45 protein-coding genes (2 of these 45 cut by a window edge) are annotated in these 57,671 nt (G+C 40.9%); 28 read left to right on the top strand and 17 right to left on the bottom strand.

Annotation, left to right across the window (positions count from 1 at the left end; genetic code table 11):
* Positions 1-15: the 3' portion of an ABC transporter ATP-binding protein gene (locus tag JKG64_RS14420; RefSeq protein WP_133582626.1), read on the top strand. The gene continues 741 nt to the left of window position 1, outside the view; 15 of the gene's 756 nt are visible here — the last part of the coding sequence; its start codon lies off the left edge, out of view; its stop codon occupies positions 13-15.
* 91 nt (positions 16-106) lie between these two features.
* Complete coding sequence (locus JKG64_RS14415; protein ID WP_210355025.1) at positions 107-1,006, top strand: class I SAM-dependent methyltransferase; 900 nt, start codon at positions 107-109, stop codon at positions 1,004-1,006.
* A gap of 40 nt (positions 1,007-1,046) precedes the next feature.
* On the opposite strand, the gene JKG64_RS14410 is transcribed toward JKG64_RS14415, so the two are convergent.
* The 5 genes from JKG64_RS14410 to JKG64_RS14390 all read right to left on the bottom strand — a co-directional run bounded on the left by JKG64_RS14410 (position 1,047) and on the right by JKG64_RS14390 (position 7,156).
* Positions 1,047-2,825: a hypothetical protein gene (locus JKG64_RS14410; protein ID WP_210355024.1), complete on the bottom strand. Its 1,779-nt coding sequence runs from the start codon at positions 2,823-2,825 to the stop codon at positions 1,047-1,049.
* 108 nt (positions 2,826-2,933) lie between these two features.
* Complete coding sequence (gene purU / locus JKG64_RS14405) at positions 2,934-3,779, bottom strand: formyltetrahydrofolate deformylase (RefSeq protein ID WP_210355023.1); 846 nt, start codon at positions 3,777-3,779, stop codon at positions 2,934-2,936.
* 70 nt (positions 3,780-3,849) lie between these two features.
* Complete coding sequence (locus JKG64_RS14400; RefSeq protein ID WP_210355022.1) at positions 3,850-5,703, bottom strand: DNA topoisomerase IV subunit B; 1,854 nt, start codon at positions 5,701-5,703, stop codon at positions 3,850-3,852.
* Positions 5,704-5,792: 89 nt separating this feature from the next.
* Positions 5,793-6,578, bottom strand: coding sequence for a DUF3575 domain-containing protein (locus JKG64_RS14395; protein ID WP_210355021.1), 786 nt, complete (start codon positions 6,576-6,578; stop codon positions 5,793-5,795).
* 77 nt (positions 6,579-6,655) lie between these two features.
* Positions 6,656-7,156: a cupin domain-containing protein gene (locus JKG64_RS14390; protein ID WP_210355020.1), complete on the bottom strand. Its 501-nt coding sequence runs from the start codon at positions 7,154-7,156 to the stop codon at positions 6,656-6,658.
* Between the two features lie 594 nt (positions 7,157-7,750).
* On the opposite strand from JKG64_RS14390, the gene JKG64_RS14385 reads away from it, so the two are divergent.
* From JKG64_RS14385 to atpG, 9 genes are all read left to right on the top strand, one after another.
* The gene (locus JKG64_RS14385; protein WP_210355019.1) at positions 7,751-9,982 is read left to right on the top strand and encodes a helix-turn-helix domain-containing protein; all 2,232 of its coding nucleotides are present in this window, start codon (positions 7,751-7,753) and stop codon (positions 9,980-9,982) included.
* Positions 9,983-10,057: 75 nt separating this feature from the next.
* Positions 10,058-10,285, top strand: a complete 228-nt coding sequence (locus tag JKG64_RS14380; protein WP_210355018.1) for an AtpZ/AtpI family protein — start codon at positions 10,058-10,060, stop codon at positions 10,283-10,285.
* A gap of 109 nt (positions 10,286-10,394) precedes the next feature.
* Positions 10,395-10,802 carry a hypothetical protein gene (locus JKG64_RS14375; protein WP_210355017.1) on the top strand — a complete coding sequence of 136 codons (408 nt, stop codon included), beginning with the start codon at positions 10,395-10,397 and terminating at the stop codon, positions 10,800-10,802.
* An 86-nt stretch (positions 10,803-10,888) separates the two neighbouring features.
* Positions 10,889-11,965 carry a F0F1 ATP synthase subunit A gene (gene atpB / locus JKG64_RS14370; protein ID WP_133582617.1) on the top strand — a complete coding sequence of 359 codons (1,077 nt, stop codon included), beginning with the start codon at positions 10,889-10,891 and terminating at the stop codon, positions 11,963-11,965.
* 36 nt (positions 11,966-12,001) lie between these two features.
* Positions 12,002-12,190: an ATP synthase F0 subunit C gene (gene atpE / locus JKG64_RS14365; protein WP_079645055.1), complete on the top strand. Its 189-nt coding sequence runs from the start codon at positions 12,002-12,004 to the stop codon at positions 12,188-12,190.
* Between the two features lie 100 nt (positions 12,191-12,290).
* The gene (locus JKG64_RS14360; protein WP_210355016.1) at positions 12,291-12,791 is read left to right on the top strand and encodes a F0F1 ATP synthase subunit B; all 501 of its coding nucleotides are present in this window, start codon (positions 12,291-12,293) and stop codon (positions 12,789-12,791) included.
* A gap of 46 nt (positions 12,792-12,837) precedes the next feature.
* Positions 12,838-13,383, top strand: coding sequence for an ATP synthase F1 subunit delta (gene atpH, locus JKG64_RS14355; protein WP_021069050.1), 546 nt, complete (start codon positions 12,838-12,840; stop codon positions 13,381-13,383).
* A gap of 56 nt (positions 13,384-13,439) precedes the next feature.
* Complete coding sequence (gene atpA / locus JKG64_RS14350; protein ID WP_133582614.1) at positions 13,440-15,014, top strand: F0F1 ATP synthase subunit alpha; 1,575 nt, start codon at positions 13,440-13,442, stop codon at positions 15,012-15,014.
* Positions 15,015-15,097: 83 nt separating this feature from the next.
* Complete coding sequence (atpG, locus tag JKG64_RS14345; RefSeq protein WP_210355015.1) at positions 15,098-15,976, top strand: ATP synthase F1 subunit gamma; 879 nt, start codon at positions 15,098-15,100, stop codon at positions 15,974-15,976.
* Between the two features lie 120 nt (positions 15,977-16,096).
* On the opposite strand, the gene JKG64_RS14340 is transcribed toward atpG, so the two are convergent.
* Together JKG64_RS14340 and JKG64_RS14335 are read right to left on the bottom strand one after the other, a co-directional pair.
* Positions 16,097-19,009: an alpha/beta hydrolase family protein gene (locus JKG64_RS14340; protein ID WP_210355014.1), complete on the bottom strand. Its 2,913-nt coding sequence runs from the start codon at positions 19,007-19,009 to the stop codon at positions 16,097-16,099.
* Between the two features lie 166 nt (positions 19,010-19,175).
* Positions 19,176-19,772: an RNA polymerase sigma factor gene (locus JKG64_RS14335; protein WP_021069054.1), complete on the bottom strand. Its 597-nt coding sequence runs from the start codon at positions 19,770-19,772 to the stop codon at positions 19,176-19,178.
* A gap of 170 nt (positions 19,773-19,942) precedes the next feature.
* Between JKG64_RS14335 and JKG64_RS14330 the strand changes: the two genes are divergently transcribed.
* The 11 genes from JKG64_RS14330 (at position 19,943) to JKG64_RS14280 (ending at position 38,729) form a co-directional block, all read left to right on the top strand.
* On the top strand, positions 19,943-21,082 hold the full coding sequence (locus JKG64_RS14330) for a FecR family protein (RefSeq protein ID WP_210355013.1): 1,140 nt from the start codon (positions 19,943-19,945) through the stop codon (positions 21,080-21,082).
* Between the two features lie 193 nt (positions 21,083-21,275).
* On the top strand, positions 21,276-24,656 hold the full coding sequence (locus JKG64_RS14325) for a TonB-dependent receptor (RefSeq protein WP_210355012.1): 3,381 nt from the start codon (positions 21,276-21,278) through the stop codon (positions 24,654-24,656).
* Between the two features lie 12 nt (positions 24,657-24,668).
* Entirely contained in the window at positions 24,669-26,501 is a 1,833-nt protein-coding gene (locus tag JKG64_RS14320) for a RagB/SusD family nutrient uptake outer membrane protein (RefSeq protein WP_210355011.1), read from the top strand.
* 12 nt (positions 26,502-26,513) lie between these two features.
* Positions 26,514-27,473 (top strand): DUF5017 domain-containing protein, encoded by a 960-nt coding sequence (locus JKG64_RS14315; protein ID WP_210355010.1) that lies wholly within the window; start codon positions 26,514-26,516, stop codon positions 27,471-27,473.
* A 7-nt stretch (positions 27,474-27,480) separates the two neighbouring features.
* Complete coding sequence (locus JKG64_RS14310; RefSeq protein ID WP_210355009.1) at positions 27,481-28,923, top strand: sialate O-acetylesterase; 1,443 nt, start codon at positions 27,481-27,483, stop codon at positions 28,921-28,923.
* Positions 28,924-28,925: 2 nt separating this feature from the next.
* Complete coding sequence (locus JKG64_RS14305; RefSeq protein WP_246512617.1) at positions 28,926-30,926, top strand: SUMF1/EgtB/PvdO family nonheme iron enzyme; 2,001 nt, start codon at positions 28,926-28,928, stop codon at positions 30,924-30,926.
* Between the two features lie 25 nt (positions 30,927-30,951).
* A complete protein-coding gene (locus JKG64_RS14300; RefSeq protein WP_210355008.1) occupies positions 30,952-32,040 on the top strand; it encodes a hypothetical protein in 1,089 nt (362 codons plus the stop codon).
* 12 nt (positions 32,041-32,052) lie between these two features.
* Positions 32,053-34,419 (top strand): alpha-glucuronidase family glycosyl hydrolase, encoded by a 2,367-nt coding sequence (locus JKG64_RS14295; RefSeq protein ID WP_210355007.1) that lies wholly within the window; start codon positions 32,053-32,055, stop codon positions 34,417-34,419.
* 448 nt (positions 34,420-34,867) lie between these two features.
* Complete coding sequence (locus JKG64_RS14290; protein WP_210355006.1) at positions 34,868-36,256, top strand: FISUMP domain-containing protein; 1,389 nt, start codon at positions 34,868-34,870, stop codon at positions 36,254-36,256.
* A gap of 60 nt (positions 36,257-36,316) precedes the next feature.
* Positions 36,317-37,432, top strand: coding sequence for an SGNH/GDSL hydrolase family protein (locus JKG64_RS14285; protein WP_210355005.1), 1,116 nt, complete (start codon positions 36,317-36,319; stop codon positions 37,430-37,432).
* A 13-nt stretch (positions 37,433-37,445) separates the two neighbouring features.
* Positions 37,446-38,729, top strand: coding sequence for an exo-alpha-sialidase (locus JKG64_RS14280; RefSeq protein WP_210355004.1), 1,284 nt, complete (start codon positions 37,446-37,448; stop codon positions 38,727-38,729).
* 105 nt (positions 38,730-38,834) lie between these two features.
* Here JKG64_RS14280 and JKG64_RS14275 read toward each other — a convergent pair whose 3' ends face one another.
* A complete protein-coding gene (locus JKG64_RS14275) occupies positions 38,835-39,761 on the bottom strand; it encodes a DUF2167 domain-containing protein (RefSeq protein ID WP_210355003.1) in 927 nt (308 codons plus the stop codon).
* Between the two features lie 246 nt (positions 39,762-40,007).
* Here JKG64_RS14275 and argH point away from each other — a divergent pair, with 246 nt between their 5' ends.
* Both argH and JKG64_RS14265 read left to right on the top strand, forming a co-directional pair.
* A complete protein-coding gene (gene argH / locus JKG64_RS14270) occupies positions 40,008-41,339 on the top strand; it encodes an argininosuccinate lyase (protein ID WP_210355002.1) in 1,332 nt (443 codons plus the stop codon).
* Positions 41,340-41,516: 177 nt separating this feature from the next.
* Positions 41,517-41,972, top strand: a complete 456-nt coding sequence (locus JKG64_RS14265; protein ID WP_210355001.1) for a hypothetical protein — start codon at positions 41,517-41,519, stop codon at positions 41,970-41,972.
* 727 nt (positions 41,973-42,699) lie between these two features.
* On the opposite strand, the gene JKG64_RS14260 is transcribed toward JKG64_RS14265, so the two are convergent.
* Together JKG64_RS14260 and JKG64_RS14255 are read right to left on the bottom strand one after the other, a co-directional pair.
* Positions 42,700-43,191: a dihydrofolate reductase gene (locus JKG64_RS14260; RefSeq protein WP_317195849.1), complete on the bottom strand. Its 492-nt coding sequence runs from the start codon at positions 43,189-43,191 to the stop codon at positions 42,700-42,702.
* A 53-nt stretch (positions 43,192-43,244) separates the two neighbouring features.
* A complete protein-coding gene (locus JKG64_RS14255; RefSeq protein ID WP_210355000.1) occupies positions 43,245-44,066 on the bottom strand; it encodes a thymidylate synthase in 822 nt (273 codons plus the stop codon).
* Positions 44,067-44,287: 221 nt separating this feature from the next.
* Between JKG64_RS14255 and mtaB the strand changes: the two genes are divergently transcribed.
* Positions 44,288-45,607 (top strand): tRNA (N(6)-L-threonylcarbamoyladenosine(37)-C(2))-methylthiotransferase MtaB, encoded by a 1,320-nt coding sequence (mtaB, locus tag JKG64_RS14250; RefSeq protein ID WP_210355039.1) that lies wholly within the window; start codon positions 44,288-44,290, stop codon positions 45,605-45,607.
* A 35-nt stretch (positions 45,608-45,642) separates the two neighbouring features.
* Here mtaB and JKG64_RS14245 read toward each other — a convergent pair whose 3' ends face one another.
* The 4 genes from JKG64_RS14245 to tyrS all read right to left on the bottom strand — a co-directional run bounded on the left by JKG64_RS14245 (position 45,643) and on the right by tyrS (position 51,447).
* The gene (locus JKG64_RS14245) at positions 45,643-47,904 is read right to left on the bottom strand and encodes an inorganic phosphate transporter (protein WP_210354999.1); all 2,262 of its coding nucleotides are present in this window, start codon (positions 47,902-47,904) and stop codon (positions 45,643-45,645) included.
* A gap of 82 nt (positions 47,905-47,986) precedes the next feature.
* On the bottom strand, positions 47,987-48,733 hold the full coding sequence (locus JKG64_RS14240; RefSeq protein WP_210354998.1) for an SGNH/GDSL hydrolase family protein: 747 nt from the start codon (positions 48,731-48,733) through the stop codon (positions 47,987-47,989).
* A gap of 94 nt (positions 48,734-48,827) precedes the next feature.
* Positions 48,828-50,015, bottom strand: a complete 1,188-nt coding sequence (locus JKG64_RS14235) for an aspartate aminotransferase family protein (RefSeq protein ID WP_210354997.1) — start codon at positions 50,013-50,015, stop codon at positions 48,828-48,830.
* Positions 50,016-50,163: 148 nt separating this feature from the next.
* On the bottom strand, positions 50,164-51,447 hold the full coding sequence (gene tyrS / locus JKG64_RS14230; RefSeq protein ID WP_210354996.1) for a tyrosine--tRNA ligase: 1,284 nt from the start codon (positions 51,445-51,447) through the stop codon (positions 50,164-50,166).
* An 82-nt stretch (positions 51,448-51,529) separates the two neighbouring features.
* Here tyrS and JKG64_RS14225 point away from each other — a divergent pair, with 82 nt between their 5' ends.
* Together JKG64_RS14225 and JKG64_RS14220 are read left to right on the top strand one after the other, a co-directional pair.
* Positions 51,530-52,204 carry a hypothetical protein gene (locus JKG64_RS14225; RefSeq protein WP_210354995.1) on the top strand — a complete coding sequence of 225 codons (675 nt, stop codon included), beginning with the start codon at positions 51,530-51,532 and terminating at the stop codon, positions 52,202-52,204.
* 173 nt (positions 52,205-52,377) lie between these two features.
* On the top strand, positions 52,378-54,075 hold the full coding sequence (locus JKG64_RS14220; RefSeq protein WP_210354994.1) for an APC family permease: 1,698 nt from the start codon (positions 52,378-52,380) through the stop codon (positions 54,073-54,075).
* A 75-nt stretch (positions 54,076-54,150) separates the two neighbouring features.
* Here JKG64_RS14220 and JKG64_RS14215 read toward each other — a convergent pair whose 3' ends face one another.
* Positions 54,151-56,055 (bottom strand): KUP/HAK/KT family potassium transporter, encoded by a 1,905-nt coding sequence (locus JKG64_RS14215; protein ID WP_246512616.1) that lies wholly within the window; start codon positions 56,053-56,055, stop codon positions 54,151-54,153.
* Between the two features lie 256 nt (positions 56,056-56,311).
* Here JKG64_RS14215 and JKG64_RS14210 point away from each other — a divergent pair, with 256 nt between their 5' ends.
* Positions 56,312-56,728 carry a T9SS type A sorting domain-containing protein gene (locus tag JKG64_RS14210; RefSeq protein WP_210354992.1) on the top strand — a complete coding sequence of 139 codons (417 nt, stop codon included), beginning with the start codon at positions 56,312-56,314 and terminating at the stop codon, positions 56,726-56,728.
* Positions 56,729-56,779: 51 nt separating this feature from the next.
* Here the strand turns inward: JKG64_RS14210 and JKG64_RS14205 are convergent, their stop codons facing one another.
* Positions 56,780-57,235, bottom strand: a complete 456-nt coding sequence (locus tag JKG64_RS14205) for an aspartyl protease family protein (RefSeq protein ID WP_210354991.1) — start codon at positions 57,233-57,235, stop codon at positions 56,780-56,782.
* Between the two features lie 61 nt (positions 57,236-57,296).
* On the bottom strand, positions 57,297-57,671 hold the 3' portion of the coding sequence (locus tag JKG64_RS14200) for a malate dehydrogenase (RefSeq protein WP_210354990.1). The gene runs 564 nt beyond the window's last position; the window shows 375 of its 939 coding nt (coding positions 565-939); its start codon lies off the right edge, out of view; it ends in the stop codon at positions 57,297-57,299.

The raw sequence follows: 57,671 nt of genomic DNA, 5'->3' as shown, positions 1-57,671 counted from the left end.
CAGGTTATAAAATAAGTGGACTTATCATTTCTGAGTTGTCGTTGATCGTCAGCTAGTGGATTATGAAAGTTTTGTTTATTTTTGCCCAAATTTAAATATTAGTATTTTGTCTACAACCACACACATACAGTTATTAACACCACAGCATTGGAAGGATTACGAGTTGATTGATTGCGGTGATTTTGAAAAATTAGAGCGTTTTGGTGATTTGATTTTAATCCGGCCTGAACCACAAGCCGTATGGCCTAAGGCTTTGGGCGATGCGGAGTGGGAGAAAAGGTACCACATCAAGTTTAAGGGGCGCTCGGCTACCAGTGGAGAATGGTTGAAGAAAAGTGCCAAAACTGCAGACAGGTGGCATATCAGTTATAAAAATAAGGATGCCGCCATCAAGTTCCGGTTGGGGCTAACCTCGTTCAAGCATGTCGGTATATTTCCTGAACAAGCAGTCAATTGGGATTATATTTCGGAAAGTGTTAAGTCATTTAAGATAGCTAATCCAAAGGTGTTGAACCTTTTTGCCTATACAGGAGGAGCTTCGCTGATTGCAAAAGCAGCGGGAGCCGATACCACCCACGTTGATTCCATCAAACAGGTCGTCACTTGGGCCAATGAAAATCAAGAGCTCTCTAACCTATCGGATATCCGTTGGGTCGTAGAGGATGCGCTGAAATTTGTAAAACGCGAGTTAAAACGTGGTAATACCTATAATGGTATTATCCTGGATCCACCAGCTTATGGGCATGGTCCAAAAGGCGAAAAGTGGAAGTTGGAAGATCATATCATGGAAATGATGCAAGATGTGGTGAAGCTTTTAGATCCACAGGAGCACTTCTTGATTTTGAATACCTATTCGTTGGGTTTTTCTTCCGTTATTGTAGAAAACCTAATCCGTACCTCTTTTCCACAGGTTGAGAATTTGGAAATTGGGGAGCTCTATTTGCAGGCTACTGCGGGGCCTAAGCTGCCTCTCGGTGTGTTTGGTAAATTTAGAAAACTAAAATAAAACAAAAGAGGCCGTTTTTAAAAAATGGCCTCTTTTGTTTTTACAGTGCTGTAATACGTATCAGTCCGTCCCTCAGATCGTTTAAGAATTCTTGACGTTGTACATCCTTATCTATTGGATAGAGCTGAAGCGCTATACCTTCGTAGTAAGTAATACCGCGTAGTAATTCTTCCTTGAATTTGTAGACAAATTTTTCTTTCTTCTCATCCATCTGTAGTTCGTTGTCCTGAAGATATTGTTCCAGATGCTCGATATACAAATGTAGTTCGTTGATGAATAAGGATGGTCTATCAGAATGGATTAGTAGGTCTTTGCGTCCATAAATATGGTCTACCATATCCTGTAGGCTATATACCGAATTGAAATACGCGGTATTGGGCCCGGGGCAAATCGCTACAGCGTCGTCTTCCCTGCTTTGTAAAATATCATACTTTAGGTAAGCTGAAGTGGCTAGCCCTTCACAAAGGCATGTTTTCTCGGTAATTGCTTCTAGTTTTTTCTGGTAATCGGCACTCTCAGCGTCGAAAAGTTCCAGTTCTTTCAATTTGGTATATTGGTAGATACGGGATGCTGTACAGATGGGTTCATCAGAGTACTCGGCATTGGATATTAAATATTTTTTTGTGCATGGAGCGCCTGGACGCCCTTTGTGTATACGTTGCAGTCGGTTTAGTTCAGCACTGCTTTTTTTGAAATTATTGAATGGTACTCCTAGAGGGGAGGCACCACTGACATAGAAGTCTTCTTTCTGTGCCGAAGCCAGCGCTTTTAATGTCTGCTCGTCTACGGTAGTCGCCTCTGGTACCAATAGAAAAGGAGATCCCCAGCCAGTAGATTTTAAGCCATAGTAATTTAATAAAAAATCATGCTCTGCTGCTGTGCCTATCCCACCTTGGGCGGTAATAGACAATGCTGGACAGCGGTCTATGCTGTAGCCCTTAGTGTTAAGACTATCGGTGTAAAGAGAATAGAGCTCTTGCTGTAAGAAGCCTTTGTTCTTCTTAAATTCGTCTAATATGGGGCCTAATAAGAAACCATCTGTAGCAAATGCATGCCCCCCACAGTTGAGACCAGACTCTACTCTGAACTCAGAGACCCATATTCCTTTTTTGGCAAGGAACTTGGCTTGTATCAGAGCTGAGCGATAGTCGGATACTTTTAGTATAACACGCTTTTGGAACTCTCCATGCTTATTGGGCATAAATTGGGGGAGCTCACCAAGGTAGCTGTATAGTCTGGGATTCATACCGGCCGATAGTACTAAGCCGCCCTGCAGATTGCTCTGTGCAAAGCCTCGTAAAGCCGCATTCGCATCCGAATACATATGGTCCAATCTATTGCCAGAAGCATCGGTGTTGATTTTGTCGACTTTGGACATGATATTGACATTGATCTCCCCTGGACTGATACCCATCATCAATGTTGCTTTGAGGTTTGCTTTTTTATCAGCGTCTTTTTCCAACCGATAAGTGTTGTAGGTTTTCTTGAGGTTAGCGGATTCCGGTAGCAGGTTGAAATACTTTTGTAAATCAGTGCTTCCGTCGAGATCCGAATTGCGTAATGTATTCACTTGCTGTTTCACAATGTCCTGTACCAGGTCAAGGTAGGCCGTTATTCTTTTTGAACGGCTGTCTTTCGCTTTCGGACTGATAGGGATGTAGGGTAGATTGTGTTGTTTTGAATAGTAATCCCGCATACGTTCGACTAGTTCGTCATCAACAATAGACATGACCGATGCGATACCAAACTGAGCGACTTTGAGCGGGCTATCTATGGAGAAAGCTAGACCAAGTACAGGGAGATGAAAAGTGTGTTCCATTGCGAAATTTTGATATGCAAATAGCCACAAAATTTATGGAATAAAAAATGTTGAACACCATTTAAAAAGGTGTTTCTAGTCACTTTTGGCGCTTTTTCGTCTTTGTTGCTAGGATTTGAAGACTATAGTTTTATTGCCATTCAAGATTACCCGGTCCTCCATGATGAGCTGTATAGCGCGTGTCAAGACAGCCTTTTCAATCTCTTTTCCAGCGGTTTTCATGCGGTTTAGGTCATAGCTATGGTCGACAGATTTGGTGTTCTGTACAATAATAGGACCTTCATCCAGGTCGTCTGTGACAAAATGCGCGGTGGCTCCGATGATTTTTACGCCACGGTCGTGTGCCTGCCGGTAGGGATTTGCTCCGATGAATGCCGGGAGAAAGGAATGGTGTATATTGATAAGGCGACGCTCAAAATGCTGTACAAAATTTGGCGATAGGATGCGCATGAATTTTGCGAGTATGATATAGTCTGGAGCATAGTGGTCTATGCTATCTGTTATTTCTTGTTCAAAGTCTTTTTTGTCCTTGTTTTCGTGTGATATATAGTGAAAAGGGATGTCAAATTTCTCGGTAAATTCTTTGAGCGTATCGTAATTTCCTATGACGGCCTGCACTTCACCCTGTAGTGTGTCGAAGTAATGGCGTGTCAGGATGTCCGCCAAACAATGGTGCTCTTTGGTGACTAAAACCACTAACTTTTTCCTATTCGTCGGATTGATCTGTATATCCGCATGCTCTGGTAGTGCTTGTCGTAGGTCTTCTAGTAGGGATGCTGTAGATGGAAGTTGGCCAGAGCAGACGACACGAACGAAAAATTTGTTGTGCTCTTCGTCTACATACTCGCGCATCGTGATGATATTCAGCTGGTGTTTAGCGATACTATTTGAGATACCTGATACGAGACCAACAGCATCTTTACACTGTATGAGTATAAGCGTTTGATTGTACATGATAGGTTAGGTTTAGGTTTGATTGAATCCCTACATACAGCGCGTGCGATGTATGTAGGGGTATTTTTGCTTAGCCAGCCTTTTGGGCGAGCTCGGCTTCAAGGTCTACCTCTATACGGAGGTTGTCCACAATATGTCGTTGTCTGTCTGGTGTGTTTTTACCCATATAGTACTCAAGCAATTGCTGTAGCCTATTGTCTTTAGATAAGATTACAGGTTCCAAGCGCATATCTTCACCTATGAATAATCCGAATTCGGAAGGGGATATCTCACCAAGTCCCTTAAATCGTGTGATTTCTGGCTTGTTTCCTAATTTAGAAATAGCGCGTTGACGCTCTTCGTCCGAGTAACAATAGATGGTTTCTTTTTTATTTCGGACACGGAATAATGGCGTCTGTAAAATAGAGACATGCCCAGCTTTCACCAAATCTGGGAAAAACTGTAGGAAAAACGTCATTAACAATAGGCGAATGTGCATACCATCGACATCGGCATCCGTTGCGATAACAATGTTGTTATAACGAAGGCCCTCTATACCGTCTTCGATATTCAAGGCGTGTTGCAGCAGGTTGAATTCTTCATTCTCATACACAATCTTCTTAGTCAGACCATAGCTATTCAAAGGTTTTCCTTTGAGACTGAATACCGCTTGGGTCTGTACATCTCTTGATTTGGTGATCGATCCAGATGCCGAGTCCCCCTCCGTGATGAAAAGAGTCGTTTCTAGGTTTCTTTCACTCTTATCGCCGAAGTGTAATTTACAGTCACGTAGCTTCCGGTTGTGTACCGATGCTTTTTTTGCCCGCTCGTTGGCGAGTTTCTTGATTCCCGCAATATCTTTACGCTCCCGTTCCGATTGCATGATACGCTTTAACAGGGCATCTGCAGTGGCCGAATCCTTATGGAGGTAATCATCCAAAGCTTTCTTCACGAAATCATTGATGAACGTACGTACTGTCGGTCCTTCCGGGCCTACACTTTGTGAACCTAATTTGGTCTTGGTCTGAGACTCGAAGACGGGTTCTTGTACTTTTATCGCAATCGCTCCGATTATAGATGCTCGGATATCTGAAGCGTCAAATTCTTTTTTATAAAACTCACGTATGGTCTTTACCAATGCCTCACGGAAGGCCGCTTGATGCGTACCTCCTTGGGTCGTATGCTGCCCATTGACGAAGGAGTAGTATTCCTCACCATACTGTTGTCCATGTGTCATGGCTATTTCTATATCTTCACCTTTTAGATGAATGATCGGATAGCGCATACCCTCCATGTCAACATTCCGCTCCAGCAGGTCTTTTAATCCATTTTCAGAAAGGAATTTCTGACCGTTGAAGTTGATGGTAAGTCCTGAGTTAAGGAACACATAGTTCCATATCATATTCTCAACGAATTCAACTCTATATTTATAGTGTTTGAATATGCTGTCGTCCGGATAGAATGTAACAGCTGTTCCGTTCCGTTGTGTAGTTTCTTTTTGTTCGTCGTCAATCAGCTCTCCTTTGCTGAATTGTGCGATACGTGTTGCGCCTTGGCGATAGGATTGAACGGTAAAGTTTGCCGAAAGTGCATTGACAGCTTTGGTACCTACACCATTCAGACCAACGGATTTTTGGAAAGCCTTACTGTCGTATTTACCCCCTGTATTGATTTTAGAAACGACATCCACGACCGAACCGATTGGAATTCCGCGACCGTAATCACGTACAGACACTTTGTTCTCATTGACCGTGATATCTATCGTTTTTCCAGCGCCCATCACAAACTCATCAATCGAGTTGTCGACAACTTCTTTTAATAAAACATAAATGCCATCGTCATAGGCAGAGCCGTCCCCAAGCTTACCAATATACATACCAGGACGTAGTCTGATATGTTCTTTCCAGTCGAGGGATCGTATGCTATCTTCGTTATATGTAGTCATGTACCGTAAAATATGAAGTATATACAAACTTAGATAAAATGCTTTGGATTCACCAATACATAATTGAATGTTCGTGAATATTAGTGCTGTTAAAATCTATAGCCTACCGATATAGCGGAGGTTATGCCGATGTTTAAGCCCTTGGGTTTTATAGTGACACTGGTTTCGTCTACAGTATGTGCAAAAGAGTAGATGGGAATGTCATCTAGCTTCTGAAGCGATTTTTTGATGTCTTGCTGGATTTCTTTTGTGAGTGGTACATCGGATGTTCCACCCCCTTTTCCAAAGACAATGCCGTAATGGCTACCTATTATTTTCCAATCCATATACAGTGACTTTAGTAATTGGAACTGCAACCCGACAGCGACACCGGCACTAAGGGTATTAAGGTTGCCTGAGATTGGAATGGATGCTCTTTCGATAATACCGCTATCCATGAATTCATATTGATAATACAGTGTTGTATTCGTGTTATAGCGGGTGTACTTGAGGTAAGGCGAGGCATAGAAACGGGTGAAGACATCCCGGTCACCAAAGTAAAATCGCATTTGTGGCACAATGGAGAATTGACTGAAGCGAAGTTCTTCCAGGCTTCTTTTGGGGGCCTCATCCTCTATGCTTTTCGTTAGCGAATTTTTAAAAGGTAAATCACGATTTGGGGTAAAGGATATGTTTATTCCCAGAGAAATATTGGATCTAAATGGACGTTCATATTCGAGATTGAACGATTTAAACGGGAGATTCAAGAGGTTGGTCTTCAGGAGATGATCCGTTTCTTTTTGCCCCCATTTACAATACTTTTGTGCTACAGCTGGTGAAACCCCAATAACCAATATCCCTAGAAAGATGGATTTGAAAAGCAAGTGTCGAAACATTAGTTTATTCCGTTATCTATATCAATAGGGTTGAGGCTTTGTGGTTTCACCGCTATGCACTTGAGAGCGACAATGTCTTATCGTCCGAAATCATCCTGAACGCGAACGATGTCATCTTCGTCAGAAGGGCTTTCGATATCGGTATGTTGCCATATTTCAGCTATGACCCCATATTCGCCAAGACCGACTAGACGATGACGTTCGCCTTGTGCTAGACGGATATATTCTCCCTCTTTAAGAATTTTTAGCTCATGTTCGTTGTCATCAAGACTGGTGACTACACCGACTTCGCCACGAATAACTCTCCATATCTCTGCCCGACGGTGATGGTACTGCCATGAAAGACGCTTGGAAGGAGCAACGACTAGTATTTTTGGGCTTAATTTGCCTGAAATCTTTAAGTCTTTGATGTCTAGACCTTCAAAGTATTGATTGGCGAACTGCTGAGCCTGTGCTTCGTCAATAACAAAGAAGCCTCCCCAGGGTCTGTTTTGGTCAATGTTGTCGATTTTAAAACCTGCATCCGTAATCTTTTTTTCAATCTGATTGAATAATTCAGTCTTGTCTATATACGTCATAGTCGTTATGTGTTTCTACGGGTTAAGATAATATTTATAAGTGAAATTACATAAAGATAATGTTTTTTTAAATTTTAACATTGTTCTATCAAAAGGAAGGTTTTTTTTGTCCTCTATGTCGGACGGGCATGACACTTGGTATCGGCCAAGTGTCCAAGCCTAGTCGCTGTACCGTATCGGCACAACGGATCAACGTTCCTGCTATTGCCGATCCGCTAAGGCGACATTTGGCTAAAGTGTAAGGAATTGTCAATAAAAGCAGCGCATCGAGTTCTATTGATCGCGATGAAAAACGGTCTAGGATACTGTAGCGTTAAGAAAATAGGAGAAGTCCGATAAGAAAGGATTTAAGAAGTATAGCGAAGTGGAACGGCTCAAATCCTTTACGGGCTTTGAACTGTTTTTAGCGTAACAGTATCCAAGCCTTGACTTTTTTGCTTCGTTTTTTTTGGTCAAGCAAACCCACGAAGTGGCTCTTGAATACCTTATAAAACAGATGAAATATGAAAAACAATGAAGGCCCTGTCCGTGCGAGGACAAAAAAAACCTTCCTTGACTAACTTCATTACAAAACGCTTACTTTTGTAAGATATCATGACGCAACAATACGATAACGAAAACAAAATTTTCAAAAAAGCAGTAGCCTTTGTTAATCAAACGAATCAAAACCTATTCCTTACAGGCAAGGCGGGAACCGGAAAAACAACATTTCTCCGTTATATTCGGGACAATTGCTATAAAAAAATGGCTATAACCGCTCCGACAGGGGTAGCGGCGATGAATGCCGGAGGAACGACGTTACATGCTTTGTTTTGGCTTCCTTTTGGCGTTTTCATAGAAGATTATGCGCTTAAATGGGATGAGCAGGACCATAATATCTATAATAAAAGTCGTCTCTTTAGCACGATAAAATTGACGAAGCAACGGCGCGCTATTTTGCAGGAACTGGAGCTATTAGTTATTGATGAGGTATCCATGGTGCGTGCGGATACATTAGATGCAATCGATGTTATCCTGAAATCCGTACGTCGCGATATGCGTCCTTTTGGAGGGGTACAGGTACTTTTTATAGGGGATCTCTATCAGCTTCCGCCTGTGGTGAAAGATGCGGAATGGCAAGTGTTGCGGGAGCATTATTCCAGTATGTTTTTTTTCGATGCCAAGGTATTACGCAGCAGTGCATTGGTTAAGCTTGAGTTACAGCAGATATACCGGCAGCAGGATACGGGCTTTATCAATGTGCTTAATAACATCCGGAATAATGAATGTACTGCCGAAGACTTAGCGCTGTTGAATGGTCATTATCAGGAGGGATTTGTGCCCGAAGGAGAGGACCAATATATTACATTGACCTCACACAACCGGCTTGCGGAGCAGATCAACCAGGAGGAGTTAATGAAACTCTCCGGCCGTATGCATAATATCAAAGCTATTGTGAAGGATGATTTTCAGCAAGGAGCCTACCCGACAGAAGAAACCTTAGCGCTCAAAGAAGGGGCACAGGTGATGTTTATCAAAAATGATGTGGGGGAAGATCGTAAATATTTTAATGGTAAGATCGGTACCGTCAAAGAATTACTGCTGGATAAGCATCAGATTGTTGTCAGCTTTAAAGATGGTAGTGAAGATGTGCAGGTGAAACGTGAAACCTGGGAAAACATTAAATACAAATACAATAAAGGCGAAGATAAGATTGAGGAAGAGGTGCTGGGCACATTTTCGCAATATCCCTTACGCCTTGCCTGGGCGATTACGATACACAAGAGCCAGGGATTAACTTTTGATAAGGCTATAATTGATGCCGGTACTTCATTTGCTTCCGGACAGGTCTATGTTGCGCTGAGTCGTCTGACTGGATTGGAGGGGTTGGTCTTGCGCTCTAAGATTGCATCACATTCGATACGTACGGATTATCAGGTCGTCGGTTTTATGAAGCAACTTTTGTCAGATGAAGAGATGGATAAGGTACTGGTGCAGTGTCAACGTGTATTTTTAGGCCAGATTTTACTGCAGAGTTTTCGGTGGACCACACTTTCAGAGTCCGTTCAGGAGCTAGCGGATTCCTTGGTCAGCCGTAATATTGATAACAAACCAGGGGTCGATGCTTTTGTATTAGGGATAATGACCGCAGTAAAGCAGCAAGAAGCTGTCGCTCATAAGTTTGTAACACAGCTTTATGGTATGCTTGCTAATCCGGAGGATGTGGATTATCAAAAGATATGCGACCGTACGGAGTCTGCTGTCCAATGGTTTCTGCCTCGTATGGAGACCGAGCTGTTGAAGGCTACGGCAGAGCATATTGAAGCATGGAAAGTGCGGAAGCGTACCAAGAAATATATAGAGGAGCTAAAAGCATTGCTTTTAGACTTTAAACGCAAGCATGAGGTGCTGAAGCACTGTCTTACGATCGCTACTGCGCTGACCAAAGAAGAAGGCTTAGAGGGACTTGTGCTGGGGGCTGGCGTGGTAAAAGATGAATCTGTCAAAACAGCGGATGATGGGGATGGAAAAGAGTTGGATACCAAACAGGTTACACTAGAAATGTATTTAGATGGTTTTGATATCGCGCAGATTGCAGAAAAGAGAGGGATGGTTGAAGGAACAATCTATGGGCATCTGATCCATTATGTAGGGGTAGAAATTGATGCTGAAGATTTAATTTCCATAGAAAAGTTAAATCGTATTCTAACCGTACTGAAGGAAAATGAAGGGAAGTCCTCGTCTGAGATCAAAATGATTCTTGGAGATGCTTACGGTTATCCCGAAATTAAAATAGGACAGAAAGTTTTGGAAACGGAAGCCGCGAATCAAGATGTTAAAGCCTGATAAATGAATTATTTAGGCAGATATGGCGTAAATACAAAGCTTTTTATCTAAGTTTGCATCCCAATCTCTAGTTGTTTGAAGGAAGAAAAAGCACCCAAAAAGATTAATAAGTGGATTGTATTCACTTCGATGCCTTTTCAAATGGCGGCGACGATCTATTTGTGTTATTTTGTAGGCGATTGGATCGATGTACGATTTGACTTCGAAGGTGGATGGTGGGCCAAAGGATTTACAATGTTGGGCGTGTTGGCGTCTTTGTATCAGTTTATTCGTCAGGCCAATAGAATTAGTAGGGGCGAATAGGGAGGTGAAGTGAAATCATGAGCCAATCTGTTAATCACAGAGCTGTCTATGAGCAGCATTATGAAGTTAAGGCTAATGAATAATTCCTTTGAATACAAACAAATGATGAATGAATAACTATATCAAGAATATTTTAATGTTGCTGGTGTTTGCAGTGACGGCTTTTTTTGCACATTACCTTATATTGAAGGGTATGGATCTGGGAGATTATTGGTCCCGTTCAGAGTACAGTTTGTTAGGCCTGTATACCTTTGGTGGGGTGGGGTCTTTGCTTGCTCTAGTATTGATTATGTTGACCAATTGGGCGATGCCTAAAAACTTAGGTTTTGTCTTTTTGGGTATCATGACTATCAAAGTTATTGCAGGATATATCTATGTCCGGAAGGGGCTGGGTGTCTTTGAAAACGATTTTATAGAGTATAACTTTTTATCTGTGTTTTTTCTCTTTTTATTTTTCGATGTTTTCGTCGCCTTTCAGGCTTTGAATCAGGAAGATAGCACTGTTGAAAAAAAATAACAAAAAGTTTCTATCAAATGGCATTATATGACAAATAAAGTTGTATTTTTGCCCAAAATTTTTCATTATTCATATAGTAGTCTAAAATGGTGAGTCTTAAGAGAGCAATTTTGCTTTTTACAGTAATCTTCTTTACAGTTAGTCCGTTCACAGTTCGAGCTCAGTCTTCTGAAATTTCTACGCCGGAGGAAATAACGGCTTATTCCCAACATCACGTCAAAGATGATTATTACTTCTCCTTGTTCAGTCATAAGGCATCAGGCAAACATTACGGTTTTGCTTTGCCGGTTATTTTGATTGATAATGGTTTGAAAGTATTCTCTTCTGCTGAATTCCATCATGGAGATGCGGTAGTAGAAAAAGACGGTCAATTTTACAAATTGTACCATGGAAAGATTTATAATACAGATGCTGCAGGTACCATCACTTATGATGAGAAACAGCACCCTACAAATGCTAAGCCTTGGGATTTTTCCATTACAAAAAATGTCGCTGGATTAATTATCGCTACGATATTAATGTTCTGGGCATTTTTGAGTTTAGCTAAAACGTACAAAAAAGGTGTCAATAACCTTCCTACAGGTATCGGTCGTATATTAGAGCCGTTGATTATCTACGTACGTGATGAAATGGCTCGTCCAAATATCGGTCACCGTTATAAAGAATTCATGCCTTATTTATTGTCGGTATTCTTTTTGATTTTCTTGTTAAACTTGATGGGACTTACACCTATTGGTTTTAACGTGACAGGAAATATCACCGTTACATTTGGTTTAGCTATTGTTACTTTCTTGATTACAAATATCAAAGCAAATAAAGCTTATTGGAAGCATATTTTTTGGATGCCGGGTGTTCCTGTTCCATTCAAAATTTTGTTAGCGCCTATCGAGTTACTGGGTATTTTCACAAAGCCTTTCTCGTTGATGCTTCGTTTGTTTGCAAATATGACAGCGGGTCACTTTGTGATCATGGGTTTTATCGCCGTCATCTATTTGTTCCAGAGTCAATTGACATTAGGTGGTAGTATCGGTATCTCGATGTTGCTTACACTAATCATCTTTGTTTTAAAGCTATTGGTTTCATTCCTTCAAGCCTTTATTTTTACAATGTTATCTTCATTGTTTATCGGTATGGCTGTAGAGGAGCACCCAGAGCATCATTAATCAGAATTTTTTGTTAAATTTTATAAAATAATTATTATGTACAACTTAATTGGAGCAGGTTTAATCGTAATCGGTGGAGGTTTAGGCTTAGGTAAAATCGGTGGTTCAGCTATGGAAGCTATCGCTCGTCAACCAGAAGCAGCTTCTAAAATTCAGACTGCGATGATCATCATTGGTGCATTAGTTGAAGGTTTGGCACTTGCTGCCCTAATCTTAGGTAAATAAGCCCAAGCTGACACAAAGTACAGGACATCATTTGCAACGGTTGGTTGCAAATGATGTTACTTAACAAAAAACAAGAACAACAAAACATTAAACATATATAATGGAAGCATTAATTCACGATTTTTCCTTCGGTTTATTTTTCTGGTTACTAATTGTATTGGTAATCGTCGTATTTTTATTGGGTAAATTTGCTTGGAAGCCTATCATCAGTGCATTAGATGAGCGTGAGCAAGGTATCACCGATGCTTTAGCTTCTGCAGAAAAGGCTAAATTGGAAATGGCACGCTTGACCAATGAGAATGAGCAATTATTAAAAGATGCTCGTGTGGAGCGTGATGCTATTCTTCAGGAAGCAAAAACATTGAAAGATAAGATTGTTGCTGAAGCAAAAGAGTCAGCACAGACAGAAGGAGCTAAGTTGATTGAAAACGCGAAGCGTGAAATTGAAGATCAGAAGTTAAAAGCTTTGGCAGAGGTTAAGAACCAAGTTTCTTCTTTGTCTTTAGATATCGCTCGCAAAGTATTGGCGAAAGAGTTTGAGGACCAAGGTAAACAAGAGGCATTAGTTTCTGACTTGTTGAAAGACGTTAAATTGAATTAATCGGGTTCTGCTTGATTGTAATTTTTAAATTTTTAAATTTTTAAACATGTCAGTATTCAAAGTTGCTTCTAGATATGCTAAATCTTTATTGGATTTGGCAAAAGAGCAAGGTCATGTAGAGGCGGTTAAAGCCGATATAGAGCAGATTGTTGCCGTAATAAAATCGAGTTCAGAATTGCAGGCTGTTTTAAATAATCCTATTATTAAAACAGATAAGAAAGAGAAAATTTTAGTGGCTCTTTTCAACGGTAAAGTAAGACCTGAGATCATGACTTTCTTTGGGATTATGATCCGCAAAGGACGTGGTGAATTGATTTATGCTACAGCATTAGAATTCATCCGCGAGTACAACGAGTTGAATGGTATTGTTAAAGCAGAAGTACTTTCTGCGTCTGCATTGTCGGAGGCCAATATCCAAGCGTTGAAAACTGCCATTGGTCAACAGATCAATGCGGAGGTTATCTTAGTCAATAAAGTAGATCCTACATTAATCGGTGGATTTGTGGTTAAGGTAGGCGACAGACAAGTTGATGCGACCATCGCTGGCAAATTAAATAAACTAGAAAGACATTTCGTAACGCAAGGTGTTTAATCCTTGCACGAAATCGATAAAGTAATAGATTCTAAAACCCCTTATACGAAGTTAAAATGATAGAGGTAAGACCAGATGAAGTTTCGGCAATTCTAAGAGAGCAATTGTCAGGCTTTAAGTCAGAAGCCGAATTAGAAGAAGTAGGTACCGTACTACAAGTAGGTGACGGTATTGCTCGTGTTTACGGCTTAACAAAAGTTCAATCCGGAGAGTTAGTTGAGTTTGCTAATGGATTACAAGGTATTGTAATGAACTTAGAAGAAGACAACGTGGGTGTCGTACTTTTAGGCCCATCAGACGAAATTAAAGAAGGAGATACAATCAAACGTACCAACCGTATCGCATCTATTAAAGTAGGTGAAGGTATGTTGGGTCGTGTCGTAAACACATTGGGACAACCTATCGATGGTAAAGGACCAATTCAAGGCGAGACTTATGAAATGCCTATCGAGCGTAAAGCTCCAGGGGTACTTTTCCGTCAGCCGGTTACTGAGCCTTTACAAACAGGTATCAAAGCTATCGATGCGATGATTCCAGTGGGTCGTGGCCAGCGTGAGTTGGTAATCGGTGACCGTCAGACTGGTAAGACTGCGGTTTGTATCGATACGATCATCAACCAAAAGGAATTTTATGATGCAGGTCAACCTGTATTCTGTATATATGTTGCTGTAGGACAGAAAAACTCTACAGTAGCGAATATCGTACGCGTATTGGAAGAAAAAGGTGCTATGGCTTACACTGTAGTTGTTGCAGCTTCTGCTGCAGAGCCTGCTCCTCTTCAATTCTACGCGCCAATGGCGGGTGCTGCTATCGGAGAGTTCTTCCGCGATACAGGTCGTCCAGCATTGATCGTGTATGATGACTTGTCAAAACAAGCGGTAGCTTACCGTGAGGTTTCATTGTTGTTAAAGCGTCCTCCTGGACGTGAGGCTTACCCTGGAGACGTATTCTACCTTCACTCTCGTTTATTAGAGCGTGCCGCTAAAATCAACTCTTCAGACGAAATTGCTCGAGAAATGAACGATTTGCCTGAGTCTATCAAACATTTGGTAAAAGGTGGCGGTTCATTAACAGCACTTCCTATCATTGAGACACAAGCAGGAGACGTATCAGCTTATATCCCTACCAACGTAATTTCAATTACAGATGGTCAGATTTTCTTGGAGTCTAACTTATTCAACGCCGGTATCCGTCCTGCGATCAACGTAGGTATCTCGGTATCACGTGTAGGTGGTAACGCGCAGATCAAATCGATGAAGAAAGTTGCAGGTACTTTGAAATTAGACCAAGCACAGTACCGTGAGTTAGAAGCTTTCGCTAAATTTGGTTCAGATTTAGATGCAGCGACTAAAGCCGTATTGGACAAAGGTGTACGTAACGTTCAGATCTTGAAACAAGGACAGTTCTCTCCAGTTTCTGTAGAGAAACAAGTTGCTATTATCTATGTAGGTACAAAAGGATTGTTGCGTAGCGTCCCTGTAGATAAAGTAAGACAGTTTGAAGAAGAATACTTAACACAATTAGAACAACGTCATCCAGAAGTATTGTCTGCACTAAAAGCAGGTAAATTCTCTGATGAGTTGACAGATGTGTTAGAAACAGTAGCTAAAGAATTAGCTTCAAAATATTAATAAGTAAAAGGTATTTAGTATTTAGTACTTAGATTTCTAAGTCTAAATACTAATTACTAAATACTTACTACTTAAATTGGAATATGGCAAATTTAAAAGAAGTAAGAAACCGGATTACGTCGGTTACATCCACGCAACAGATTACCAAAGCGATGAAGATGGTATCTGCTGCGAAATTAAAACGTGCGACAAATGCAATTGTGCAGTTGCGTCCTTATGCCAATAAATTAAGAGATATTCTAGCTCAAGTATCCAGTTCTGTAGAAGGTAATGATTCTCCGTACACACAAGACCGTGTTCCTACTAAGGTATTGGTTGTTGTAGTTACCTCTAATAGAGGTTTGGCCGGAGCTTTTAATGCGAATGTTATTAAGGCAACGAATAATCTTATCTTCAGTAAATATGCGGAGCAGCATGCCCGTGGCAACCTGAGTATTGTTGCTATTGGTAAGCGTGGGCACGATTTTTTCACTAAGCGTGGTTTTAATGTCATTGGTAATCACAACGAGCTTTTCAACGATCTTAATTTTGAAAATGTTTCTAAGGTTACGGAGTACATTATGGACGAGTTTAAGGAAGGTAATATAGATCGTGTAGAAGTGGTTTATAATCAATTCCAAAATGCTGCGGTTCAAGTATTGACTTCGGAGCAGATTTTACCTTTGGTACCAGAAGAAAAAGGAGAGAACGTAGTAGAACTTGACTATATCATCGAACCATCAAAGGAAAAGATCATTGAAGAATTGATTCCTAAGGCGATCAAAATTCAAATGTATAAAGCTGTTTTAGATTCTAACGCTTCAGAACACGGAGCACGTATGACAGCGATGGATAAGGCGACAGAAAATGCTGGAGATTTATTGAAAGCTTTGAAATTGTCTTACAACCAGGCTCGTCAAGCGGCAATTACGACAGAGTTGACCGAGATTGTATCCGGTGCAGCAGCATTGTCAAACGGTTAATAAGAAAACAAACTAAGCATAAAAAAAGGCGTTGAAATTTTTCAACGCCTTTTTTTATGCTTAGTTTATAGCTAATAGTCGATGGCTGATAGCTATTTGCCATCAGCCATTAGGCTATTATTAAAACGCTCTTTCTTCTAAGTGTTTTTCTAAGTCCATATAGTCAACACCCTTAGACCACCAGCTTGGAGCTTCTTTTCCTTTTAAATAGTAATCAAAGTATTCCATCATACGCACTGCGTAATCTTTCTTATTGACCTCTTTCACCAATCCATGGTTTTCACCATTGTAGGTAAGCATTACGACTGGTTTGTTAAGACGTCTTAGACCGTTGTAGTACTCGACTCCTTGTGTATAGTCCACCGCACCATCTTTATCATTGTGCATAATGATCAGTGGCGTATTTACCTTCTTGATATGGAATATAGGAGAGTTACGTGTGTAGGCTTCCCAATTGTCCCAGTATCCGCTGGTAAGACGACCCTGGCTCGATTCGAAGATCGCTTGGTTCGAAGATCCCGAGTTCCAATAGATCAATGAATACATAGAGATCATATTCGTCAATGGAGCTCCTGCTACTGCTGCTTTAAAGATATTCGTCTGCGTGATCAAGAATGCCGTTTGGTAACCACCCCATGAGTGTCCATGTATAGCTACATTTTTCTCATCGACGATTCCCGTAGCGATTGCTGCTTTTACAGCTGGGATTACACATGCCACAGCAGACATACCTGGATCATTCAATTTGTATTTGATATCCGGCATTAGTACCGCGTAGCCATTGCTGTTGTACATCGCTCTATTGAATCCACCACCAGGGTATCCCGGTTGCGCGTAGGTGTTTTTATCGTCTGTAAGTCGCTCGTAGATATAGGTGATCGTCGGATAAGACTTTCCTTCTACATAGTCTGCAGGAAGATAAAGAGTAGCCTGTAGCGTATCGCCGTGGTCACTCACATAAGTAATCAGTTTAGAACCTGCCGATAGGGCATATTTATCATTATTACTTCTGTTCTTAGTCAGTTGGTTCTCCGTTTTAAGGAACTTGTCTTGACTTACAAAGTATTCTGGTGCTTGATTACTGCTCTCCATGATGTAGAAGAACGTATTACTATTTTTAACTTTGTTGATCGAGCTCATGTTCATATCATCGAGCTTTAGGATTTGCATTTTGTTCTGACCGGCAGGTAGATATGCGATTCCCTTTTGCTTAGTCTCCTGACTGAGTACCGTAAAGTACTGATCCTTTTTCAAGTCGATGTTTTCGTCATCTTCATAGAGTCTACTAGCTCCAACCGTAGTTAGTTTTTTCCCTTTCCAGTCATTTGTCAATGTAGTTGCCGATTTACCATCAGCAGATACCTTCCATAGATCAAAGTTGTCCTTCAATAAGACATATTTTCCATCTGCTGTCCATCCAAAGTTGCCGGTTGCGACTTTAGAAACATTATGGTCATCGTAGATGTCAATAAAAGAAGCCGCAATATTTTCGGTTATATTCTTTTGTTGTAATGTATTTACATTTAGCGTGTAGTAGTTTCCGTCGTTATAGTACAGAAGGAAGTCACTGTTTGGCGAGAACGAAAAGCCACGCGATGCATTCATGTACAATTTCTTGACCGCTAGTTTTTTAGTACCAGTCTTTACATCTACGATATATAGATCACCATATCCCTGTCCATCCAGGTTGGCCTCGTATTCATATGGACTGAAATCCAATCCGTATCCGATTGTTTGGTTTGGCGCTAGAGCGATAGATTTTATAGCGCTATCCGCTAGAGATACAAATTTGTTGGAAGCGACATTCCAAGCACTCATGATCATGAAATTCTTGTCTCTTTGCAATTGCGTGCGCTGTGCCGATTGCAAACGCTTGTCTTGCCAGTTCCAGATAATCATGTCTGGTTTTTCGAGATCTTTTTTGTTGACTTGAGGTTTCGTAGGCGCAGCTTTAGCTAGCTTTGTTTTTGTGGAATCCGTTGAAACACTATCTTTTATCGCTAGTTTCGTGTTCGTGGAATCTTTACCCAGCTCATCAATCTTCTTCTCCGTACTCTTAGGCTCTTCCGTTTTTTCAAGTTTTGCAATACCAAAGAATACCGTGCTTAAGTCTTTACTCCACGACGCTCCGGTATGTTGACTGATACCGTAGCCTGCCATAATTTGATTTTCATCTAGGCCCGAATAGGTAAATACCTCCGCTTGCTGCCCTTTTATGTTTTTAACACCGATCAACGAATATACCGGAGTTTTGTATTTTTTATCTTTTTTAGATTTCAGGAGCGCAAATGCGGTGCCTTCTTTATTCCAACTGATTTTAGAAAAATTGGCATCATCATTTTGTAGTGCACTTGTCAGTCCTGTTGTCATATCCATCAAGAATATACCGTTACCATTTTTGTTATTGGCATCGATGGTATAAGCAAGGTACTGACCGGACTTGTTGAATTTGTAGTCGCTGACATTACCCAGGTTAAAGCTTTTCTTGGTCAAGAGGTTGTACAAGACTAAATCTGCTCCACGGCCTGCATCTTCACCTCTCGGGGCGCCGGGGCCAGCAGGCATACCTTCAAAGCGGATAGCAACCCATTTGTTGTCATCGTTAGAAAAGTTAAAACTTTGTACTTTGTCAAAACTCAACGATGCGGTGTCTTTTAAAGCAACGATTTTAAGCTTTTTACTGCTTGGCTTTTTCGCTTTTTCATTCGCTTTTATTTCTTTAAAATTTGGTGATTCAAAGAAACCGATATATTGGCTGTTATTAGAGAAAGCGATAGGCGTGCTTTGACCGCCTATTTTGTAGTTATAGTTTAAGGTATCTTTGGTGCTTTTCAGCGTAAGGGTCAGATCTCCCTCAGAAGGTCCTGCTACATAAGCAAACCACTTACCGTCTTCAGAAGGCTGTGCTCCGTTCATTCGGATATAGTGCCACGACGGGATCTCTTGCCATGTTAATGGCTTTTTACCTTCTTGCGCCTGGGGGATAAACCACGACAGTTGACACGCCAAGAATAATAAAGTTCTTTTGTTCATTAAAAAATAAGTTAAGTATATCAGCCTCTAAATTATTGATTTTAAAGAGTTGTTTTGGTAGGAATATGGATTGTATGGAATATTTTACGATTTGTCATCCGACAGTTGTAAGATGCAAAGGAGAATAATGGGCTTACAAAGGCATTTAATCCCAAGACGTCCAAACCTATAGCATCACGATAATGACCCATAGCAAAGAAAGGGTGTGCGAAGGGTTGTCTTTTATTAAGGTGCGTAGATGTTTCAGTGCATGGGTAATCTGATTTTCTACAGTACGCTTGGATATTCCAAATTTAGCAGCGATTTCATCATTGGATAGATGGTCTATCCGACTTAACCAGAATATCTCACGGCACCGTTGTGGCAAAGGTTTTAGAGACTCGCGGAGGTTAATTTCAAAATCAATATAGCTTAGCTTTTCATCTGCGGTATTTAGTGTTTCTTCCTTTTCGACAGTTTCATAACTTTCTATATATTCTATGGGCGATAGTTTTTGAGCTTTAAGAACTTTGAAGATATGATATCGCGCAGTGACGTGGATATAATCTGCAAAGCTTTCTATCTTAAGGTGTTTTCTCCTTCGCCATAATACGACAAAAACATCATGAACGATTGTTTCAGCCGAATCAGCATGCTTTAAATAATATTCAGCCGTTTTAAAAAGCTTATGCCAGTATCGGTTGTAGAGTACAGCAAAAGCTTTCGAATCATCCTGCTCTACAGCATGCCATAATTCTTGATCGGTTACTTTGCTTTTGTACATGGGGCTACGGTGTCATTGGCTCGGTTGCTAAATTAATAAAAATCTGTCGATTTACTATTCAAATAAGTCACGGTAACGATTTTTCGATTTTTTAAAAAAAAATAATATTTCTATGTGTGTTGACGGCTGGAGATACCCTCTTTAATATTATAGACGTAACCTAAATTATAATGACACCTGAAGAATACATAGATCTGTATCAAAAATATATCGCTGGAGAATCTACCGAGGATGAAAGGAACGCGCTCTTTGCCTATAAAGATAGCTTTCAGATGCAAGATTCTACCTCGTTGGCGGATCAAAAGAAACTAAGGGGAAAGATTTATAAAAATATCCTTCATACGCTGTCCAGTACACGGACAGTAACACGGATACCTTGGTGGGGTAGATATGCGGCCACTGTAGCTTTAATACTATCAATAGGAATATACTTCTACGTACGTGATACAGACAAAGGACAACCTGTAGCTGTCTTACAAGGCAAATCCGAATCGATGACACCAGGTTTAATCGATTCGAGCACAGTGACCCTCACGTTGTCCAATGGTGCGGCGGTAGCGTTGGATGGTGCTGACAATGGACTCCTTTCTGCAAATGGGGTTACGGGGATAAAAAAACTAAATCAGAATGAGATCCAATATGATGAATCTAAAAATATTGCATTTGGGGTCCCTGCTACGAATAAGCTTTATGTCCCTAAAGGAGGGCAATATAGACTGACACTTGCGGATGGGACCAAAGTGTGGCTGAATGCCAATTCAACACTTAGCTATCCCTTAACATTCAAAGGGTTGAATAGAACTGTAGAACTTTCTGGCGAGGCTTATTTTGAAGTAGCTAAAAATGAGAAAATGCCTTTTGTGGTCACAACGAAATCTGCAACAGTACAAGTGTTAGGAACACATTTCAATATTTCGGCTTATAGTGATGATAATGTTGAAAAGACAACGCTTACTGAAGGCCTTGTAAAAGTACTTCGTAATGATAAAGAGCTGATACTAAGTCCAGGCGAACAGAGTGTCGTACGTCATGGGCAATCTGATATTCTCCTCAAAAAGGTAGACATTCGTCAGGCTTTAGCCTGGAAAGATGGTCTTTTTGTTTTCAAGGATAATACATTGGACGAGGTTATGAAGCAGATAGCACGATGGTATGATATGGAGGTGGAATATAGGGGAACCCCAAAAGAGAATCTGATCGGCGGACTTTATTCAAAATCAAAGGGGCTTGATGAATTGCTAAAAGGTCTTGAACTGACCGGCGTCTATAAATTTAAGATAGAGGGAAGGAGGATAATTGTTATGGACTAAGTATGGACATAATAGTTTCCTGAAAAGAAGTCCCGAAAACGTTTGCACCGTCTTCGGGAATAAAAATCAGGACTAATTAAAGATCATCTTGTATAATCAGTTATAAATTAAACCTAACATTCAAATGTATAAAAAAAGTACTGCATTTCGCTGCAGGAGGTATACCCATTTTCATATTAAAATATTTCGTTTTATGAGATTACTGACCATTATGGTGATGGCGGCTGTTATGCATGTTAATGCAGGCATTATGGCTCAAGGTATTGATCTTCAATACAAAAATGTGAGCTTAGAAGAAGCCTTCATCCAATTGCAAAAGCGTAGTGGCTATGACTTTCTTTATAGTGCACAATTGCTTAAAAAGGCAAACCCAGTCACTATCGCTGTCAAGAATGCCAGCATCACTGATATAATGGACCAGTTGATGGCCAACCAGCCCTTGACATACGTCATTAATCGAAAAACGATATCGATCAAGTCGAAGCCTCAGCAGTCTACCATAGCTATAACCGGTAAAGTGACTGATGAGAAAAACGAGCCGTTGACTGGAGTCACTGTTCAGATAAAGGGGAAATCAAACAGTGTGGTTACCAATAGTCGAGGGCTTTATGAGGTTAAAGTGGAAGGACAGAATGCCGTTCTGGTCTTTAGTTATTTGGGCTATACATTGCAAGAGAAACCTGTGGGAGCCAATAAAATAATCAACGTACAGCTTGTTCAGGAGTCTTCTAAGCTCAACGAGGTGGTGGTCATCGGTTATGGCGAACAAAGCCGCCGCGATCTGACAGGGGCAGTAGGCGAAGTGCCTCCTGAAGCTATGTTGCAAGCTCCTGTAATCTCTTTTACAGAAGCACTGGCAGGGCGAGTTGCCGGTGTCTCTGTATCAGCTATTGATGGGCAACCGGGAGGAGATCCTAATATTGTCATTAGGGGAACCAACTCCATAACACAAAGTAATGCTCCACTGTATGTTATCGATGGCTTTCCAATTGAAGATTTCAATGCGGCATCCCTTAACATGGAAGATATCAAAACCTTCAACGTGTTGAAAGATGCGTCGGCAACAGCCATTTATGGATCAAGAGGTGCCAACGGTGTTATTGTTATAGAGACAAAGAAAGGCTTGGAAGGGAAACCTGTCATTGAGTTTGGTACTTCAATAGGTATGGCAAATGTGACTAAGAAAATGGAAATGATGGATTCCTATGACTTTGTTAAATATCAGTTGGACCTTAATCCCACTGCAGCGACAAGTTCCTATTTAAGGGAGAAAACACTAGAAGACTATCGTAGTATCAAAGGCATCGACTGGCAAGACCAGATTTTTAAGAGGTCTCTTATCCAAAGTTATAGCCTTGCTGTCCGAGGAGGAAACAAGGATACAAAATACGCAATCTCGGGATCTGTTTTTAAGCAACCAGGTGTAGTCCTGAGCACAGGTGCCGATAGATACCAATTACGCGTTAATATCGATCAGAATTTAAGTAAGAAGATACAGCTTACACTAAACAGTAACCTGGCTTATAACCGTAATTATGGTTCGCTAATAGCAGCAGGCGATGGAGGTACTACCTCTTCCTTTCTTCTCTTCCGTACCTGGGGCTTCAGACCCATAACAGGCAACGGGCTAAATCTGTTAGATGAGGTGAGCGATCCTGAAAATATTTCAGGGGCGGATGTCCGTCTTAATCCATACATAACAAGTAAGAATGATTATACGCGCCGTAATACACCTTCAGTGATTACTAATCTAGGCTTAAAGTATAACCTCATGCGTGGGTTACAATTGAAAGCAATGGGAACCGTAAAATATACCCAGGAGAAGCAACATGTTTTCTTTAATTCGATGACAACACAGGGATCTCCTTTGAATCCAAATAACAGTTATGGAGTCAATGGTTCTGTTCGTAATTCAGACTCTTTTACATGGGATGGGCAGATAACGTTAAATTATAACCGTAATCTAAGTGGGGGACATAAGTTAGGATTTATGGGAGGAGGCTCTTTGCAGCAACGTATGTTTGAGCAGTATGGGTATACTGGTTTTAATCTTTTGTATGAACAATTGGTTATGTCAGGATTGGATACAGGCGATTTGAACAATGCATTAGCATTACAGACTGATCATAGTTTAGCATCCTTTTTTGGCCGTTTCAACTATGGTTACAAATCAAAATATCTTGCCACTGTAACCTTCCGCGCGGATGGCTCTTCGAAGTTTCCCAACCATAGGTGGGGATATTTTCCATCGGCAGCACTCGCATGGAATATACATGAAGAAGACTTTTTAAAGGATGTGGATGCGATTACTTCTTTCAAATTGAGAGGAAGCTATGGAGCCACAGGTAATAACAGAGTAGATGATTTTGCTGCCTATTCTCAGATGTCTGTTGCCGTGCCACGCGAAAATCCTTCTTATTCCTTTAATAATGGTGCACCTGGTCGGGGATTAGTGTCCACAGTATTAGGTAATAACTTTTTGAAATGGGAAACAACATGGCAGACAGATATTGGGTTTGATATTTCGGCTTTTAATGACCGAGTAGGTTTAACGGTAGATTATTACAAAAAAGATACCCGCGATCTGTTATTGCAAGCAGAGGCTCCCAGAACTATGGGATTCCCGTCCATTATGAAAAACGTAGGTCGGGTGCAAAATAGTGGTATTGAAGTCACGCTTAATACGATCAATATAAAAAAGAAAGACTTCGATTGGAATACCAGCTTTAATATCACATTCAATAAAAATAAAGTTGTTGAATTAGTCGATGGGACCAAAAACATGTTTACCAATGTTAGTTTTTTTGCAGACTACAATGCGACCAACCTATACGTAGCTACCATTGGTAAACCGATCGGCTTATTTTATGGGTATGTATTCGATGGGGTATACCAATACAGTGATTTCGAAAATACAGCACCCGGCGTATATGTGTTAAAGGCAGATGTGCCGAGTAACGCATCACAGGCGGACCGGATCAATATTCAACCAGGAGACATTAAATATAGAGACCTAAATGGCGATGGGGTTGTCAATGACAACGACGTAACAATTATTGGTAATGGTACCCCTATACATGTGGGCGGTATCAACAATAGTTTTAGGTACAAGAACATTGATCTTAGTTTTTTGATGCAATGGTCTTATGGTGGCGATGTGTATAACGCAAATAGACTTTTGTTTGATGGCAACGCGATTGGCGGGAAGGATTTGAACCAGTATGCGAGTTATAGCCAACGATGGACTCCAGAAAACAACTCCAATACCTATTATCGGGCAGGAGGTCAGGGACCGGGAGGCCGGCACTCGTCGCGCGTCATCGAAGATGGCTCCTATATCCGTCTTAAAACAGTTTCATTGGGGTATAATCTGTCCAAAAATCTGACCGATAAGTTAGGAATAAGCAGTTTACGTCTTAATGTTTCTGCCCAGAATCTACTGACGTGGACCAAATATTCCGGGATGGATCCAGAGGTTTCAACAAGAGGGAAGAATCCGCTTACACCAGGCTTTGATTATTCAGCTTATCCAATAGCAAGAACCATTGTTTTTGGATTGAATCTTAATCTTTAATAGTTGCAAAAAATGAGAAAAAAGATAGTATTATACAGTTTAATGTTGTTCACGACGCTGACAGGTTGCGATAAATTCCTGAGTACCGAACCTAAGGATTTTGTAGCACCAGAGACGGCTTTCAATACAAAGGAAGCATTACAGCAAGGTCTTAACGGAGTCTATTCTGTGCTCGGGCAGGACAAGTTGTACGGCATGAATATGATTATTTACCTTGGATTAGATGCAGATGATGGCCATCAGGCCCAAGTTTCTCAATTGACACGTTCGGGGCCACATATCTATAATTTTTCAGCTACAGATACCTACGTTTTTTATTTCTGGGAATGGCTTTATAAAGGAATTACAAGAGCAAATGTATTGTTAAAATACGTGGACAGTAACACCGAAATTGAAGAGTCTTTTAGAAACTCCATTAGAGGAGAAGCTTTGACTTTACGCGCTTATTATTACTTCCTTTTGACAACCTACTTTGGCGATGTGCCTTTGATGACAGAACCATCAGAGGACCCCATTATGACTTCTATTGATAGAACAGATTCCAGAAAAGTATATGAGCAGATTATAGCCGATTTGACAGCCGCTGAAAGCTTAGTCCTTGATATCCGTGATATAGGATTTGGAGGCCGTATTAGTAAATCCGCTGTACGTGCACTTGCTTCACGGGTGTGTTTGCATTGGGCGGGTTTTCCGTTGAAAGATGAGAGCAAGTATGTCGATGCTAGGAATTGGGCATTAAAGGTAATTAATGATGCAGAAGCTGGGCATGCGCTGAATCCATCTTATTCTGATGTATTTATCAAATTGGCAAAAGACCAATACGATATTAAGGAGAATATTTGGGAGGTCGAATTTTACGGTACTTCGGCATCAACCTTTGATGAAACTGGATATTTGGGAAGATATATTGGCCCTAACTCTGCGGTAGGATCATCTATTGGAAGATGTCAGGGCTTGATATTGACTAGTGGTGTGTTGCGGGATAAATACCCCATAGATGATGCCGAGGACTCGCGCAAGTTTTGGAACATAGCCAATTTTACTTATAATAATGATGGAACCAAAAATATGCTCACTAGCGTAGGTTATCTAAATTGGTTCCAGCGGCATGTAGGAAAATATAGACGTGAATATTGGCCGCACCCTGAATCCAATGCTACTTCCATAAATTATCCACTCATTCGTTACTCTGATGTGCTTCTTATGTTTGCTGAAGCTGAAAACGCAATTAATGGACCAAGTGAAGATGCGGTGGAAGCAGTTAATAAGGTTAGACAAAGGGCACAAAGTTCAGGTGTGAAAGCGTTTCAGATTACCAATCCGGGGACAGGTTATACTTCGGCTCCCACAGTGACTTTTACAGGTGGAGGTGGAAGCGGTGTGTCAGTCAAGGCGACGGTTAATGGAGGTTCTGTGACTGGGTTTACATTTACTGCAGATCCTGTTTTAGGCTTAACGAATGGCACAGGATACACCTCTGCACCAGCGGTTTCTATACAAGGTGGTGGTGGAACAGGGGCGCAGGTGCAGGCCATATTGTATAACAAATCAGAAGCTAATGTTCCTAATACCGCAATCGCGTCCAAAGAAACATTTTTAGCATTTATTCAGGATGAACGGTCCCGTGAGCTTTGCTTCGAGGGGCTTCGGCGCAATGATTTGCTACGTTGGGGAATATTCTACGAAAAGATGCATGGCGTATACAACTTGCTTTTACAGAATGCACCTACAGCTTGGTTTTTACCAAACTATGGAAATGTTGTTGATGAAAAGCATGATATATGGCCTATTCCAAGCTCGGAGATTGCAAGAAACCCACAGTTAACTCAAAACAAACATTGGTAAAACGTAGATAACATGAATATAAATAAATATATCTTTTTCGGATTAAGCGTGTGTCTTAGCGTGTTTTCTTCGTGTAAGAGATTAGAAATGGAGATTGAAAAACCTTCTTTTGAAGTTGAGGTTGGTCAGGATGAGTATAATGCAGGTGAACCAGTATTGTTTAAAATAGCTTCTACAGCAGATTATATTAATTTTTACTCGGGGGAGTTATTCTCTGATTATGCACATAAAGAAGGGAGAGTTGCCGAACCTGGCTGGGAAAATATAGTGTCTTTCGATAGTCAGATTACGGCAGGAAGTCAAAAAGACCAGCTTTCTATCCTCGTATCAAGCGATTTTAATGGCGATTATAATTTTGATAATATCAAGAGTACAGCTTGGACTGACGTTACGAACTGGTTTGCATTAGCAACTGGAAATAGTATTGTTTCTTCAGGAACGCAGAGCCTATATCCCTTATCGAAGGATGGTAGGCCTCTATATTTTGCTTTTCGCTATGTTACAAAATTTCAAAGTATCAATGGTAATGCTAGCAGGTGGGTTGTTTCCAACTTTAAAGTTCAGAACAAGAGTGTCGATGCCGGTGATTTAGAAATCATCAATACAAACAATGCCGGCTTTAGACTAGTAGACCCCTTTGCGCTGACTCATGTACCCTCGCGGACTACCGTTTCCAAAAGCCAGATTTCTATGCAGGGTAATTTCTATGGGCCGGATGATAATGGCGTGATACAGGTTGAAGATATCGAGACAGAACATTGGGTGGTATCCAAGCCCTTTACTTTAGGAGAACCTTTTCAATTAGGACCTGATAAACCAATATCGATCAAGAACTATGCAACGGCTCCTGTAAAAGAATACAGCTATACTTTTGAGAATCCAGGAACATATTATGTGACTTTCGTGGCATCCAACCAAAGCCAGGATAACAAGCAGGAAATTGTACGGACATTGAAAGTTGTGGTAAAATAGATAACATATGAAGAAACTATTATTATTTAATCTTTTGTTGGTTATAGTAACAGCAAATATTTCTATTGGTTATTCTAAAGTCAAGCTCCCCCGCCTAGTGGGAGATGGAATGGTGTTGCAGCGTAATGTTAAGATTCCTATATGGGGATGGGCTGATCCCCTGGAGATTGTTGAAGTGAGTTTTAAGGGTAAAAAGTATAAAACCCAGGCTGATCAGAGCAAACGTTGGTCGATTCAATTGGAGTCTGCAGAAGCAGGAGGCCCTTATCAGATGACTGTAAAGGGGATTGACATTGAGCATACTATTAGCGAGATCTACATCGGTGACGTTTGGTTGTGCTCAGGACAGTCTAATATGAATTGGAGGATGAAGCAAATCGAGCCAGCATATTCTCTGCAACCAGAAGATAACTTTACTGCGATCAGACATATAGAAGTAGGGCGTAAAGGAACTAATACCCCTGAAGACGACATCTTATCTATAGGCTGGCGTAAAGCAACGCCCGAACAGTTGCCCGCTTATTCGGCTGTAGCTTATTTTTTCGCAAAGGAACTGCACCAAAAGCTCAATGTTCCCATCGGTTTGATCTCAGCTAGTTGGGGAGGTGCCACAGCAGAGTCCTGGGCGAGTCAGGAGGCATTAACCGAATTTCCCCATTATTTAGCGCGCTTTGATAGTATACAGGATCCGGAGAAAGTAAAAGTGCTTACAGCGAAGAAAGAACTCCAGGTACACCATGAACCCATTATGTTATATAATGGAATGATAGCTCCCGTTGTCAATTATGGGATGAAGGGCGTAATCTGGTACCAAGGTGAGTCAAATGTCAGTAAAGCAGAAGAATATAAACACCTTATGCCTGCATTGGTAGAAAATTGGCGCAAAAAAATCGGACAGGGAAATATCCCCTTTTTGTTTGTCCAATTGGCCAATTATAAGGCATACAATCCAAAAATGGTAAAAAGTGAGTGGGCCGAATTGAGAGATGCACAATTGAACAATTGGAAGACTATTCCCAACTCAGGAATGGCCGTTGCTATAGATGTTGGTGAAGCTAAAGATATACATCCCAAAAACAAATGGACTGTGGGACAAAGGTTAGCATTATTAGCACAATATATCGCCTACGGCAATAAGCAAGTAGTTTACTCAGGGCCGATTTATAAGGAGCTAAAAATTGTTGGAAATAAGGCTAGATTATCTTTTGATCATTTAGGATCAGGCCTTTCGACGCGTAATAATGAGGCTTTATCTGGATTTTATATCGCTGGAGCCGATGGCAACTTTGTACCAGCGACTGCCGTAATTGTAAAGGATAAAGTAGAAGTCTCAAGCACAGAGGTCTCAAGTCCTGTTAGCGTAAGATATGCTTGGCAGGACAATCCGGAAACGAGTAATCTTATTAATAAGGAGGGACTACCGGCTTCACCGTTTAAAACAGATCGTTAGTTATGGGAAAGAATAAATTAATGAAGCTGTTATTTGGTATTGTTTTAGTTTTCCATTCGGGGCAATTTGTATATGCACAGCATGTCAATTCCATTGGTTTGGAAATGGTCGATATCAGCCCAGGATATTTTTTGATGGGGAGTGCCGGTTACGGTAAGGACTATGACGAATCGCCTGCCCATAAGGTACAACTGACGGGGGCGTTTCGTATAGCAGCTACCGAAATCACGAACAAGCAGTACGAGACCTTTCAAGCTTCGCATCGGGCTTTACGGGGTAAAAATGGCTTTTCTAATGAGGATGATGAAGCTGTTATCTATGTGAGTTACCACGATGCGGTTGCTTTTTGCGAGTGGCTGTCTAAGAAAGAAGGTAAGAACTACCGCCTTCCGACAGAGGCGGAATGGGAGTATGTATGCAGAGCTGGTACCATGAGCCCTTATGCAATAGGCGATCGGGTACTGCCGAAAGCAATGGAAAAAAATCAAGTGGTAAGTTGGGACCCGAAGGTTGTTTCTCTCCATGTTAAGCAATCTGCACCCAATCAGTGGGGGATATACGATATGCATGGCAATGTAGAAGAATGGTGTCTAGATTATTATGGCGCTTATAGTGATAATGTGGCATTAGATCCCGGGGGCTATAAAGAGGGCGTATATCGTGTCACACGGGGGGGAAGTCATAATACACCTGTTGAATTTCTTCGTTCAGCAAATAGGAGTGCACTTATACCTGAAGATAGAACGATGTTTACGGGATTCCGAGTGGTAGAAGTGAGGACAGATACTAAGCTTACCTTTCAAGAAAGTCAGAGCGTGAATACGCGGAGCAATGCTCCAAAGAAGAATTGGAGTATAATGCAGAAGCCGGTCTTTGAGGAACCTATCTCTTTTGTGAAAACAGATTCATTAGGTATACAAAAAGGACTGTTTTATCATAACCACTGCCCAGCGGTCACCTGGACACCAAATGGTGATCTATTAGCTGTTTGGTTTTCTACAGAAGATGAAAAGGGACGCGAAATGACAGTCCTGTCAAGCAGATTGAAGGAGGGTGCTACTAGTTGGACCTCACCGTCTCTATTTTTTAATGTGCCAGATAGGAACATGACAGGCTCTTCCCTTTTTTATGACCAGGAAGCAGACGTGATTTATCATACGAATGGTGTCGAAGCCGCAGGAACATGGAAGAATTTAGCTCTTGTACTTCGGGAGAGCAGGGATAACGGTTTTACATGGACAAGTCCCGTTTTTGTAAATCCTGAGCATGAGGTCGGTAATCAGGTTATCGCTGGAATGTTTAAGACAGCCAAAGGTTATCTAGTACAGGTCTGTGACGCGACGCCAACGGTACGGGGAGGGTCTATTTTACATATCTCCAAAGACAAGGGCAAGACCTGGTCTTCATCGGATAAAAATCGAGATCTAATTCCTCAATACAGCGAGCATGGAACAGGGAATAAAATCGCTGGTATCCATGCAGGAGTTGTTGAGTTGAAAGATGGAAGACTACTGGCATTAGGACGCGATGACAATATCAAGAAGGACGGTAAGAACTATATGCCGATGAGTATCTCGGATGATCTTGGCGGGACTTGGAGATATGCCGCGAGCGAGTTTCCTCCTATATCAAGCGGACAACGCTTAATTCTTAAAAGGTTGAATGAAGGAGCACTATTGCTGATTTCATTTACAGATGGCAGAATTGACGTAAAACATCGACAGGGAATGCCGTTTATGGGGCCGGAAGGAAGCTATATCGGTTACGGAATGTATGCGGCAGTATCCTACGATGAAGGGAAGACATGGCCTATCAAGAAGCTCATAACCGATGGTAAAGAACGTTACCTCTATGGTGGAGCATTTACGGGACATTTTAAGATGGATCAATATCATGCAGAACCTAAGGGCTACCTCGCGTTGACACAGACACCGGATAATATTATCCATCTCTTTAGTAGTGCGTTGCACTACCGTTTTAACTTACAATGGCTAACACAATAATTAAATCTAATAAACCCAAATTATCATGAAAAAATGTTTTTTAACGACTCTAGGAATCGCTTCAGCGATACTTATTTCAACTAATATAGTTTTAGCACAAGCAAAGAAAATCACCCAGGGCAACTTGGTAATATATAGGATTGGAGATGCCAATTCCAGTGGTGATATCAATAGTGATAAAGCCTGTCCGATTTACCTGGACGAATATAAGCTTTCAGTTGATAAAGCTGATCTGGTACAATCTATCGCATTACCTTCAGACAAAAGCGGTGCAAATAGACGAATTACAGCTATCGGAAGAGACATCCTTTCGGGATGGATCAGTCTTTCTGATAACGGAAAGTATATCGTGGTGCCGGGTTATGATGCCCCACTAGGGGAGACTGTTGTCAATAAGTCATCGGCAGTAGTGAATAGAGTTGTTGCTCTTGTCGATATTGATGGCAAAGTGAATTCTGAAACTACGGCAAACAATCCATTTAGCGAAAATGCATACCGTAGCGCGGCTTCTATAGATGGGACAGATGTATGGATGTCCGGGGGAGGTGTCGCAGGAAATGGAGGCCTTTTCCATTTGACTAAGGGAACTAATCAAGGTACACACATAGGAGGAATGAGTATTCGGCAGATTCGATTTTATGCAGGCGATTTATTCATGGGGGACGGGGCACGTCTCTACCGTGTCAGTGCGAAAAATAGTACAACTCCGGGAACTAAGTTTGCGAATATAACAGGAGATCCCCGCTTTAAAAATGGGACGGGTTTCATAATCGTTAACCTGGCCGGGAAAGACCAGCCGGCAAAGAATGTCGCTTATGTAATGACATTTCAGGAAGGGATATTTAAGTATTCGCAGGTAGGTAATAAGTGGGTTTTCAATGGTGAGTATACTGACTTGAAAGATCTGACCGGTGTCGAGGCTAAAGAAGAAAATGGCAAAGCTAAGCTATATATAATCTCAAGCGCCAATACGCGAGGTGGAGATGGTGTTTTGTATGAGATAGCGGACATGTCTGGTCATAATGAAGATATTAATATGGGAGCATCCAAGGTGTTGGCAAAGTCCAATACAGGACAGACGTTTAGAAGTCTCGTATGGGCACCTAGTAATTAACCAAAGGTGCATATGAAAAATTGGAGAAAGATAGTTGTGCTCTTTCTAGGAATTTTAGGCACAATTGTTCGTAGCCATGGACAAGAGCCCTCCTATACGGGAATAGACATTGTTGTTCTTGATAATCAGGATGCCTTAATTCAGCAAAGTGCAACAGTACTTTCTGAAGAGATTGCAAAAAGGTCCACTGTAGCTATTCGGATGGTGTCGAAGCCTGAGTCATTCAAGAAGGGAGTGCTAACGATTTTTGTCGGTACAGAAAAATCGGCAAAAGCAAGAGTAGAAGGAAGCAACCACGAATTAGATGCTTTACCAAAGATCGGTAAAGACGGCTTTAAGGTAAAAAAAAACGACAAGCGAAATACATTACTTATTATCGGACATGATAGTAGAGGCTGTCTATATGGTGTGGGGCATGTACTTCGTAAGATACAGATGAAGGATAAGAATGTCGATTTAGCTTTGTTAAAGGCGATTTCGTCTACTCCCAGCAAAACGATACGTTCTCAAGGGCTGCATATCCATAAAAAAGGAGTAAACGAACCTTGGGGGATAGCTTACTTTGAGCAGTATGTTCGTGATCTGGCTTTATTTGGTATGAATGTCGTGCAGCTTTCTACAGATATCACAGCATCACAGATAGCGGCAAGCAAAAAATACGGTATGGAAGTCTGGCTGTATGATCCATGCGATAACAACAACAAAGCAAATGGTTACTATACGACAGAGGAGGGATTGAAATTGCAACTGGAACGTAGAAGAGAACGTTTGGGTAAACTGCCTCATGTTGATGCGATATTTGTTCCTGGGGGAGATCCCGGGACCCTGAAGCCAGCGGAGTATTTTGGCTACCTTGACGTTCTGAAAGGATTGTTGAATGAAATACAGCCTAAAGCAAAAATCTGGGTGTCGATGCAATCTTTTCATATGACACAGGAATGGGTAGATACTTTTGTCCATAAAACCAATGAGAGAAAGGAATGGCTGGGTGGTTTTATTTTTGCGCCTTGGGGCAAGGTACCGATGTTCGAAATGCGTTCATATCTGCATCCTTCAGTCCAGATGGTAACTCTACCGGATATTTGTCATCCGATGAACTCACAGTATCCAGTTCTTAATCTGGATATGGCTTTTGCTATGACTTATGGAAGATCCAGTATTAATCCGTTGCCCGCCATGCAAAAGCACATCCATAATCTGTACAGCGATTTAAACGCAGGAAGTATCACTTATTCCGAAGCAAATTATGATGATTTGAATAAGTTTATTTGGAGCGACCAGGAATGGGATGCCTCTACAGATGTACGGGTGACATTACAAGATTACGCACGGTTATTCCTAGGTATACAAGATGTAGATCTATTTGTAAGGGGGGTAGAAGGCTTAGAAAAGAACTTTGATGGTCCACTTATAACTAATTCGTCGACTATTAGTCAGACCCTGAAGCTTTGGCAGGATCTGGAGAAAACAGTAGGTAAAGGAACGTTGGATAATCCAAGATTTCAAATGCTCTTGTTCAAGGCATATTATGATATGTATCAGAGTGTAAGGCTGGTCTATGAAACAGAGTCGGAAGCCCTGGCGCTGGACGAACTAACTAAAAATAAAGCGCTTGGAATCGAGACCGTAATCAGTAATGCAAAGCGTTTTCTCCATAGACGTAATGTGGATGAATTATTTAACAGTTATAAAAATAAGTGTCATCAAATCTATAGCGCCAATGCTAAAACAGGAACGTTGAATATTGGAGATAATTATCGGTGGCTTATGGAAATTCAGCCCATGTCGAGTTCTCGAAATATTGATTTTCCATTAAATAATAAGGAATGGCTACTGGATCAATTCAGTAAAATTGAAAGTATGTCGTCCGAAATAGAGCAAAGGGAGGCATTGGGTAAAATTGTAAACCGTACCTCCGTCGGCAGTCAGGAGTATTATGATAATCTAGGCTCTCCGGAATCATTAATGCGAATTCAGGGTTTAGAAAATTGGGCTACCGATCCGGGCACTCTTAAAACGCCGCGTGTTTACTTTGGAAGTACGGAAGCTAAAATACCATTGGCCCAAAGACGCCAAATTTCGGGTTTATACGACACACCGGTCACTGTTAGGTACGATAACCTGGACAAAGGTAGTTCCTATATTATTCGTATAGCTTATGGAGGTGTGTTCAAGAACCAGAAAATCCAATTGGTAGTGGATGGACACACGTTGCACGACTACCAGGTCCCAGACAAATCACGTATATACGAGTTTGAAATTCCGAAAAAGCTAACATTAGATGGGGGGATCAACCTCACATGGAAAGCAGAGGAAGGACAGACGATATCTCAGATAGCCGAAGTTTGGATTCTGAAAAAAAAGGATACAGTACTATAAGTATGAAATAAGATAAACTCACAAATAGCGTATCCATGAAATAGTAACCGATTCGCCGGCTGGCGGATCACCAAGTAATTATTTACATATGAAATATCCATGTAGTACAGGCTGCACAAAGACGAATGAAAATACTTTGGATATTCCATATGGCCGTTAAAAGACAAATTATTTACATATGAAATATCCATGTAGTACAGGCTGCACAAAGACGAGTGAAAATACTTTGGATATTCCATATGGCCGTTAAAAGACAACTTATTTACATATGAAATATCCATGTAGTACAGGCTGCACAAAGACGAGTGAAAATACTTTGGATATTCCATATGACCGTTAAAAGACAAATTATTTACATATGAAATATCCATGTAGTACAGGCTGCACAAAGACGAGTGAAAATACTTTGGATATTCCATATGACCGTTAAAAGACAAATTATTTACATATGAATATGAGAGTAAAAACAGGAATATGTAGTTATGCTATTTTAAGTGTACTGCTCTGCTTTTTTTATGCGTGTAAAAAAGACAAGGATGTCGATTTAGTCGCTAAAGAAGGACAATCGCTAGAACAAATAGTCTATGCTGATGATATACAAGGGACAGATGAAGTGTTCTTTGCAACAACGGGGGAATGGACCTCTAGTATTGCGCAGACTTCTGATTCGAATGAGCCAAATTGGATTTCCACCTCTTCAGACCATGGTATTGAAGGAAGCCATATCGTGCGGATAGATTTGAAACGCAATCGTACCGGGCAACGTCGGTCCGCAGTCATTACATTCTCGAGTGGTAATTCTAAGTTGCTTGTGCGTATCACTCAAGAAGCGACTTTGGAAAATGGAGAATTTCCGCAGGATGGGCCTGATATCGTTGTGGATGATGAAACATTACTGAGTCAAACCATTGAAGGTAATATAGAAAATGCCCTTCCTGTTACTTTTACCACGAGCGGTCCGTGGAATGCTAGAGTGGAGGATGCTGATTTGACAGGTGTTCCGAGTTGGATCCGTCTTTCTCGTTACGAGGCAGGGAAGGGAACGCATACCTTGCAGTTTATGTTGCAGCAAAATATTTCTGAGGAAGAACGTTTGGCATTAGTGACTATACAGAGTGGTGATTCTGAAATTCGGATTGTGATTACACAGAAAGGAGCAGAACCAACAACAGGTACCGTCACCGACGTGGAAGGGAATAGCTATCCAACTAAGCGTTTTGGGAATCGATGGTGGATGTTAAAAAACTTACAGACGACCAGATATAAAGATAATATCGCTATTGCGAATGCAAGTACTAATGCGGGATGGAATGCCATCACCTTTGATGCTATTGGTGGATATAGCACACGGATCAACACACCGTTTATATACTACACATTTGGTGTGGTCAATACAGGGAGGTTATGTCCTGAAGGGTGGCGTGTTCCAACAGAAAGTGATTTAATAGAGCTGTTCGACTATGTGAAGACTACGTATGGAGGTGGTACGAGCTTTCTAAAAGAACTGGCTGATAATAACAGTGGAATCGCAGATAATTGGACGGGCAGTAGTACTGTTGGTGCTATCGGTAATAACGCCGTTGCAACAAATAATGCGAGTGGGTTTAGTATGGCAGCAGTACGGCATCGTAATGCAGGTACCGCAGGCGGAGGTGACGGTGCATTTTCCGGTAGCGGTCAATATGCAGGTCTATGGACAGCAACATCTAGTTCTGCTAATAATGCCCGGGTTTTTATCCTGCATTATTCCTACCATTCAGGTACTACTAATTATTTACAGGGAGCTTCTAAATCGACAGGGTATTCGTGTCGTTGCGTTAGGGATTCTTCGAAGTAGATAAGTCATTTTATCCCTATACTATTTATGATGTAGTATAGGGATAGCAAAACATAGAATATGATGAATAAACGGTTTTTTATTTTACTTTATAGTTTTTCTTGTTGGGTTTCCCTACTAAATGGGCAGGAATATCCAAACTTTCGATGGATTGATTTTCAGGCTGACAAAACTGTCGTTGTACAAGGGCAGGGGTGGGGAAATGACGTAGTAAATAGGTTCGATCGGCTTCCCGGAATTTATAAGGATTCCGTAAGGCAGGATGTATGGCGACTTTCCAGAAACTCTTCCGGGATTTATGTTGATTTTACAACCAACAGTGATAGCCTTGTGCTGGAGTATAAATACGGAGGCAAAGAATCCTTGAAGAATATGTCTTCGATAGGCGTGTCAGGAATGGATATGTATGCCAAGATGGCCTCGGGTAAATGGATTTGGGTGAAAGGAAAATATGTTTCCTTTGAAAAGGATAAGATGCAGTTGCTATTTGATGGTTTAGGTAATGATAAGGTATTGTTTTATCGTTTGTACTTTCCTTTGTACAATAATATCTCTGATTTTCAATTTGGAATTAGGCATAACGCGAATATCATATGGAAGTCTAATCCCGAAGCGCCGATTATTATTTATGGAACTTCAATCGCCCAAGGGGCCTCTGCATCCCGGGCTGGACTGTCGTGGAGCGCTATTCTGGGCCGAGAGACTCGTAGTCCCATTATTAATCTTGGATTCTCCGGAAATGGAAGGCTGGAGAAAGAACTGGTCGATCTGATTGCGAAAAAGAAAGCTTCAATCTATATTATTGATTGTTTACCAAATCTTGTCGCATTTAAAGATGAAGATGTTTATCAACGACTGGTATATGCATTGAACAGGCTAAGAATGGAAAATCCCACCACTCCAATAATCTTTACCGAGCATGCTATCGCAACAATTGAATTAGTCAATGATGCATCGCAAAAAGATTATGAGCGGGTAAACCGTAATTTTAACAGATTTATAAAGGACCAGGTAGAAGGTAAAGATAGTAATGTCTACGTTTTGAAAGCAGAAGAGATTAATTTAGGCGTTAATAGTACTATCGATGGAGTTCATCCTTCCGATCTAGGTATGACACAATATGCAGAGGCCTCCTATCTGCGATTAATAAACAGGATTACTGCACTAAAAAAATAACCAACCTATAAATATGAATATACTAAAAAGCTTAATAGACGGTAAACATAGAGAAGGAAGGCGGAAATTTATCCGGCAGATTGTTCTTTCCTCATTTGCACTGACATCTAGTCGTGCCTTAATGTCCTGTACTAAAGGAGGCAGTGAGGAAGAAGAGACCTTTATACCTGAACCAACACCTGTTGAAACGGATCCTCAGGTGAGTATCAGCAATGGGTTATTTAACCAAAGTAAAAAGGATGATTTAGGGTTGCAGTATTTGGATGGCACAGAGCAGATTATGGTGTTCCGTCCTGATCAGCCGTTGGATATGAAGTTTAATAACCATCCGCAGCTTGTGGAGTTCAAGGGTAAGTTGTACGCGACATGGGTGGGGCATCCCTTACATGAAACGAGCGAAATCTCTTATGTGTACTACAGTTACTCGTCCAACGGGACGACCTGGGAAAAACCGATACAGGTTGGACCTGCGAATAGAGCAAGTGGAGGCTGGCTTACAGACGGGAATCAATTGCACTGTCTATTGATTGCTGGAGATAAAGCTAATAAAACATCAATTACAGAGTATTGTTCTTCTACTGACGGGATAGCTTGGACAGAGCCAAAAGTATTGATCCGGAACGCTGCCCCTAGTGAGAGCGCGAGAAGACTGCCTAATGGGCGTTATATTATGATATGCCATGGTTTGGGTACAGGTGCTTTTAAAGAGGTTCGGGGAACGCGGATTATGTATTCTGATTCGAAGGATGGACTTTCTGATTGGAAGCAAGCTCTATTACCAGACTTGCCTGATTATAATGTCAATAGCAATGAAAAAGTTGCACGCGCTGTCGAGGCTAGTTTTTTTGGACGATTGGAAGGAGAGCTGGTTATACTTTTTCGGGATTTGTATTTTGATGCGGCACCACGTACATGGAAATTGTTGGCCGCGGTAAGTCAGGATAATGGGGCGACATGGTCGAAACCGACGTTGACTAATATCCCTGATTCAGATTCCATGCAATGTGCTGGAAATCTCAGTGGTTCTGTCTCCTATTTTGTCAATAATCCAGTCCCTACGAGAAGACGTGTTCCCTTGACGGTTACATTAAGTAAAAACGGTAAGCTATTTAACAAGTCATTTTTGCTACGCGATGTTCCGCAACCAAGACGCTATGATGGAATAAGTAAAACTGAGGGCTATAGCTATCCAGGAAGCTTTGTCTGGAAAGGCTATTTGTATGTCGCCTATGCTACAAATAAAGAAGACGTTGAGATTACACGGATTGCAGTAGATAAACTGATTGCTCAAGTTTAAGTGCTAGAAGGATATTTATTGGGGTAGTAGAGAGATACTGTAAAGAAAAACCGGGGTATAAGTTGGTATACCCCGGCTAGCATCTTATTTTCGACAGGGAGGAGACTAGAGTTTTGTGGATTCTTCCTCGTTGTCATCGGTTAGTTTTTCCGTTTCGTTTTCAAGGATCACGTCCTCTTTTCTTCCGCTTATCTTTTTCCATAAGAAGCTAAAACCACCGACCACACCGATAGCTATCACTTTCCAAAATTTTAGTATTGCGGCGAAAAAACCTGTTTTTGCTAAAATTTTTCCTGCTACTAAGCCACCAACTGTCCAAGATGCAATCTGGTCGCCATCTGTGTAATCCTCATATCTATAGCCCTCGTCAAATTTGACGCTAGCAAGCAATTGATCTACATTTTTATTAACCTCTGGAAGTTCGTCCATCGAAGCGACGGCGTTAATGAGGTATATTCCTTCTCTACCTAAAATGCGCAAGTTATAATTGAGTGTGTTGGCGCTGTCTCCATCAAATTTTATCTCTTTTGCCCAATGTAGTACTTTTTGGTTGTTGTCATAATATGGTGTCGAAGCCCAGCCAACCAATTCAATCGAACCGTATCCAGCACCTAATCTTTCTTGGTTCTCAGCTAATATATCTTTTTTGTTGGAAGCGAGGAGATCGTCGTAGTTGATGGTGTTAGCATCATTATCGTTAACATATCCCATAGGGTCATAGCTTATCGTAAAACCCCAAGAGTGATCGTCCAGTACGCCGATATTTGTAGGAAATAGCATGCCTATAATGCTGTTGTCTTCTGGATTGCCCCATAGATCGCTGAGTACATAGCTGCTTTGTTCTTTGTCTAAAAAATGAAACCCCTTAGGAACGATTAGGGTGCCGTGGCCTTCTTTAAGTTTTATAGTGCCAGTTTGATATTTTAGAGACTGCTCTATTTCTTTGATAGCAATTTCTGTAGAATCAGGTGATTCTGCAGATACACATACAGCTAAAAGTAGTGTAAAGATTGTAAGTAAATATTTGTTCATATGAATTTTGAATTAAAAATCTCCGAAGGTACAAAAAAGTAATGGATTATCTTATTTCAGAGATCTTTGTAAATTATTTCTGTCTTGTTTGCGGTTTCTTTTTAGGCTATTGATAAGTGTGTAAGCGTTTTGTTAAAATAATGCTATTTTTGCGGTATGTTAATTAGGATTAATAAAACGGTCATAAGCTGGTAATAGAATTAATCACTATAGAGTAAGTTTATCACAAAATAAATAAGTGAATAGATGAAAATTTGGCAAAAAAATATAGATGTTGATTCGTTTGTAGAGTCATTTACGGTAGGTAACGACCGGGAGATGGATCTACAGTTGGCCGAGGCTGATGTGTTAGGCTCTTTGGCACACACACGTATGTTGCATAGCATCGGGCTGATGACTGTGGAGGACCTTCAGGCTGTTCAGCAGGAACTGAAGAAAATTTACCAAGAGATACAGGACGGTTCATTTATAATTGAAGACAGCGTCGAAGATGTGCATTCTCAGGTGGAGATGATGCTTACACAGCGTATAGGCGAAGCCGGAAAGAAGATACATTCTGGACGTTCCCGCAATGATCAGGTGCTCGTCGATCTGAAGCTCTATTTTAGATCCGAGATTAAAACGTTATTTGATGGTACAGAAGTACTGTTCAAGCAATTGATTTCCTGTAGCGAGCGGTATAAAAGCGTGTTGATGCCAGGGTATACACATCTGCAGATCGCTATGCCATCTTCTTTTGGTCTTTGGTTTGGAGCATATGCTGAGAGTTTGGTCGACGATCTACATTTGTTGAAAGCCGCCTGGACGGTGAGTAATAAGAACCCTTTAGGTTCTGCCGCGGGTTATGGCTCTTCTTTTCCGTTGAACCGGACTATGACCACCGAGTTACTAGGTTTTGAAGACCTTAATTACAATGTCGTATACGCACAGATGGGAAGGGGCAAGACCGAACGCATCGTAGCACAGGCGATGAGTTCAATAGCAGCTACGTTGGCCAAATTTGCCATGGATGTGACGTTGTACATCAATCAGAACTTTGGCTTTATCTCATTTCCTGCGCATTTGACGACAGGTTCGAGTATTATGCCACACAAGAAAAACCCCGATGTATTCGAACTCATCCGTTCGCGCTGTAATAAGATACAGGCTTTGCCCAACGAGATAGCGATGATGACGACCAATCTGCCTATGGGATACCATCGGGATCTGCAGCTGTTAAAGGAAAATTTGTTTCCGGCTTTTCAATCCTTGAGCGATTGCTTGGAAATAGCAACCTTTATGTTGGAACATATCTCGATAAAGGAAAATATACTGGATGATCCGAAATATGACTACCTATTCAGTGTAGAAGTTGTTAATAATGAAGTGCTGGAAGGTGTACCATTCCGCGAAGCGTACAAAAATATTGGTCTCGCTATTGAGGAGGGAACATTTAAGCCAGAAAAGGAAGTACAGCATACGCACGAAGGCAGTATAGGTAATCTGTGCAATGATCAAGTCGAGCGTATGTTTGAATCGGTAAAAGCGGCGTTTGGTTTTGAAAAGGTCGAAAAGGCACTGAATGATTTATTGAAATAGAATTTTGAACTAAACATAGGAATCCCTGTCTGAGCAATCGGATGGGGATTTTTTGTGTTCCAACAGATTTTTTTTAGTTAAAAGTGTGTTAAATGTTTTATGTTCAGTGTTTTGTGGTTGTTTTTGGCATTTGCGTTGCGATATAATCAGTAATGTATTTAATTAATTTTATTGGTTATGAAAACCTTAAATTCAATCCAAAAATTAGCAGCATTGGCTGCTGTCGTGGCTACTTTAGGACTAGGTAGTGCTCAAGCTCAAACAGCAAAAACTGTTGAAAAACCAGCTCGCAAAACGGAAGTAAAAGCTCCTGGCGAACAACAGACTAAGAAAACAGAAAACAAGGCGAAAGAAGCAAATGCTTCAGTGACCAAAAAAGAAAGTCAACCAAAAGAGACTGCAAAAAGTACGGGTACTAAAGCAGTAAAGGACGTTAAAAAAGAAGAGGCAGTTAAAGCCGATCAAAAGACAAAGACCGAAAAGAAAGTTAACAAAACAACAAATCCTAGCGTAAAGGCTACGGGACAAGATAAGCTGACTGGGGAAAAACACAATGGCCATCCTGTCTATGAAGGACCTAAGGGAGGTAAATATTATATCAACGAAAACGGAAATAAAACTTATATCAAATAGGCGTGATTAAAACAATACTTAGGGCCTGTCGATAGTTGCTATATTCTTGCTTTGACTATCTAAGATAATTTCGAAGCCTAACTGATTTACTCAGTTAGGTTTTTTTATTGGCTAAAAAGTGCTAAAAAGTGATTGGTTCTTCGGAATCAGTGATCCCTTCTTCTAACAATGTGATTACTGTGTAGCACTTAGTGGTTTGTTGCTGATGAAGAGTGTTCACTTTATTGCATCGATTGATCACATGTTGATGACTTGTATCTACTCTTTGGTGAAAAGTGAACACAGAGTCTGATAAAGCTATCACTATTTTGGGGAAAGGGGTTTATGTTTGTTATTAATTGATTTCTTTTTGCTAAAGACTAGTTACTTATAGCAGAATGGTGATCACTTGTTGCTGTAATGCAGGTCCTTATCACTAGGAAGTGACTACATTTTTCTAAAAAGTGTTCATCTATTGTTATCAAGTGACTACTATTCTATAAGAAGTGGTCACTGTGTGTTAAAAAGTGTTCACTTTTTAGAAAAATATGATCACATGTTAGCTAATGCTGGTTACTTTTTATAAAAATACAGACAGATCGTGCGCAATTGTGTTCACCTACAGTAAATAAGTGTTCACTCGTCGCTGAAAAGTAATCACCAGTCACTTAAGAGTAATCACCAATCGGCGGGAAGTGATCACTGAAAGTGAAGGACTGTTCACTTTTTTCGACAGATATTTATCGTTTTATTTTCTTTCCCATACCTCAAAAGTATAGTCGTAAACATGCTTGTCGTCTTTATTGTGTTTTTCCTGACTCACGAGTTCCCATTCCGTAGAAGGTAGCTCCGGGAAGAATGCATCTCCATCAATAGTCGCATGAACCCGGGTCAATAACACGCACTGTGCGAGTGGAAGCGCCTGCTGATAGATGTTTGCTCCACCGATAATGAATATTTCCCGTTCGTCACGGCAGTAGGTGAGGACATCTTGTAGGCTATTGGCAACGTCTATCTCTGGGTTATTGTATTGCTGATCTCTGGTCAATACGATATTCCGGCGTTCCGGAAGAGGTTTCCCGATAGACTCGAAGGTCTTGCGACCCATCACTATAGAATGGTCTATGGTCGATTTTTTGAAATATTTAAAATCGTTGGGCAGATGCCAGGGCATTTGATTGTCTTTACCTATTGCATTATTTTCTGCAGCTGCTACGATCAATGTTATTTTGGTACTCACGAAGTAAAAATTAAAAAGTAAAAATTAAAAAAGTCAGCACTTCGAAATATTCACTATACCGCTACTGGAGCTTTGATATGTGGATGGAACTCATAGTTCACTAATTCGAAGTCCTCGAATTTGAAATCGAATATATCCTTCACTTCGGGATTGATTTTTATTTGCGGTAGGGCCTTTGGCTCTCGCGACAGCTGTAGTTCCGTTTGCTCGAAGTGGTTGCTATAGATATGTGCATCGCCTAGTGTATGTACAAAATCTGCGACTTCCATATCACATACCTGCGCGACCATCATGGTCAAAAGAGCGTAGGAAGCGATGTTGAACGGAACACCTAAGAAGATATCGGCGCTTCGTTGGTATAGCTGACAGGACAACTGTGGCTTTAAGAGGCCTTTTTCCGGTTGAGCCGGAGCGACATAGAACTGGAAAAAGGCATGACATGGCGGAAGAGCCATGTTATTGATTTCTGCAACGTTCCATGCTGATACGATGATGCGGCGAGAATCCGGACTGTTTTTCAGTTGATGGATAATTTGCGCTATCTGATCGATATGACCACCGTCGGGCGTAGGCCAAGACCGCCATTGTGATCCATAGACTGGACCTAAGTTTCCGTTTTCGTCTGCCCACTCATCCCAGATGCTCACCCCATTCTCTTTGAGGTACTGGATGTTGGTCTCGCCTTTCAAGAACCAGATCAATTCGTGGATAATGGAGCGAAGGTGCAATTTCTTGGTTGTAACCAAAGGAAAACCCTCTTTTAAGTTGAAACGCATCTGATGACCAAACACACTACGTGTCCCTGTTCCTGTTCTGTCTGTCTTTTCGACCCCTTCTGTGTATACGTGTTTAAGTAAATCTAAATACTGTTTCATACCCTATAAATAAATGTCTTATTGCTATCTGTCTAACGATTGTTTTGAGGTATTCAAAGCTAAGAAAATTACTGTGAAAGCTGAAATTTTGTGTCATGAACATATCACATCTTTGCCTCAAATAATGAAATATAAAATCTGAAATCTCATGTCTATAAAAATGTGTATTTTTGCGGATTGGGTTTTCCAAATGGCCTACAAAATGGTCGAGTTATATGGATATGAATAAAAAAGTTGCTTTTTACACGTTGGGATGTAAGCTGAATTTTTCAGAGACATCTTCTATTGGTCGTATTTTTAAGGATGCGGGTTACGAGACCACTCCTTTTAATTCGCAGGCAGATGTTTATGTTATTAACACCTGTTCTGTAACGGATCATGCAGATAAGAAGTGTCGTAAGGTGGTGAAGGAAGCGCTTAAACATTCGCCAAATGCTTATATTACTATTGTAGGATGCTATGCACAGTTGAAGCCAAAGGAAATCTCGGAAATCCCTGGTGTAGATATGGTCCTTGGAGCAGCTGAAAAGTTTAATATTATTGAACATATCAATGATCTGACCAAACAGGAAAAGGCCATTATTCATAATGGACCTATTGATGAGACCAATCAGTTTGTATCTGCGTTTTCTATCGGGGATCGTACGCGTACGTTTCTGAAGGTGCAGGATGGATGTGACTATTCGTGTACATTCTGTACGATACCATTGGCGCGTGGTGCATCCCGTTCCGGTAAGATAGAAGATATAGTGAAGCAAGCAGAGGAAATAGCTGCTTCAGGAGTGAAGGAGATCGTATTGACGGGGGTGAATATCGGAGATTTTGGAATCCGTGACGGTAAGCGGCAGGATAAGTTCCTCGATTTGGTTAAGGCTTTGGACGAAGTCGAAGGGATAGACCGTATCCGTATTTCTTCTATAGAGCCGAATCTATTGGCCAATGAGGTAATCGAATTTGTCGCACAATCTAAACGATTTGTACCTCATTTCCATATGCCGTTGCAATCGGGAAGCAATAAGATATTGGCCCAGATGCGCAGGCGCTATAAGCGTGAGCTGTACGCTGAAAGGGTAGCAAAGATTAAAACATTGATGCCTAATAGTTGTATCGGTGTAGATGTGATTGTAGGTTTCCCAGGAGAGAGTCGTGAGGATTTTATAGATACGTACAATTTCTTGAATGAAATGGATATCTCCTATCTACACGTCTTTACCTATTCGGAGCGAGAGAATACGATTGCAGCACAGATGGAAGGTGCGGTACCTGGAGCGCAACGCTCAGACCGTAGTAAAATGCTACATATTCTGTCTGAGAAAAAACGTCGTGCTTTTTACGAAGAAAATCTTAATGCGGTTGGCGAGGTACTGTTCGAGTCGGATATCAAAGACGGATATATGCATGGCTTCTCCAAAAACTATGTCAAAGTGCGTACACTATATGATCCACTTTTGGTGAATGAAATTGTTCCGGTACGTTTCATCTCTATTTCGGAGAATGGAGAGGTGGATGTGGAAGAACTGCCCGAAGTATTGGCACATTAAATTAAATAAAAAAAGCCCGCATCAGCGGGCTTTTTTTATTTAATTTTCTTGTTGTCTATTTTGAACTCTTCAAATTCTTTGTTCAATCTTAGAAGTTTAAACGTCGAACTGATAAGCTCATTTGTTTCTAACAGTATGGAGAAGTATAGCTTCGTGTTTTTAGGGCTATTTTCTGTTGTACGTATGTGGTCAATCTGTTTATCCACAAGATTATTGATGACTTTTTGAAGCTGATCCCGTTGTTTCATCGTATTGTCGATCTTTAAGAATTCACGGCGCTTATACATATTATAGACCTCAGCGTACCAATTGCCTAGTTCATCACCTACTAAGCGGAGGTCATTGCCTTGATAATCCTTTAATGATTTATGGTTATTGTCTACATGGTTGTGCGCATTGGTCGCAATGACGTACAGGTTTTCTACAATATCTTGTAAATAACCTAAAGACATAATGTAGAATCGGCTACCTTTTGCTGATGAATCGTCGAGGTTACGGATAAAGCTGTATAGATTTTCGTTGGTAGAGTCCAGATCCCTTAAGAACTTCTTGATAAGTTTCTTATTCATCGATAGCGACGTCAGATCATTTTTGATCAATCCATCTACGATTTCTTTGTAGAAAATATTGGATTTTGCAAATACTTCACTGATTTGATTAGAACTGGCCTCTGTTACCTGTTGTAAGGTATGTATGTCTTCCTTGCCTAGTTTTAATTTCCGTTTTGCCTGTTCAGCAACTTTTTTCTTGTGGCTTTTCGCATTGAAAACTAAAAGTATGGCTAATAGTACAAGAGCACCTACAAAGGTCATAATACCACCTATCTTCAATAAATAAGCGATGATGAAGGCACCCGTAAAAGCGCAAGCAGCGGTAAAGAACCAACCGCCGATAACGTGGAAAACACCAGATACGCGGTATACAGCACTCTCACGATCCCATGCTCTATCCGCAAAAGCGGTACCCATAGCCACCATAAAGGTCACATATGTAGTCGATAGTGGGAGTTTCATGGATGTACCTAATGCAATTAGACTACTGGCAACCATTAGATTTACTGAGGCACGTACCATATCAAACATCGGCTCGTCCTGTGATTTCTTTTTTGTAGAACGTTCGTTTTCAAAGGAACGGTCTAGACGGGCTTGAAGAGCGCGAGGCATCAAATAGCCTATTGCATTGCCTATATTCATAAAGCTGCGGACAATCCACCTGGATAAGGTATTGGGCTGAAATTTTTCGGTGCTAGCGTCTTGGCTAGTTAGGCTCATTTCGGTCTCAATAACTGTTTTCGCTTTCTTAGAAGTCCATAGCGTGAGAATCATAATAGCTCCAGAAATAAATAGAATCCATACAGGCGCTACGATATCGGCAGAGCCAAGTTCACCCATCATATAGGTGTCAGGATTGCCACCAGACGCTTGGAAGAAGCCAATTGCCTGTATAGCTGCAACAGGGACACCAATGAAGTTGACCAAATCGTTTCCAGCAAACGATAGTGCTAAAGCGAATGTGCCTATTCCGATAATAACTTTAAGAATATTGATTTTTAAACGGGTCAGAATGAAACTGAATACTGTGAATAAAACAAAACTCCCGGCAATCAGTAGTAATTCATGGGTGTTGATCCAATCTTTTACCGACTTATCAATAAAAGTAACTGTTTTTAAACCTTTAATAATGATGAAATAACTAATCGCCGCAAGCGCTATACCTCCAAAGAATACCCCAAAGGATTTCATCTTTTTCTCAAATTGGAAAGTAAAGATCAAGCGGGATACGTATTGTACAGCCATGCCAACAGTAAAGGATAGAATCACGGATAGAAGTATGCTTACTACAATCTCTGAAGCTTTCTCTGTATTGATATACTGAGAAAGGGTGGACCAATCTCCAGTTGTTGTGGCAATTTTATATAGACCTAAACAGACCGCACCTCCCAAGAGCTCAAATACGATGGATACGGTAGTGGAAGTTGGTAGCCCGAAGTAGTTGAAGATATCCAGTAGAATAATGTCGGTGATCATTACCGCGAGGAATATAATCAGCACATCATTGAAACTAAACATACTGGGTATGTATATTCCACTTCGTGCAATCTCCATCATACCACTTGAGAAAACGGCTCCGCACAGTATCCCCGCACTTGCCAGGATCATGATCAAGCGAAAGGGAATTGCTTTAGATCCGATAGCTGAGTTTAAGAAGTTAACAGCGTCATTACTTACACCGACCATCAGGTCGATCACACCTAAGGTGATAAGGGTGACGATAACTAAATATAAATAATTGTCCATAGTTTTATTTTTGCAAAACTATGAACAAAAAATGAAGTATATATTAAGTTAATGTTAAGAGCTGCTTTTTTTTGTTATTTGTTTATTTAAAGCAATTTAACCAGTTTTTTGCCATAAGATCTGCTCCAGCGGCCGAAGTATGTACCCCATCGGTCGTCCAATAATCTCCAGGAGCACGTTTGCAGGCGGTATCGAAGATATTTTGATAAGGAAGAAATACTGCTTTATACTCTTTTGCAATATCAGATGCTACTTCTTGATAGTGTGCGAATTCAGGAAACCAGCTGTCATCGACATGCTTCACGTTTTTAACGGCAAAGGGTTCGGCGATAATTAACCGCAGTTGCGGAAAGCGCTCTAGTGTTGTATCCAGTAATTTTTGGTACTGTTCTTTATAGAGTTGGGCTGTACCGGAGTATTTTCCACTTCTTTTGTGCCAATAATCATTTACTCCAACAAGAATACTTAATACGGACGGAGCGAGGTGGATGCAATCGGCTTGCCAACGGTCTTGTAGTTGGGGGACTTTATGTCCACTGATACCTCTATTGTATATTTTAAGGTTCTTTTCGGCATATTTGTTCAGCATGGCGCTCGCCGCAAGCATGGCATAACCTCTGCCTAATGCTTGAATGTCATTGGGCAAGAGGTTGTCCTTGGCTCTGCCATTGTCTGTAATGGAGTCGCCTTGAAATAAAATAATGTCATTTTGCTTAATCTCCAATTTATTCTTGGTGACGAGCGGTGCGGCTTTTGAGACTTGATTTGCCAGTACGGTAGCTCCTAATGCCAGTACTGAACTTTTGATAAATGTTCTTCTGTTGTTCATGTATAATAGGTTTAGTATCCTAACACTACAAAAAATAGAGCAACTTTTCACAATCTTCCATCAAATTCACGCTCTACCTATGAGAAATCAGTCATTAACAATATTTGTCCAGCGCAGTCCTGATCACTTGGCAGGCTTCCATAATTTCGGTAGTCGAAATAGTCAATGGAGGTGCTATCCGCAATGCTGTTTCACAATGAAGGTACCAGTCGATCATGACACCGTTTTCAGCACAGTATTTACTGATATTGTAGACCTGATCAAAATTATCAACCTGTAGACACATCATAAGGCCAAGGCCCCGGATTTCCTTAACCTGCGGATGGTTCAGTTCTTTTCGGAATAGGGCCGCTTTTTCGGCGACTCCGTCGATTAGTTTTTCTTCTAAGATCGTCTCTAGGGATGCTAAGGCCGCAGCACAGCTTACGGGATGGCCTCCAAAAGTGGTGATATGACCGAGCATAGGATTGGCTTTGATGACATCCATTATTTCTTTAGAAGCGACAAATGCACCTAACGGCATGCCGCCGCCTATACCTTTGGCAAGCATCAATATATCAGGGATGATGCCGAAATGTTCGAAAGCAAATAGTGAACCTGTGCGTCCAAACCCTGTTTGTATTTCGTCAAAGATCAATAAGGTTCCTGTATCTGTACATTTTTGGCGTAAGGCCTGCATGTAAGCTACATCAGGAACACGTACGCCTGCTTCACCTTGTATGGCTTCGACAATTACGGCTGCTGTAGCTGTTGTGATATGAGATAGATCATCGTGATCATTGAACGTAATGAAATCAATCTCGGGCAATAATGGAGCGTATGCTTCCTGATAGGCGGGATTGCCAATCAAGCTTAACGCACCCTGGGTACTACCGTGGTAGGCTTTTTTTGCGGCAATGATCTGCCTACGGCCTGTAAATTTTTTAGCGACCTTCATAGATCCTTCTACTGCTTCGGCCCCCGAATTGGTCAGGTAGACGGACTGAAAGAAAGGAGGAAGCTGTTCTAGTAGTTTGGTCGCAAATTGGACCTGTGGTGCCTGTACAAACTCGCCGTATACTGTCACGTGCATGTATTTGTCCAATTGCTCTTTGATGGCAGCGATAACCCTAGGATGGCGGTGCCCAATATTGCTTACGTTAAATCCTGAAACCAGGTCTAGGTATTTTTGCCCTTGTGGGCCGTATAGATAAGAGCCTTCAGCTCTTTCGACTTCTATCAAACGGGGACTTTCTGATGTTTGAGCCGTATTTTTTAAGAATAACTCTCTATTACTGATCATACACGAAATTAAAAAGTAAAAACTAAAAAGTAAAAAAATTGTGGTAAGAAACTCGAAGCTTGATAAAGCGATAAGACAAAGGGAACAATAAAAACAGAAGCCACTCTTGTGAGAAGTGGCTTCTGGGGTACTTTTATTACTTATGGTATTACTCGGCAGTAATCAAAAAGTAGTTCTTTTTACCTTTCTGGACTACCAGGTATTTGCCATTTATTAACTGTTCTGCGGTTATCGTTTGTTCGATATCACTAAGCTTTTCCTTATTTAAGGATACACCACCACCAGTCAACATCTTTTTGGCCTCGCCTTTGGAAGCGAATACCGAAGCTTTAACTGCTAGAAGATCTAAAATATTAACTCCTTCTGCAAGTTCAGCTTTGCTAATGGTGAATTGTGGTACTCCATCGAATACATCTAATACAGCATCATGGTCTAGATTGGCTAAAAATTCTAATGAACCATTGCCAAATAAGAAGTCCGAAGTTTTTACTGCTGTCTCGTAAGCCTCAAGAGAGTGCGTACGGATTGTAATATCTTTTGCTAAAGCTTTCTGTACAGTACGTAGGTGTGGAGCAGCATCATGTTCTGCAATGATAGCATCCAATTCTTCCTTACCTTTAAGGGTAAAGATCTTGATCCAGCTTTTTGCATCGTCGTCTGTCGCATTCAACCAGAACTGATAATATTTGAACGGTGATGTTTTCTTCGGATCCAACCATACTGCTCCGGATTCCGTTTTACCAAACTTCTGTCCATCTGCTTTTTTGATCAACTGTGTGGTTACAGCAAATGCGGTTCCTTGGTCTTGACGTCTGATCATTTCTGATCCTGTGACGATATTGCCCCATTGATCCGAACCGCCCATTTGTACTTTGCAGTTGTGATGTTTCCAAAGATAATAGAAGTCATATCCTTGAATCAATTGATAAGTAAACTCTGTAAATGATAGACCGTTATCACCTTCTAAGCGTTTCTTTACCGAATCTTTGGACATCATGTAGTTGACCGTAATCAACTTACCCACATCACGGATGAAATCCAAGAAGTTGAAATCTTTGAACCAATCGTAGTTGTTTACCATTTTAGCATCGTTGTCGCCGTCGCCAAAATTTAAAAACTTTGATAACTGATTCTTTAGGGAAGCAACATTGTGGTTTAATGTAGCTTCATCTAATAGATTTCGTTCTGCCGACTTGAAAGAAGGATCTCCAATCATCCCGGTAGCACCACCAACTAGGGCTACGGGTTTATGGCCAGCATTCTGAAAATGGATTAATGTCATGATCTGCGTCAAATGACCGACATGTAAAGAATCGCCAGTCGGGTCAAAACCGATATACCCAGATACTTTCTCTTTGTTAAGTAAGTCTTCGGTACCGGGCATGATATCTTGAAGCATGCCTCTCCAACGTAATTCTTCTACAAAATTCATATGTATTTAAATTTTTTATTATAAGATTGCAAAGATAAGATATTAAGCTGTATATTACGATAATTTAAGAGATACTCCTGTTGTGAATTTTTTATCGCACTACTATTTTGAGCGTTATGCTGTGGAGCCCGAGCAGGTTTTAGGAGGGCTTTTGCCAGATCTTCTGAAAAATGTAGATAAGAAATATGCTTTTCAAATCCATAAGTATGATGATATTTTAAGGAGTACTCCTAAGGCACAGGCCATAACGGAGGGCTGGTTGCGTCATGTGGAAATCGATCGCTTATTCCATAACTCGGATTTTTTTTATAAGCATACACATCAATTGCGGCTCGCTATTGAAGCTGATATCACAGATTTACCGGTTAGAGCCTCGTTTCTGGCACATATTGGACTCGAGTTGTTATTGGATCATGAGCTGATCGTGCATGAACTACTGAATGTGGGGAGACTCTATGAACACCTGGCTCAGGTAGATAAAAAGGCGCTAACAACCTACCTCCAAAATTTGGGAGGTATTGATATAGACCGTTTTTTTATTTTTTATGACCGATTTGTCAGTTCCAGGTATATCTTTGATTATGCCAAGATAGAGAACCTGCCGCATGCGCTGTTTAACATATGTAAGCGAGTATGGAATTTTGAGGCTACTAAGACGCATATCCAAGTACTGGGGGATAGGCTCGATGAATATAAACAGACGCAGTTGCAGGACTTTTTTGAAATCTATAGCGACTTAAGTCAAAAGCTAGAATGAGGTACGGTACAGTGAGCCACTTCTTTTAGCTTATTTAAACTTTAAAATATGATATATCCTTTTGGAGTGAATAAACGTAAATTGGATATTCCCGTCCGATTAAACCGATACAAGGAGCTCGTCGAAGACGATAGGAACTAGTTCATGACCATTTTAAATCAAATTATATACATATGAAAAATCAACTTTTCAGGAAGAAAAGTGTTGACCAAATACTAATCGACTCTCAGACCCATGGCTCCGGTCTAGCAAAAATTTTGGGTGTTCGGGATTTAGTCTCTCTAGGTATTGCAGCGATAGTAGGTGCTGGTATTTTTAGTACCATTGGACTGGCAGCTTATAATGGCGGCCCTGCAGTATCTCTTTTATTTGTCTTTGTTGCTTTTGCCTGTGTGTTTACTGCGCTGTCCTATGCCCAGTTTGCGAGTACAGTTCCGGTTTCAGGTTCGGCATATACCTATGCTTATGTCGCTTTTGGGGAGTTGTTCGCTTGGATCATCGGTTGGGCATTGGTCTTGGAGTATGCAGTGTCGAATATGGTAGTTGCCATTTCTTGGTCACAGTATTTTGTTTCAATGTGTGAAGGCTTCGGTATCTATATCCCCAAATGGTTGACGATGGCACCTGGATATGCACTCGAAGCGCACGAAAAGATGCTACTCGTTGGTGCAGATAAACTGTCTGGAATAGATAAAATTGCACTTGAAGCTTATAACACTGCTCCAAAGATTGGTGATCTGCCGATTGTTTTTGATCTGCCAGCGGGTTTAATTACCGTATTGGTGACATGGCTGGTCTACATTGGGATAAAAGAATCGCAACGCGCCAGTAATATTATGGTCATGATTAAAATAGGGATAATCATAGCTGTCATCATAGGTGGAGCATTTTTTATCAAACCGGAGAACTGGACACCATTCGCTCCGAATGGGATGGGAGGGGTTTTGAGCGGTATAGCCGCGGTTTTCTTTGCATTTATTGGTTTTGATTCGATATCTACTACGGCCGAAGAGTGTAAAGATCCACAACGGGATCTACCAAAAGCAATGATCTACTGTTTGATTATATGTGCGGTGTTGTATGTACTGATTACATTGGTGTTGACAGGGATGGTCAATTATTCGGATTTAAATGTAAAAGATCCTTTGGCGTATGTGTTTCAATACGTTGGATTTGATCATATGGCAGGAATAATCTCTGTCACTTCGGTAATCGCGATTACGAGTGCCTTGCTTGTTTTTCAATTAGCACAGCCTAGGATATGGATGACGATGAGTAGAGATGGTTTATTGTGGAAGAAGTTTGCTACCATCCATCCTAAATATAAAACACCTTCTTTTGCCACCCTGGTGACAGGTGTTGTTGTCGCAGTACCAGCGTTGTTTTTTAAGATGGATTTCTTTGTGGATCTTACTTCTGTAGGGACATTCTTTGCATTTATCTTAGTGTGTGGTGGTGTGTTGTATATGGATAAAACAGGACTCTCGAAGAAATCAAAATTTAAGGTTCCTTACATCAATGGTAAGTATCTTGTCGGTATTGGACTTCTTGTTACTGCTGTATTGATGTTTGTTTACGGAAAGGAGAGTCTTCAGGAATGGCAGACGCTAGGTACAAAAGATGTAATCATACACAAGTCGCTGGTAGTGGTGTTTTGGGGAACTTGGCTGGTATTGAGTGTGATGAGTTTTAAGCATAATTTCTCGTTGCTACCGGTAACAGGTATTCTTGTTAACCTGTACTTGATGAGTGAGCTGGGCGCTAGTAATTGGATTATTTTCATCATTTGGTTGGCTATTGGTCTCTTGATTTATTTCATGTACGGATACAAGCACTCTAAGTTGAATAAGGACGCTCAGTCAGAAGCATAAAAAAGAAAACCGTAAAATTGTGAGGTAAATAAGTCCTTCACAATTTTACGGTTTTACACTTGAACTGTTTGCTTCTTATTTCAACCTTCTCAATTTAATATTTTCGGTGTTCGGAATGTTTAGAGGAACCCGCTCCAAGGTAACGAAACTACTATCTAATCCAAATCCTTTTTCTTCACTTAAACTGAAGTGTTTTAATATCTTGTAGATTTCCATAATGATGCGGTCGCCCCAGCTTAGATCGCTGGTTCTAGAGAATACTTTCTCAAGAACAACAAAGTTAAAGTCTCCCGTTATTTTATGTTCTTTTAAGGTGTCGTATTGACTCGTGATATCGACTTCACCTTTATTGACCATATCTTCAACTACTTTACGGAATAACAAGCTTATTTTTTGTTCTTCTCTAAAGCCGAGTTTGAAATCAATACGGATTAATTTCCCTGGGATGAGTTGTTTGACGGTATAGTCCCGGGCATGTGGAGTGTCCATAACATCGACATGCACCAGCCAGTACACATCTGCCCGTTTAGGTTTTTTGTTAATGAGTGAGTAAATAATCTTTGTTTCTATCTCTTCGATATTATTGGCACTGGTCAAGTAGACCAGTTGTGATGCGAAGGTAGGGACTGATTTATCTTCACTTAGTTTTGATATAATAGGGAAGTATTTTTTGATATCATCAAAGCGTACATATCTATTTTTTATTTTCCGCGCATTGTACCACGCAAACATTACCGTGAATATACTGAATGCCAGGATCAGGGTCAGCCATCCGCCGTGCGCAATCTTAACCCCATTGCCCATTAGGAAGCCAATCTCGATGGTGAAATAGACAACGGCAAAAAGGATTATCCATATTTTATTAACCCGTTTGCGGGCCATAAAGAATATCACGAGTATGGTTGTAGAGAGGAAGGTAAGATTGATCGCCAACCCATACGCTGCTTCCATATTGCTGGATTTTTGGAATATAGCGATTACAAGCATACACCCTAGGAATAGGATAAGGTTGATGGATGGAACATACAGCTGTCCTTTTTGATCACTAGGGTATCTAATCGTCACTTTAGGCCATATGTTAAGGCGTACGGCTTCCGAGATCAACGTATAGGATCCGGAGATCATCGCCTGACTGGCAATAACAGCGGCTATAGTAGCGATGGTAATACCATACATCAAAAACCAATCGGGCATAATAGAGTAAAAAGGATTCCGCTCACCTAAAACCGATCCTTCATGCATGATAAGCCAAGCGCCTTGTCCAAAATAGTTGAGGATTAAGGTGAGTTTAACAAAAATCCAACTGACGCGGATATTCGACTTACCACAGTGTCCCATATCGGAATATAAAGCCTCGGCCCCAGTGGTACAAAGGAAAATAGCTCCTAAAATGAAGAGTGCATCGGGATAATTAATGATCGTTTCGAGTGCGTAATAGGGGTTTAATGCTTTGATAACCTCTGGCGCGTAATGAATATAGGAAAGTCCTAATATTCCTATGGTGCTGAACCAGACCAGCATAAGGGGACCAAAAACCCGACCGACGATGGAGGTTCCGAAACGCTGGATAAGGAATAGCATTGAAATGATCAAAACAACCACTGGTACTGTTGGAAAGGAAGGGTTGTGGATGGCTAATCCCTCAATAGCGGTAGATATGGTGATGGCAGGGGTAATCATACCATCGGCCAATAGGGTAGACGCTCCTATAATAGCAGGTATGATCAACCATTTTGCTTTCCGGCGGACTAGGGAGTATAGGGAAAGTATCCCTCCCTCCCCTTTATTGTCGGCATTTAAGGTGATTAATACATACTTGATCGTTGTCTGCAAAGTCAATGTCCAAAAAACACAGGAAATACTTCCAATGACCAAGTCTTTGTCGATAGTTCCTTGGTTGAAAATTGCTTTGAATACGTAGAGGGGAGAAGTTCCGATATCTCCAAATATAATTCCTAAGGAGATGAGTAATCCGCCCATACTAAGGCGGTTAAGTGTGTGTTTATGGTCTGAGCCCATAGGTGTTCTTACTGTGTTACTATTAAAATATGGTGCCAATATAGAGCAAAATACTGAGGTAACGAATTTTCTTGTTAAAAATTGTTAAAAGCCTGAAAAAAAAATAAAAATGATACCTACCTAGTACTAAAAAAACTAACTTTGTATTAGGAAGTATGGGGCAGATTATTTAGATTTGATTAAACCATTTCCAATTGCTTGTTGTCTAAATTGAATAATGAAAGTAAATATCCGTAAATACGCCAAAATAATATGTACAGGACTGCTGTTATCAGCTACTGTATATGCTACCCATGCCCATGGGAAGAGCGTAGGATATGCAACAAGTTATCAGCTGTTTGGTTCCGAATCTAAGGATCAGGGTACAGACAAAATGATTACCAATGTAAAAGTGATGTATAATCCCGTGGCATCGCAAATCACGACTTCTTTCAAATTGACAAAACAGAATAACGTATCCATTAAATTAATGGACGCCTTAGGTAATGAGGTGCTGAATTTGTCTAACTCTCCTCTTGATGCAGGTACTCATAACCTTTCGTTTGAAACAGAAGGTAAGGTGTCCGCAGGTTTTTATTTTGTAAGGGTCAGCTCTGGTACAGAGACTGTCGTCAAACGGATTTCTATTCGTTAGTAGTTAATCCTCCACGCTAAATTTATTCTAATAAAATTTTCTAGATTGCGCTTATAACGTTAATAGCGATTTTTTTCGTTTTTTACTGTTTAAGGTCAGTGTCCGTTTTTTATAGTTGATTATCCCGCCATAGTTTACTAAAATATCTCCCCCCAAGACACCAATGATGGAAGGTAGGTTCATTTGTGTATAGGCATAGTTGATGGTGGATAAGTCCAGGACAGCAACCTCAATAGAACGGCAAACCCAATCCTGGATCTGAAAATCCGAGAGTTGCATGGTAGCACTTTTCATCTCGTTAGTACCGAGACCTGTAGATAACAGTTCGGATGTTATGAATGCTGTTTCTGTGATTCCGGCCTGGAGCAGTGTGTTTTTATCAAAGACTGTTTTGCTGGCGCCTGTGTCTACAACCATTTTGTGAGCTGTACCAAATACAGTTACGTCGACAATAATATGAAAGCCTTCTTCCTCTAATTGGAGAAGTTGCAAGGGAATTATATGCATGTATGTATTTTCAGTCAGCAACGCATAGCGTTGCTGACGTAATAGGGATTTAAGCCAATATTTAAATAATGTTGCTGTCTTTGAGCACAGCGTTCATATTGCGTACCGCCTCTGCGCTTGCTGTAAAAGCAGCTTGCTCTTCGGGAGAGAGTTCTAAAGGAACAATCTTATCCCAACCATTCTTATTGATGATCACAGGTACACCGATGTTGATGTCATGTTGCCCCATCTCACCTTCTAGATATACGGATGCAGTGAAGAGTTTATTTTCATTTAGCACAATACTTTTGACCATAGCCGCGGTCGCCGCTCCTGGAGCATACCAAGCCGAAGTACCTATCAGTGCCGTTAATGTAGCCCCGCCGACCATAGTCTTCTTGACGATGTCTGCTTGTTCTTCTTCTGACAAGAACTGTGTTACAGGGATGCTGTTCCA

The organism is Sphingobacterium tabacisoli (assembly GCF_017908035.1).
In the GTDB taxonomy this organism is placed as follows: domain Bacteria; phylum Bacteroidota; class Bacteroidia; order Sphingobacteriales; family Sphingobacteriaceae; genus Sphingobacterium; species Sphingobacterium tabacisoli.
This window is presented reverse-complemented; position numbering and strand designations above follow the sequence as displayed.

Coding starts and splice junctions, on each gene's coding strand:
- JKG64_RS14410 (WP_210355024.1), bottom strand. CDS start 2,825: ATGGAACACACTTTTCATCTCCCTGTACTTGGTCTAGCTTTCTCCATA.
- purU (WP_210355023.1), bottom strand. CDS start 3,779: ATGTACAATCAAACGCTTATACTCATACAGTGTAAAGATGCTGTTGGT.
- JKG64_RS14400 (WP_210355022.1), bottom strand. CDS start 5,703: ATGACTACATATAACGAAGATAGCATACGATCCCTCGACTGGAAAGAA.
- JKG64_RS14395 (WP_210355021.1), bottom strand. CDS start 6,578: ATGTTTCGACACTTGCTTTTCAAATCCATCTTTCTAGGGATATTGGTT.
- JKG64_RS14390 (WP_210355020.1), bottom strand. CDS start 7,156: ATGACGTATATAGACAAGACTGAATTATTCAATCAGATTGAAAAAAAG.
- JKG64_RS14385 (WP_210355019.1), top strand. CDS start 7,751: ATGACGCAACAATACGATAACGAAAACAAAATTTTCAAAAAAGCAGTA.
- JKG64_RS14375 (WP_210355017.1), top strand. CDS start 10,395: ATGAATAACTATATCAAGAATATTTTAATGTTGCTGGTGTTTGCAGTG.
- atpB (WP_133582617.1), top strand. CDS start 10,889: ATGGTGAGTCTTAAGAGAGCAATTTTGCTTTTTACAGTAATCTTCTTT.
- atpE (WP_079645055.1), top strand. CDS start 12,002: ATGTACAACTTAATTGGAGCAGGTTTAATCGTAATCGGTGGAGGTTTA.
- JKG64_RS14360 (WP_210355016.1), top strand. CDS start 12,291: ATGGAAGCATTAATTCACGATTTTTCCTTCGGTTTATTTTTCTGGTTA.
- atpH (WP_021069050.1), top strand. CDS start 12,838: ATGTCAGTATTCAAAGTTGCTTCTAGATATGCTAAATCTTTATTGGAT.
- atpA (WP_133582614.1), top strand. CDS start 13,440: ATGATAGAGGTAAGACCAGATGAAGTTTCGGCAATTCTAAGAGAGCAA.
- atpG (WP_210355015.1), top strand. CDS start 15,098: ATGGCAAATTTAAAAGAAGTAAGAAACCGGATTACGTCGGTTACATCC.
- JKG64_RS14340 (WP_210355014.1), bottom strand. CDS start 19,009: ATGAACAAAAGAACTTTATTATTCTTGGCGTGTCAACTGTCGTGGTTT.
- JKG64_RS14335 (WP_021069054.1), bottom strand. CDS start 19,772: ATGTACAAAAGCAAAGTAACCGATCAAGAATTATGGCATGCTGTAGAG.
- JKG64_RS14330 (WP_210355013.1), top strand. CDS start 19,943: ATGACACCTGAAGAATACATAGATCTGTATCAAAAATATATCGCTGGA.
- JKG64_RS14325 (WP_210355012.1), top strand. CDS start 21,276: ATGAGATTACTGACCATTATGGTGATGGCGGCTGTTATGCATGTTAAT.
- JKG64_RS14320 (WP_210355011.1), top strand. CDS start 24,669: ATGAGAAAAAAGATAGTATTATACAGTTTAATGTTGTTCACGACGCTG.
- JKG64_RS14315 (WP_210355010.1), top strand. CDS start 26,514: ATGAATATAAATAAATATATCTTTTTCGGATTAAGCGTGTGTCTTAGC.
- JKG64_RS14310 (WP_210355009.1), top strand. CDS start 27,481: ATGAAGAAACTATTATTATTTAATCTTTTGTTGGTTATAGTAACAGCA.
- JKG64_RS14305 (WP_246512617.1), top strand. CDS start 28,926: ATGGGAAAGAATAAATTAATGAAGCTGTTATTTGGTATTGTTTTAGTT.
- JKG64_RS14300 (WP_210355008.1), top strand. CDS start 30,952: ATGAAAAAATGTTTTTTAACGACTCTAGGAATCGCTTCAGCGATACTT.
- JKG64_RS14295 (WP_210355007.1), top strand. CDS start 32,053: ATGAAAAATTGGAGAAAGATAGTTGTGCTCTTTCTAGGAATTTTAGGC.
- JKG64_RS14290 (WP_210355006.1), top strand. CDS start 34,868: ATGAATATGAGAGTAAAAACAGGAATATGTAGTTATGCTATTTTAAGT.
- JKG64_RS14285 (WP_210355005.1), top strand. CDS start 36,317: ATGATGAATAAACGGTTTTTTATTTTACTTTATAGTTTTTCTTGTTGG.
- JKG64_RS14280 (WP_210355004.1), top strand. CDS start 37,446: ATGAATATACTAAAAAGCTTAATAGACGGTAAACATAGAGAAGGAAGG.
- JKG64_RS14275 (WP_210355003.1), bottom strand. CDS start 39,761: ATGAACAAATATTTACTTACAATCTTTACACTACTTTTAGCTGTATGT.
- argH (WP_210355002.1), top strand. CDS start 40,008: ATGAAAATTTGGCAAAAAAATATAGATGTTGATTCGTTTGTAGAGTCA.
- JKG64_RS14265 (WP_210355001.1), top strand. CDS start 41,517: ATGAAAACCTTAAATTCAATCCAAAAATTAGCAGCATTGGCTGCTGTC.
- JKG64_RS14255 (WP_210355000.1), bottom strand. CDS start 44,066: ATGAAACAGTATTTAGATTTACTTAAACACGTATACACAGAAGGGGTC.
- mtaB (WP_210355039.1), top strand. CDS start 44,288: ATGAATAAAAAAGTTGCTTTTTACACGTTGGGATGTAAGCTGAATTTT.
- JKG64_RS14245 (WP_210354999.1), bottom strand. CDS start 47,904: ATGGACAATTATTTATATTTAGTTATCGTCACCCTTATCACCTTAGGT.
- JKG64_RS14240 (WP_210354998.1), bottom strand. CDS start 48,733: ATGAACAACAGAAGAACATTTATCAAAAGTTCAGTACTGGCATTAGGA.
- JKG64_RS14235 (WP_210354997.1), bottom strand. CDS start 50,015: ATGATCAGTAATAGAGAGTTATTCTTAAAAAATACGGCTCAAACATCA.
- tyrS (WP_210354996.1), bottom strand. CDS start 51,447: ATGAATTTTGTAGAAGAATTACGTTGGAGAGGCATGCTTCAAGATATC.
- JKG64_RS14220 (WP_210354994.1), top strand. CDS start 52,378: ATGAAAAATCAACTTTTCAGGAAGAAAAGTGTTGACCAAATACTAATC.
- JKG64_RS14215 (WP_246512616.1), bottom strand. CDS start 56,055: ATGGGCGGATTACTCATCTCCTTAGGAATTATATTTGGAGATATCGGA.
- JKG64_RS14210 (WP_210354992.1), top strand. CDS start 56,312: ATGAAAGTAAATATCCGTAAATACGCCAAAATAATATGTACAGGACTG.
- JKG64_RS14205 (WP_210354991.1), bottom strand. CDS start 57,235: ATGCATATAATTCCCTTGCAACTTCTCCAATTAGAGGAAGAAGGCTTT.